Origin of the sequence: Flavobacterium sp. (assembly GCF_965657075.1) — a bacterium.
In the GTDB taxonomy this organism is placed as follows: domain Bacteria; phylum Bacteroidota; class Bacteroidia; order Flavobacteriales; family Flavobacteriaceae; genus Flavobacterium.
The window spans coordinates 1-57,671 of record NZ_CBFHMV010000017.1 but is presented as its reverse complement, the minus strand read 5'-3'; the positions used below and the strand labels follow the sequence as shown (position 1 = coordinate 57,671).

Below are 57,671 nucleotides of genomic sequence, written 5' to 3'. Positions count from 1 at the left end.
AATAGTGAAAACCCGAAAGAAAATGCTCCGAAAGTTGAATTTAGTTCTTATGACTTTGGAGAAAGTGAATTTCCGAAACAAAAACGCGAAGTAAATGATTTTGAGTTTGTTTTTTCAGTAGAAGAATTAGAAAAGTTAACTAGAATAATTAGAGAATTTGAAAAAAAAACCTCTAATCAAATTGCAATTGTATCAATAAAATCTATTAAAAGTTATGATGATTTTGATAAATACGCACTTGATTTATCAAATAATTGGGGTGTTGGACAAAAAGGAAAAGACAATGGTTTGACAATTGTCTTTAGTAAAACATTGAGAAAAATTAGAATTTCAACTGGAACTGGAACAGAAAAATTTTTGAGTGATAAAGATTGTATAATAATAATAGACGAAACTATAATTCCTGAATTTAAAAATGGTAATTTCTATGATGGAATTGAAAAAGGTTTATATCAATTAATTGAGAAATGGAAATAAGTACTGTGCACAACAGCTGTTCCTATGTAAAGCACCATAAAGTTATTAACAACTTTGAGTAAGGGTTATATTTCGTTTTTTTTCTTCTCAAGTTAATATTTGTCTATAACACTTTGTTGTAAGTTGGCAACTTTCTAAAAAAAACAAACACAACATTAAAAAGTAAAAAAAAGACTTCCATTACTGAAAGTCTTTTAATATAGTAAGGTTTGTTTTTTATTTTTTTGCTTCTGGTATAGCATCCAACAACTCAATTTCAAAAATTAAGTTACTCTTAGCAGGTATTGGTCCAGAACCTCTTTCGCCATAACCCAATGCGTAAGGGATAAATAAAGTAGCTTTTTCGCCAATATTTAAATATCCTAAGCCTTCTTTAAAACCAGCAATAAATCCATACTGTCCTGCTGTGGATGCTAAAGGATTATAACCGTTGGCTTTATCGCGATTTTCGTCATACGTTCCATTAGCCATTGCTACTTCTTTAATGCTACTGTCAAACAATGTACCATCCTCTAAATACCCAGCATAATGTATGTACACTTTAGTACCGTCTTTTGGTTTTTCGGACTTCGTTTTTTTAGTAATTACATATTCTAATCCAGAGGCAGTTTTAATTTTCTTTTTGGCAAGTTTTTTATGAGCTGCCAAATTCTTTTTTACAATTTTACCATACTTAGATAAATATTCAGCCTTTTTAGAGGCAGTAATCGAATCTTGTTTTCTTTTTTTGGCAAGTTCTAAGGCAATTTCTTTTCTTTGTGCTTCTCTAATTTCTTCAAAGTAGCTGTCAAAAACCTTTGGAGCATCAAAAGCTTGAGCAGCAGCACCATTTCTAACAATACCAATCGAACCAATAATGTCGTTTTGTACAATTTGATTCACTACATCCATACCAGAAACCACTTCGCCAAATACAGAATGTTTATTATCCAACCAAGGCGTTGCCACGTGTGTAATAAAAAACTGCGAACCATTAGTAGCCGGTCCAGAATTAGCCATTGATAAGATTCCAGGCTTGTCATGCTTTAGTGTAGGGTCAAATTCATCTTTAAATTTGTAACCTGGTCCGCTAGTTCCTGTTCCAGTTGGGTCACCACCTTGAATCATAAAGTTGTTAATTACTCTGTGAAACTTAATGCCGTTATAAAAAGGTTTGTTTTTAAACTTAGCTTCAACATTAGTATTGGTTCCTTCGGCCAACGAAATAAAATTGGCTACAGTAATTGGTGCTTTTTCATAAGCCAACTTAATAGTTATTATACCTTTATTGGTTTCAATTTTTGCAAAGATACCATCTTCGGTTTGTGAAAAACTTGTAAATGAAACCAATAAAATTAAAATAAAGATATTTTTATATTTAGTAATCATGGGTATTGTTTTTTGTTAAAATTATTTTTTTTCAAGCATTTCAATTTCAAAGACTAAGTCGGTTTTTGGGGGAATTGGTCCATTACCAGCTTCACCATAGCCCAATTGATAAGGAATGTAAAGCAACACTTTGTCTCCCAATTTAATGTTGTCAAAACCTTCAATAAATCCAGGAATTAAACCTTGTTTGTCTCCATAAGTAAAAGGAAAAGCTTCATATCCGTTCTGATTTTTTCTACTTTGATTAAATAGGGCATAGTTTTTCGCAACATCTTCATAATTAGTGTCAAAAAGTGTTCCGTCTTCCAAATAACCGGCATATTTAATAAATATTTTAGTTCCAACTTTAGGCTTTGCACCATTAGAACTTTTCAATACTTTAATTTGCAAACCACTTGCTGTTTTTTTTGCGGACTTTTTATTTTCAGCAATATACTTTTTCATTTCTACAACTACAGAATCTTTTTTAGCTTCCATAATTTTATTCTGAGCTTCAATTTCTTTGTTTAAAATTTCTTGTTGTGCATAATAGTCTTTAAATACTTTTAATGCATCAAAGCTTTTGGCACCTTTACCATTTCTTATGATGGTCACTTTGGAAATAACATCACCTTGAATAATGGTATTTACAATTTCCATGCCTTCTTTTACTTCTCCAAAAACGGTATGAACATTATCCAACCAAGGCGTTTCTTTGTGTGTAATAAAAAATTGAGATCCATTAGTACCTGGACCTGCATTAGCCATGGATAAAATTCCAGGTTTAGAATGGGTTAAAGAATCGTTAAACTCATCTTTAAATTTATAACCAGGACCTCCTAAACCATTCGCGTCAGGATCACCGCCTTGAATCATAAAATCATTTAAAACTCGGTGAAACGTTAGTCCGTCATAAAAAGGTTTTCCTTTGTATTTTTCATCTACAAAAGGATTTTTTCCTTCAGCCAACAATACAAAGTTAGCTACAGTGACGGGAGTTTTTTCATATTCAAGAGAAACTATAACATCTCCTTTTGAAGTTTCCAATAAGGCGAACATTCCTTCACCCAATTGATCATTGTTTTTTTCACACGACAGGAATGAAAAAATAAGTAATAAAAGACCAGCTTTAATTGTTTTCATTTTCTTTTTTAGAATTATCTGTTTTTATATCGTTTAATGTTACGGTACACAATAAAGGTTCGTTTGTGCCTATTTTGTTATCATCTCCATGATAGCCATAAGCTTTATGAGAAGGAAAAAGAAACGTTACTTTTTCTCCTTTTTTCATGGTTTTAATTCCGTCTCTTAAACCCAACAATACATCCTCTTTATCTACATAATAAACTTTAGATTTAAGTTCTTTTTGCGAATAAATCAGTTCTTTATTTAGGTTTCTGATTTCGTAATCAAAATAAGCAATTTCACCTCTTTCAGGTGTTTTGGTAGCTTCATCTACTTTAGTATCATAACTGTACCAATAGCCTTTAGGAGAAACTAAATACTTATTTAAACTATCATTTTTAATAAATTGAGCAATACGAGTTTCTTCTTCTTTATTTAACTTTTTATTACGTTCTATAGATTCTTGTATAAAAGTCCCCGAACTTTCAGAAATTGGTTTTCGTGCTTGTTGCTGTTGCGAACAACTGACTAACACGATTAAAAACAATAGTAAGCTTATTCTTTTCATTGTATATTTTTTTCTTCGGCTAAAATAGCAATAAATTTATTTATAGTTTCCTCTAAGGATAATAAAGATTTTCCACCGGCTGCATTAATGTGTCCTCCACCATTGAAATGATTTCTTGCAAATTGGTTGACATCAAAACTGCCTTGCGAACGAAAAGATATTTTAACGATGTTTTCTTCTTTGTTTTCAATGAAAATCGCAGCAAAATCTATTCCTTTGATGCTTAAACCGTAATTTACAATTCCTTCAGTATCGCCCTTTTGATTGTTAGCACTGTCCAGTTCTTCTTGTGAAAGAGTAATATAAGAAGTTTTGTATTCAGGAAGTACGACTAAATTATTCAAAGCTAGCCCTAAAATCTTTAAGCGATTCATAGAAGCATTGTCAAACAAATTATTGTGTATTTCAGAATTGTTAATGCCTTTATCAATTAAATCAGCCACAACTCTGTGCGTAGTTCCTGTGGTTTTTGGAAACCTAAAACTTCCCGAATCTGTAGTAATTCCTGTATAAATACAAGTCGCAATGGTTTTGTCAATGTTTTTATTATATCCTAAAGCAGTGATAAAATGATACACCATTTCACATGTAGAACCATAATTAACATCCGAAAACGTATATTTGGCATAAGCATCAGGTGCTTGATGATGATCAATCATTACCATTGGAATGGTAAGTTGTTCCAAATAAGCAGCCATAACATCACCCGTTCTATGAAGGGCATTAAAGTCTAATGTAAAAATTAATTTACTACTAGCAATTTCTTTTTTAGCTCTGTCGTTTTCTTTTTCAAAAACTAAAACATTATCGGCATCAGGCAACCAAGCTAAAAATTCAGGAAACTCATTAGGAGCCACAACTACAACCTGATGGTCTAATTGTTTTAAAAAATGATATAAAGCTAATGTAGAACCCATAGCATCACCATCAGGATTTCTATGAGGAATAATGCTAATTTTTTTGGGTGATAAAAGATTATTTTTTAATTCTTGTAGTTCGTTTGCTTCAAACATTTTATATTATTTTGTGATGAAAATTCCAATTCCAACGGCTAAAATACCTAAAATTAGTGATAAGGTAATGTATAAAAAAGCCGTTTGATAATTTTGATTTTGTAAAAGAGTCATGTTTTCTAATCCAAAGGCAGAAAAAGTGGTAAAACCCCCACAAAATCCTGTCACGAAAAGTAATTTTAAAGTTTCATTTTCATTTTGATGTTTAGCAAAGTATCCAATTAGTATCCCAATTAATAAGCAACCTAATACATTTACTAAAAGCGTTTGAATGGGAAATGAAGTAGTGTTTTTTTTATGTACGAACCAATGAATTAAATATCTTAATGTACTTCCAAAAGCTCCTCCAATGGCCACTAAAAATAAGTTTTTTATCATTTTTTATCGAATTAAACTAAAATGCCCTCTCACAATGCGACCATTTATAAATGTAATTACATACCAATAATCTGTTGCAGGTAACTTAAAGCCACCAAAAGTACCGTTCCAACCATTTTGATTGGCCCTGAAATTATAAATTAATTTTCCATAACGATCAAAGATACTAATAGTTGTTCTAGGTTGCAAAGCCAATAGCGGTACAAACCACAAATCATTTTGTCCGTCTCCGTTAGGTGTAAAAAAATTAGGAGCATCTAAAATCTGAAAATCTTGAGAAGTAATCCCGCAACCTTTGGTGTCTTTTACATAAGCAGTATAAGTACCATGCTCTAAATTCGTAAATAAATTGCTCTCTTGATAAGTAATACCATCAATAGAATATTCATAAGTTCCACTTCCTGTTGCAATAATTTGGGACGTATTGTTATCGCTAAAATCATTCACAATAATATCTGTAATAGTAGCTTCTTCGGAAAGTGTTACGGTGAACAATTTTGTAGCCGTACAACCGCTTGAATTGGTAACGGTAACGCTATAATTTCCAGGAGCTGTAATTGAAATTTGAGGCGTTGTTTGAACGGGTGTTGTATTCCAACTGTAGGCGTCAAATCCATTTGGAACGGATAAAATAAGAGAATTAGTACCACAAATAGTTGGGTTTTCGTCGGCACCAATATCAAAAGAGGTAATTCTTAGAATTATAGCAATTGGTTGATAACAGTTTTGAATGTTGGTTATTTTAGCATAAATAACTTGTTCGTATGGATTTAAATTAACGTAATTATTTGGCAATTCAACCGGATTTGAAAGCGAATCAAATAAGCCAACCGTAAAATTAGGCGGTAGATTTTGATACACCTGACTTTTTATAAAGTCCATGTCAAAAGTGGTTAATCCATCTTGAGCGCCCACAACATCACAAAAATTAAACAAGGTTTGATTGGTTAGGAATTGTGGAGCATATTCAATTTCAATTTCACTAGAAGTATAAGTGCAAATTCCATTGATTAGCATTTCTAATTTATAAATTCCAGCTTCTGAAACAGTATAATTGGCAGCAATTTCACCTGCTAGAGGCTGATTGTCTTTATACCATTGATAAGTAAAAGAGTTTGTAACAATGGCACTTAACTCTAAAGTTTCGTTTTCACACAAAGGATTTCCAGTTGCAATTAAACGATCTTCTCCAAGGTTTACCCCAAAATCAAAACTTCCTGCATCTAAAAAAATAGCCGAATCAAAACGGGCATTTCCTTCATCTGCAATTACAATTTTAATATGATAACCTGTACCAGGAGTAACATCAGCTTGAGCAGTCATTACTTTGGTTTGTCCGTTAAAATTGGTAGGATGTTCCATGCCGTTGAAAGCATCAAAATATTGTTCATTTGCTGGTGGACAAATGGTACCATTACCTCTAACAGTATTAACTTTTACAGGAATGTTTGTATTGGGTATTACGGCTAAATTAATGTAATCATTAGTTCCGTCTTCTTTTAATAAAAAAGCGAAACCATCTGTAAAATTACATTGATTAGGGGTAGGATTTAAAATGTATTGTTCGGATGAAAAAATATAATCAAAACTAATGTTATTACCAATTGGAATAAAATCAAATTCTAAAACGGTAGCATTAAAAGAATTATTTAAACCTAAAGCTTGTTGTAAATCTTGATCACCATTCCAGCCAATATTTGAGCCGTCATCGGATAATGAACTGTTTGGACCTTGTGTGTTTGCAGCTTTACCAGTACTTAAAACAACTCCATTTTGAAAAGGAAAAGCAGTTCCAGTTCCATTAAAACGGGCATAACTTTTTTCCCCATTTCCAAAATCGCCACCTGTGACTGAAAAATTAGAAACAATTGCACACGGGTTATTTACCAATACATCTTCAACCAATTGTTGAGCCGTATAGTTTTCATCTGTAGTAATGTATTGGCTGTAATTTTTCTGAGTAAAAAAAATACTTATAACCAATATCAGTATAAATTTTGTTCTTTTCATTGCAAGTGCAAAGATACTACAAATCTCTTTTCTTTACTATGTAATACGATGCAAAATTGAAAATTATTATCCAAGCAATTACTATGGCAATGGTTGAATAATGTACGCTATAATCTTTAGTGTTTTCCATTCCTATTTGTGTAGAAATAGTTCTAAAAATGCTGATTTTTGAAGCGGGTTCTACAATTAAATTCGACATCGATTCTAGGGGTAAAAAATCATATATTTTATCAATATAAGTAACATCTTCCAACTTTTTTCCTAAAATTACATATTTTAATATGGGAAAGGAAATATTTTCAAATAAATACCAAAAGAATAAAAAACCCAACGCGAATGCTGAACGTTTTACTAATATGCCTAAGAATAAACAAAAAGAGAAAAAGGCTGTAAGTTTGATAAAATAAGCCAGTAAGTAATCAATTTTTGAAAATATGATACCAAATTCAGTATAAGAAGAATATTTTAAACCCAGTATTAACGATACAACAAACACAAAAACAGTAGATGTTAATGCAAAAAATGTCACAGTAATAAATTTTGATAAAATGAATTCTTTTTTGCTCAATCCATCAATCAGATTTTGTTTTAAAGTTCCATAACTGTATTCATTAGCCATCATGGAAACTATTACAACCGCTAAAAATATTTTATAAAAATCTGCTAAATAGGTGTTTACATGCCAAATAAAAGGAAAATTAAATACGCCTTGTTCTGCAAAATTAATATGAAATGGACCAATATCAAATTGAATACTTGATAGGAAAAAAATTAAAGTAAGTAAAACAAAATAAGTAATGGTCAGTACTCTACTTGATCTGTTTTTCCATAGTTTTTGAAATTCTATATGAAATAATCTTTTCATTTTTTGAGGTATTTAGATAATGTAATACTAAAAATTTTAGTTTTTGAAATACTAGTTTTTGGAATTTGGAATTTTATTTTTTGTGAGTTTTTTTACTATTTGGTAAGTTGTAAAAATTGTTCTTCTAAACTAAGTTTTCTTTTCACCAATTGTGTTAAAATAACTTTGTTTTCAAACAGGTATTTATTTAAATCGTCTGCTTCAATGTCTTCTTTTAAATAGGCAGTTATTTTTCCGTCTTCTTCTTTACAATTGGCAATATTTGGATGATTTTTTAATACTTCTAGCAATAAAGAATTCTCTTTGGACTGTAGTTCAAAAAAGCCATCATTTTTCGACATCTCATCTACTAAACCTTCATACATCATTTTACCATATCTTAAAACAACTACATGCGAACATACTTTTTCTACTTCATCCAACAAATGCGAAGCCAGTAAAATAGTAGTTCCTTGTGATGCAATGAGTTTAATAATATCTCTAATTTGACGAATTCCTTGCGGATCAAGTCCGTTGGTAGGTTCATCTAAAATCAAAATTTCAGGATTATTCAATAGGGCAGAGGCAATAGCTAACCTTTGTTTCATTCCTAAAGAAAAGGTTTTAAATTTGGAGTCTTTTCTTTCTAAAAGCCCCACTAATTCTAGTTTTTCAAGCACTTTTTCAAAAGGAATATCTTTTATTTTACAAACCAATTCCAAGTTTTCTTGTGCAGTCATGTAAGGATAAAAATTAGGTCTTTCTATTATTGCACCCACTTTTTTCAAGGCTTCATGCGTTTCTAAAGTTCCGTTAAACCAAGAAAATTCCCCAGAAGTTTTGTTGACCACATTTAGAACAATTCCAAGTGTGGTTGATTTTCCTGAACCGTTTGGTCCTAAAATTCCGTACACATTTCCTTTTTTGATTTCAAAAGAAACATTGTTTACCGCATGAATACGTTTATTAAAAACTTTGTTAAGTTGCTTTATTGAAAGTATAGTTTCCAAGGTAGAAGTAATTTAGATTAAACATAAGACGATGAAAGTTGTTTTTTGTTACTAAATAAAAAAAACCTGCAAGTTTTCACTCACAGGTTTCTGAATATCTAATTTTTGATAATCTGAAAATCTACTTTATAGCTTCAAAACTGCGTTTCACAAAAGCTGTTAATTCTTCTCCTTTTAACAAACCTTGAGAAAGTTTGGCTAAATCTAAGGCTTGTTTTACCAATTCAGATTTAACATTTTCATCTGCTTTCAATAAGTTTGTAGCCAGCTCAGAATTGGTATTTACAATTAAATTGTACATTTCTGGGAAATTACCCATTCCAAACATTCCACCACCACCAGACTGACTCATTTCTTTCATTCTTCTCATGAATTCGGGTTGTGTTATCATGAATGGTGCCGCATTACTATCCATAGCTTCTAACTGAACGCTATATTTTTCTTTTGGAACAACAGTTTCAATTGATGTTTTTAAAGTCTCTTTTTCTTCATCTGATAATTTAGAAATTTGAGTGTCTTCTTTCTGAATCAATCTATCAATTGCATCACCATCAACACGTGCAAAAGTTAGGTTTTCGTTATCACTTTCTAATTTCTGAATTAAATGTGAAACAATCGGACTGTCTAACAACAATACTTCGTATCCTTTGTCTTTTGCTGCTTGAATATAACTGTGTTGTGCTTCTTTGTTGGAAGCATAAAGCACTACTAATTTTCCGTCTTTATCGGTTTGGATTTCTTTAAGGTTTTCTTTTAGCTCACTTAAAGTAAAGTATTTATCATCAACCGTTGGGTATAAGACAAAATCTGCTGATTTTTCATAGAATTTTGGTTCAGAAAGCATTCCGTATTCCAAAACAATTTTAATATCATTCCATTTTTTCTCAAAATCTTCACGATTTTCATTGAACAAAGATTTCAATTTATCCGCTACTTTACGAGTGATGTAGTTGGATATTTTTTTTACATTTCCATCTGCTTGTAAATAAGAACGAGAAACATTCAAAGGAATATCTGGCGAATCAATTACACCTTTTAGCATCGTTAAAAATTCAGGTACAATTCCTTCTACATTATCGGTAACATAGACTTGGTTTTGGTAAAGCTGAATTTTATCTTTTTGCATTTGTAAATCAGCCGATAATTTTGGGAAATATAAAATTCCGGTCAAATTAAAAGGATAATCTACATTTAAGTGAATGTTAAACAAAGGTTCGTCAAACTGCATTGGATACATTTCTCTGTAGAATGATTTATAATCTGCATCCGATAATTCACTCGGTTGTTTGGTCCATGCTGGATTTGGATTATTGATGATGTTGTCTACTTCAATGTATTCTGTTTTGTAATCATCAGGAGCATCTTCTGGTTTTGGTAATGCTTCTTGTTTGGTTCCAAATTTAATTGGAATAGGCATGAACTTATTGTATTTTGAAAGTAATCCTTTAATTTTAGATTCTTCCAAAAAGTCTAAAGAATCTTCTGCAATGTGTAATATAATTTCTGTTCCTCTAGCTGTTTTATCATTTGGTACTAGAGTAAATTCAGGGCTTCCATCACATGTCCAATGTGCCGCTGGTGCATCGGTATGCGATTTTGTAATTAATTCTACTTTTGAGGCTACCATAAAAGCAGAATAAAAACCTAATCCAAAATGTCCAATAACTCCTGAATCTTTGGCAGAATCTTTATATTTTTCTAAAAACTCTTCAGCTCCAGAAAAGGCAATTTGGTTGATGTATTTTTCAACTTCTTCAGAAGACATTCCCAAACCTTGATCAATGATGTGAATTTTCTTTCCTTCTTTGTCAATTTTTACTTCAATAATAGGATTTCCATACTCAGATTTTGATTCGCCAATATCAGTCAAATGCTTCAATTTTAAAGTTGCATCTGTGGCATTTGAAATAAGCTCACGTAAGAAAATCTCATGATCGCTATATAAGAATTTTTTGATTAAGGGAAAGATGTTTTCAACTGAAACATTAATTTTTCCTGTTGTCATATGTATTTATTTTAAGTTAAACATTTGAATCATTATTGACAAATAGAATACCAATTGCATGGAATATGACAAATTGACTGACTTGTTTCTACTCTTTCGAAATTAACTAGCATTTTTATTGAAAGAACTTTAACAAAATTTTGTTTAATATATTTACAAATAACTTAGACAAATTTTATACCTTTACATCATATTAAAAAATTTAATTATGGCAGTCAAAAAAACCACAACGAAAAAGAAAAAAATAGACGATAATACATTGATAAATCTATATATGGATAGCGTTTTATCTCATAATGCTGAACCTAAGAATGTGTATTTATTTTGTAAAGAAAATGAAATTGATGAAAGCGATTTTTACAGTTTTTACGGTTCAATTGATGCTTTAAAAGAAAATATTTGGATTAAATTTTATGAAAATACGGCTGCTAACTTAACTAAAGATGAAAATTTTGCCAGTTATTCAAACAGAAACAAGTTGTTGTCGCTTTATTTTACGATGTTTGAAGTGCTGACTTTAAATAGAAGCTATGTGTTTTATTCTTTGAAAGAAAATAAAAATGGCTTAAAAAATCTAAAGCAATTGAAAGGTTTAAGAGAAAATTTTAAAGGTTTTATCAAAGAAATAATTGATGAAAATGAAGAAGTTAAAAATGAAACCATTCAAAAAATAACCAAGCCATTATATGCCGAAGGAGCTTGGATTCAGTTTTTGTTTTTATTGAAATTTTGGTTGGATGATACTTCAAAAGGATTTGAGAAAACAGACATTATGATTGAAAAATCAGTGAAAGCTGTTTTAGATGTTTTAGACACCACGCCATTAGAAAGTGTAATTGATTTGGGAAAGTTCATTTGGAAAGAACGATTTAATTAGAAATGTGTTTTGCGTTAAGGATAGGAATGGCATCCTTTTTTTGCAAAAAAAAGATAGAATGGATAGCCTGACCTGAAAGGGAACGCCCAAATTTTGTAAAATATAAATTTGAAAAGATGCTGAAACAAGTTCAGCATTACAAAGGAGAGATATGAAAACATTAGATAAAATTCCGACTAATAAAATTGAACGTGCTGGTCAGTTAGTAAAAACTGGTTTTAAAGTTGGAGGCAATTATTTGGCATATTATGGAGAAAAGATGGTAAATCCGTCGTTAACCAAAGAAAAGCTGAATGAAAACAATGCCGAAGATATTTATGATGGTTTAAAAAACTTGAAAGGAAGTGCTTTAAAAGTAGCGCAAATGTTAAGTATGGAAAAGAACATCATGCCGAGAGCTTATGTAGAAAAATTTTCTTTGGCTCAATTTTCTGTACCACCTTTATCAGCACCGTTGGTTAGAAAAACGTTTAAAAAGTATTTGAATAAATTTCCAGAAGATGTTTTTGATACGTTTTCTGAAAATTCGGTGAATGCAGCAAGTATTGGTCAGGTGCACAAAGCGACAAAAGATGGAAAAGAATTGGCTGTTAAAATTCAATATCCTGGAGTTGCAGAAAGTATTGGTTCGGATTTAGCCATTGTAAAACCGTTTGCCATTCAAATGTTTAATTTAAAAGGAAAAGATTCGGAAAAATATTTCAAGGAAGTGGAATATAAACTGATGGAAGAAACCGATTATAATTTGGAATTGCGTCAAGGAAATGAAATTTCAAAAGCGTGTTCACAAATTGAAAATTTGCGTTTTCCGAAATATTATGAAGCACTTTCTTCGGAAAAAATTATTACAATGGATTGGATGAATGGCGAACATTTGTCGGAATTCACAGCTTACAATGAAGATAGAGATTTAGGAGATAAATTGGGTCAAGCTTTGTGGGATTTTTATATGTATCAAATGCATAAAATGAAACAAGTACATGCTGATCCTCATCCAGGAAACTTTTTGGTAGATAAGGAAGGTAATTTAATTGCCATTGATTTTGGTTGCATTAAACAAGTTCCTGAGGATTTTTATGTGCCATATTTTGAATTAGCAAAGCCTGAAATAATAGATAATCCAAAGCTGTTTAATGAGAAATTGTATGAATTAGAAATACTTCGTGAAGATGATTCTCAAAAAGAAATAGAATATTTTACAGGTTTATTTCACAGATTATTGAGTTTGTTTACCAAGCCATTTCATGGAGATTTCTTTGATTTTTCTGATACTGAATTTTTTGGACAAATTGCTGCCATGGGTGAGGAGTTTTCAAAAGATACACAATTAAGAAAGATGAACGGAAATAGAGGTTCAAAACATTTTTTATATATCAACAGAACATTTTTTGGATTGTATAACTTGCTCCACGATTTAAAAGCGCGTGTGCATACAAAGCAATTTGAAAAATACACTTAGTTTTAGTTTGTTTGTGTAAAAGAGCATTACTTTTTGAATAGAGTAGTGCTTTTTTTTGTTTTCAAATGATTTATATTTATTTGGAACACAGATGTAAGAAATTGCAGAAATCGAAATAATCTTTTGGAATTTAGAATTTTAAATATTGGGATTTTATTTAGTTATTGTAAATTTGTATTCTAAAATTATATAATGCTTTCCATTCAAAATATTTCATTTTCGTATTTAAAACAAAAAACAATTCCGTCTTTTTCCTTAGCATTAGAAGAAGGCAAAACTCTTGCTATAATTGGTGAAAGTGGTTGTGGTAAAAGTACATTGTTGAAACTAATTTATGGTTTACACGATTTAGATGAAGGCCAAATTTTTTGGAAGGAACAAGAAGTTTTAGGTCCAAAATATCATTTAGTTCCTGGAATGGATTACATGAAATACTTGGCTCAAGATTTTGATTTGATGCCTTTTATTACTGTTGCGGAAAATGTTGGAAAATATCTATCGAACATTGATAAAGAAAAGAAACAAAACCGAATTCTAGAATTACTAGAAATTGTAGAAATGTCTGAATTTGCCAATGTGAAAGCCAAATTTTTGAGTGGTGGACAAATGCAAAGAGTCGCTTTAGCAAGAGTTTTGGCTTTAGAACCTGAAGTTTTATTGTTAGATGAACCTTTTAGTCATATTGATAATTTTAGGAAAAATAGTTTGCGTAGAAGTCTTTTTAAATACTTGAAAGAGCATAAAATAACTACTTTAATCGCTTCACATGATGAAAATGATTATTTGCCTTTTGTGAATGAAATTATAGTTTTAAAAGATGGAAAACAAATTGCTAAAGGTACTCCAAATGAATTAATTGCAAATCCACCCAATTATTATGTAGCTTCGCTTTTTGATGATGTTAACGAAATAAAAGCTAGTTATTTTGATAAAACTTCTGATGAGTTAATTTTGATTTATCCAAATCAATTGCAAGTTGTAGAAGATTCAAAATTGGAAATTGTAGTTACTCAAAATTATTTCAAGGGAAGTCATTATTTGATTGAAGCAACTTATGATGATGGAAAGTTGTTTTTTGTGAATGATGAGGCAATTGAAGGTGGGTCAAATGTGTTTTTAAAATTGAAATAAAAAAATCCCCAATTTTTCAATTGAGGATTTCTAAATTCTAACTTCTTATTTCTAAATTTTTATACCAAAACCCATTCGCCAGAAGCAATCATGCTTTCAGCTTTTTTGAATTTTAAAGTTTCCGTTTTTCCACTCATTACATGTTTAATAGTAACTGTATCATTACGGTTAATTTTTGGCGTGTCTCTAACAATCGTTTCTGTAACTTGTGGTCTTTGACTAGCCATTTCACCTGCTTGTTTGTTTGCTGATGCGGAATCATTTATTTCTGTAGATTCTTTACTTTCTGTATAGTTTTCTTTTTGACGAACTTGTTTTGCTTCTTGAATCTCGTTTGGATTTTGTGAAGGTAAATCGCCTTTGAACAAGAATGAAATTACTTCTTTATTGACATTATCAATCATTTTTTTGAATAATTTGAAAGCTTCAAATTTATAGATTAATAAAGGATCTTTTTGTTCGTGAACGGCTAATTGAACTGAAGTTTTCATTTCATCCATTTTACGCAAATGTTTCTTCCAAGCTTCGTCAACAATGGCTAATGTAATGTTTTTTTCAAAATCACCAATTAAAGATTTTCCTTGAGTAGCATAAGCTTTTTCAAGATTGGTAACGACATTTAATGATTTGATTCCGTCTGTAAAAGGAACTACTATTCTTTCGTATTTTCCATTGTTATTTTCGTATACATTTTTAATAACTGGAAAAGCTTCTTCTGCATTGCGAATTACTTTTTCTTCATAATGTGCCAAAACAGCTTTATAGGCTTTACCAGTAATTTCCATTTCAGATAACTTACTGAATTCACTTTCAGAAATTGGTGATGTTACCGAAAAATAGCGAATCAATTCAAACTCAAAGTTTTTGAAGTCGTTTGTAGCTTTGTTTTCTTGTACAATTAGTTCACAAGTGTCATACATCATGTTTGCAATATCAACTTTCAAACGTTCTCCATGTAAAGCGTGGCGTCTTCTTTTATAAACTACTTCTCTTTGAGCGTTCATAACATCATCATATTCCAATAAACGCTTACGAACCCCAAAGTTATTTTCTTCTACTTTTTTCTGTGCACGTTCAATAGATTTGGTCATCATCGAATGTTGAATAACTTCACCTTCTTTCAATCCCATTCTATCCATTACTTTCGCTACTTTTTCAGAACCAAATAAACGCATTAAGTTGTCTTCCAATGAAACATAGAATTGTGAACTTCCCACATCTCCTTGACGACCAGCACGACCTCTTAACTGACGGTCAACTCTTCGTGAATCATGACGTTCAGTACCAACGATGGCTAAACCACCTGCTTTTTTAACTTCAGCAGATAATTTAATATCCGTTCCACGACCAGCCATATTGGTTGCAATAGTCACTACTCCTGGATTTCCAGCTTCAGCAACAATTTCTGCCTCATTTTTATGCATTTTTGCATTCAATACATTGTGTTGAATACCACGCATTTTTAACATTCGACTTAATAATTCTGAAATCTCAACAGAAGTTGTTCCAATCAATACTGGACGACCAGCTTTTGATAATCCTACAACGTCTTCAATAACGGCGTTGAATTTTTCGCGAACGGTTCTGTAAATTAAATCTTCTTTATCTTGACGAGCAATTGGTCTATTTGTTGGAATTTCAACAACATCCAATTTGTATATTTCCCATAACTCTCCAGCTTCAGTAACAGCAGTACCAGTCATACCAGCTAGTTTGTTATACATTCTGAAGTAATTCTGTAAAGTAACCGTTGCAAAAGTTTGTGTGGCTGCTTCAATTTTTACATTTTCTTTAGCTTCAATCGCTTGGTGTAATCCGTCAGAATAACGACGACCATCCATAATACGACCAGTTTGCTCATCTACAATCATTACTTTGTTATCCATTACAACATATTCAGTATCTTTTTCGAATAATGAATAGGCTTTAAGCAATTGTGTTAAAGTATGAATACGTTCAGATTTGATTGAAAAGTCTTTAAATAATTCGTCTTTTCTTTCAGCTTCTTCTTCTTTTGATAAATTTGCTTTTTCAATTTTGGCAATTTCAGTACCAATATCTGGTAAAACGAAGAAACTAGCATCTGTATCTTTAGATAAAAACTGAATTCCGTTATCCGTTAATTCAACTTGATTGTTTTTTTCTTCAATAACAAAATATAAAGCTTCATCTACTTTTGGCATTTCACGATTGTTGTCTGCCATGTATTGATTTTCTGTTTTTTGAAGCAATTGTTTGATTCCTTCTTCTGACAAAAATTTGATTAATGCTTTGCTTTTTGGTAAGGCTCTATAAGCTCTTAAAAGTTGGAAACCACCTTCTTTTGTATTTCCTTCTTTGATTAATTTCTTAGCTTCTGTTAAAAATCCTGTAGCTAGTTGTCTTTGTAAACCTACAAGATTATCAACTTTTGGTTTCAATTCACTAAATTCTTGTCTGTCTCCTTGAGGAACTGGACCAGAAATAATTAACGGTGTACGTGCATCATCAATTAAAACCGAGTCAACTTCATCCACAATAGCAAAATTATGTTTACGTTGTACTAAATCCTCTGGAGCATGAGCCATATTATCACGTAAATAATCGAAACCAAATTCGTTATTGGTTCCATATGTAATATCAGCGTTGTAGGCTTTTCTTCTTGCATCTGAATTCGGTTGGTGATTGTCGATACAATCAACAGTCATTCCGTGGAATTCAAATAATGGAGCTTTCCAAGTACTATCTCTTCGTGCTAAATAATCGTTTACAGTTACTAAGTGAACACCGTTTCCAGTTAATGCATTTAAGTATAGTGGAAGTGTTGCAACTAAAGTTTTTCCTTCACCTGTTTGCATTTCGGCGACTTTACCTTGATGTAAGACAACACCACCAATTAACTGTACGTCATAGTGAATCATGTCCCAAGTGATTGCTTTTCCAGCTGCATCCCATGAATTTGCCCAAACAGCATTATCACCATCAATTGTAATATAAGCTTTTGTAGCTGATAATTCAATATCTTTTGGAGTAGCCTTAACCGAAATATTTGAATTGTTTTTAAAACGTTTTGCCGTTTCTTTAACCACAGCAAAAGCTTCAGGTAGAATATCGTTTAAAACTTTTTCTGAAATTTCATAGGCTTCTGCTTCTAAAACATCAATTGCTGCATAAATATCTTCTCTTGCATCAATATCAACAGTAGTATCAGCGTCAGCTTTTAAAGCTGATATTTTAGTATCTTTTTCAGCTCTAGCTTGTTTAATTTTATCTTTGAATTCAGTTGTTTTAGCTCTCAATTCATCGTGTGATAATGAGGCTAAAGCTTTTTCAAAAGTGTGTGCTTTAGCAATAAGTGGTTGAATGGCTTTAACATCTTTCTCGGATTTATCTCCCACAAAAGCCTTCAATATTGAATTTAAAAAACTCATAATAGTTTGTTTTATCTAATAGTTTGTAAATATAACCAAAAAAAAAGCCTCAAGTAGAGACTTTTTTGTTGTGATTATTTATTTTTTTTAATACTCATCCTCGTTCCAAAGGTAATCTTCGTCCGTAGGATAGTCTGGCCAAATTTCTTCCATTGATTCGTAGATTTCTCCTTCATCTTCTATAGATTGTAGATTTTCCACTACTTCCAAAGGAGCTCCAGCTCTAATTGCGTAATCTATAAGCTCATCTTTGGTTGCTGGCCAAGGAGCATCACTTAAATAGGATGCTAATTCTAATGTCCAATACATCTTTTTATCGATTTAAATTTGTGCAAAAATAAATTTTTAACTCAAATAGTCAAGTTTTTTTTGATTTATTTTATAATTATTTTTAAGAACGTGCATTCTGATTGCTGATTTTTGAATGTTGATTTATGATTTATGAACTTTTAAAATCATTCTGAAATCAAAAATCGTTAATCTTCAATCTCAAATCATTTTCTTGGAATCCATTTTACTTCCTCAGCTTTTAAATCTTGAGACAACTTTCGTGCCAACACAAAAAGATAGTCAGAAAGTCTGTTTAGGTATGTCAGAACAAGTTGGTTTGTAGGTTCTAAATCATTTAAATGTACTGATAAACGTTCTGCTCTACGACAAACGCAACGTGCAATATGACAATATGACACAGTTGTATGTCCACCAGGCAATACAAAATGAGTCATTTGAGGTAATGATTCTTCCATTGTATCGATTTCTTTTTCTAGAAAGTCTATGTCTGAAGTAACTAAACCTAAGTTTTGAAGTCTAGGTTGTCCGTTTTTAAGCGTTTCTTTTTCTGATGGAGTTGCTAAAATAGCTCCGACCGTAAATAATCTGTCTTGAATTTCAGCTAAAACGGTTTTGTAATGAACATCAATTTCTTGATCACGAATTAATCCGATGTGTGAATTTAATTCATCAACTGTTCCGTAGCTCTCGATTCTTATGTGGTGTTTTGGAACTCTTGTACCTCCAAATAGGGCTGTTGTTCCTGTATCTCCTGTTTTTGTGTAAACTTTCATTTTTTGTAGTAATAAGTGACTAGCGATTAGTAACTAGCTGTTTGTGTTGTCTTTTGATTTTTTACTTTTGATTTGAAATGATTTTCTGTGGTTCATGTCATTTGGATACTTTTTATGCAAAACCTTTAGGATAATGTATAAAATTATAATAACTGAAAGTAGAATTATCATCGCTTTGTTTAATTTTCATCAAAGATAGCGGAATGAAAGTAAAAGAAAAAATGATTTCTCCAATAGCCCTGATGGGAATGGCATCCTTTTTTGAAAAAAAAGATAGAAAGGACAGCAGGAAAATGGTTGGCATGTACAAACCAAGCCATTCGCTTCTATAATTATTTATTTTTTTGATCGCTTTCGATTACACCATCGCGAAGACGAATAATTCTGTGTGCATGTTCAGCTATTTCTTCTTCGTGAGTTACTAGGATTACAGTATTTCCGTTAGCGTGAATCTCATCAAAAAGTCCCATGATTTCAACAGAAGTTTTACTGTCCAAATTTCCAGTTGGTTCATCGGCAAGAATGATGGAAGGTCTGTTAACTAAGGCACGACCAACAGCCACACGTTGACGTTGTCCACCGGAAAGTTGGTTCGGTTTGTGATCCATTCTGTCAGCTAATCCAACTTGGGTTAAAACTTCGGTGGCGCGTTCGTTTCTTTCTGATTTTGAGTGACCAGCATAAACCATTGGTAATGCCACGTTATCCAAAGCAGTTGTTCTTGGCATCAAGTTAAACGTTTGAAATACGAATCCGATTTCGGTGTTTCTTATGCCTGCTAATTCGTCGTCGTGCATTTCGCTGACTAATTTTCCGTTTAGCATGTATGATCCTGCCGTTGGTGTGTCTAAACAACCTAGAATATTCATCAAAGTCGATTTTCCTGAACCTGATGGCCCCATTAAGGCAACGTATTCTCCTTTATTTATGGTTAAATCAATTCCTTTTAAAACATAAACAGTTTCGCTTCCTAAAGGAAAATTTCTAGTGATTCCTTTGATTTCTATGATTGGTTTTGACATGTTGATTTTAGATTGCTGATTAACGAATTTTGACCCGAGCCTGAAAGTGCGAATAGACGAAGTATTTCAGAACTAACTATAAGTAGAATTAAGTATCGATTTGTTACAGTTTAAAATTGATTTTTTGGAACACAGATTTAAGAAATTTGAATAATTTAAAGAAATCTATGTGAGCTTTGCGTAAAACGTTGCGTCTTTGCGGTTAAAATTAAACTCTAACTACAAAATGTTCTTTTTCTTGTTCTGTTCTAAAGAATACAAATCCCCATTGAAACGTGTCGATTGTGACTCTTACTTTTGGATGTTTTTTTATGGTTTCCCAAGCTTCTTCCATGTCTTTTGACCAGTGAATGTCATCAAAAATCCACACGCTTTCGTTGGTGATTGTTGGAAGTAGTAGTTCAAAATATTCTAAAGTTGCTTTTTTGGAATGGTTACCGTCGAAGTAAATTAGTTGAAAGTTGGGAGTTGGGAGTTGGGAGTTTTGAAAGTAATCTTCAAATTTTGTGTTTATGAATTCGATGTTGTTTATATCTTGTAATTGTACTTGATTTTTTGCAATTACCATTGTATTTGAACAACCTTCTAACGAAGTTATTTTAGCATTTTTTTTCCCTAAAGATAAGGCAGAAGTGGCTAACCCTAATGAAGTTCCTATTTCTAAAATGGTTGTAGGTTGGAAATAATTTACAACTCTAAAAAGTAGTTTAGCTCTTTTAGGAGAAATTCCAGCTGTTTTTGCAATTTTTGAGATTTGTCTTTTGTTGGATTTAAAAACTCTTGAACCTGCTCCAAAATCAGTTACTTCAATGAAGTTTTTGTTTTCTAATAATGAATTTCTGTATTTTTTTAGAATTTCATATTCAGCATAGTTTTTCTTATCATAAAAACATTTTGTAACTAAACTATATACAAATGGTGAATGAACTCCGTGTTGATTACTTGAGTTTTTCAAGAAATTTAAATATGATTTAATTTGAAATAACATTTTTTATTAGTGTTAAGTAATTAGTAACTAGTAATTAGCCCGAATTTAGCTAATTACTAATCACTTTTTACTAGTTACTCATTTATTCCATTTTAGCCGATAATTCAAACCAGCGTTCTTCTTTGGCTTCCATTTTTTTGATGATATTTTGTAGTTCGTTTGCCTTTTTTTCAATGGCATCATCTGCTATTTTTCCATCAGTAAAAAGTTGTTCGATTTTGGCTTTTTCGAATTCTAAATCTTTGATTTCTCTTTCTATTTTTTGATATTCCTTTTGCTCGTTAAACGTTAAATTTGAAGTATTATTTTGTTGTTTCCAGTCTTTCTTTTCGGTTTTGTTGTCTTCTTTTTGTTGTACGTCAGCTGAATCTTCATAAGCTCTAAAGTCAGAATAATTTCCTGGAAAATCTTCTACTTCTCCTTCACCACGAAATACAAATAAGTGATCCACAATTTTATCCATGAAATACCTGTCGTGAGAAACTACTAATAAATTTCCTGGGAAATCTAACAAGAAACTCTCTAAAACGTTAAGCGTAACAATATCTAAGTCATTTGTTGGCTCATCCAGAATTAAGAAATTTGGATTCTGAATCAAAACCGTACATAAATACAAACGTTTTAATTCGCCACCACTTAATTTTTCTACAAAATCGTATTGTTTTTTGGCATCAAATAAGAACCGTTCTAATAATTGAGAAGCCGAAATGATTTTTCCTTTGGTTAAAGGAATATATTCACCGTATTCTTTAATAATATCAATTACTTTTTGACCTGGTTTTGGATTGATACCACTTTGTGTGTAATATCCAATTTTTATGGTTTCACCAACAATTACCTTTCCAGAATCTGGAGGCATGGTTTGGGTCATGATGTTTAAGAAAGTCGATTTTCCTGTACCGTTTTTCCCGATAATACCGATTCGTTCTCCTCTTTGAAAGGAATAGGTGAAATCATCTAAAATAACTCTGTCTTTGAAACTTTTGTTCAGCTTAACTAATTCAATGATTTTGCTTCCCATTCGCTCCATGTTGATTTCCAATTCTACGACATTTTCTTTTCTACGACTTTCTGCCTTTTCTTTAATCACATAGAAATCATCCTGACGTGATTTTGATTTTGTAGTTCTAGCTTTGGGTTGTCTTCGCATCCAAGCCAATTCTTTTACGAATAAGTTTTGTGCTTTGTCAATACTCGAATTTTCTGAAGCAATTCGTTCATCTTTCTTTTCTAAGTAATAAGAATAATTTCCTTTATATTGGTATAATTTTCCGTTGTCTAATTCGATGATTTCATTACATACACGTTCTAAGAAGAAGCGGTCGTGCGTAACCATAAATAAAGTAATGTTTTCTTTAGCAAAATAATCTTCTAACCATTCAATCATTTCTAAATCCAGGTGATTGGTTGGCTCATCTAAAATCAATAAATCTGGACGACTAATTAAGATTATAGCTAAAGCTAAGCGTTTCTTTTGTCCTCCAGAAAGACTTTTGACTTTTAGTTTTAAGTCGTCTAATTTAAGTTTGGAAAGAATTTGTTTGTATTGTGTTTCAAAATCCCAAGCATTGTGTCGGTCCATATCATCAAAAGCTTTTTGATAAACCTCTTCATCTTCTGGATTTTCTAATGCTTTTTCGTATTTTTCTATGACTTTTAAAATTTCATTGTCTGAAGCGAAAATACTTTCTTCAATAGTCAATTCGTCTTGTAAATTATTATTCTGTGAAAGAAAAGCCATATTGATTCCTTTTCTAACCACAACTTGACCAGTATCTGGTTCGTCAAAACCGTTTAACATGTTCATTATGGTGGTTTTTCCAGAACCATTTTTGGCAATAAAAGCTATTTTTTGGTCTTTGTTAATTCCAAACGAAATGTTTTCAAACAAAACACGTTCGCCATAAGCTTTGGATATATTTTCTACAGAAAGGTAATTCATAATAATTTAGAATTCAGAAATTAGAATTTTGAAGTGCAAAAGTAGTTTATTGCCTATAACGAAACAATGTTTTAATTGTAAATAAAAAAAGCTGCCTTTTCAGACATCTTTCAAGTTTTATTTTAGAACTTCAACTTCAATAAAACTGTCGTTAAATATTTTTATGAAGGCTTTAGTATAATCTTCTTTTTTAGCTAAATATTGATTTTCTAGAAACTTTTGTGGGTTTACTGCAATCATTGGATACCAAGTACTTTGCACTTGAATTTGGATTTTGTGCCCTTTTTTGAAGGTATGCAAAACATCTTGCAATCTAAAATTAACTTCAGTAGTTTGGTTTGGAGTTAATGCTTCTGGTTTTTCAAAGCTTGTTCTGAAACGTGAGGGCATTACTTCACTTCGAACCATTTGATGATAATTGGCATAAAGAACATTCGTTTTATCTGCATTTTGAGGTTCATCAGCTGGATAAATATCGATTAATTTTACAATAAAATCAGCATCTGATGAAGATGAAGCGATTTTCAGTTTGGCCATAATTTCTCCAGCTAAAGTGATGTCTTCAGTTAGATAATCTGTTGTAAATGTTACTACATCTGGTCTATTTAAGGCAAAGCGTTGGTCTTCACTCATGTAATTCCTTGGTGTAAATCCATTGTATTCAGCATAATTAACACTACTTGGAACAGGATTATTTGGATCACTATAATATTCTGAAAAAGAATTGTTTTGCGCTTTTTCATTTTCTAATTTTCCATCTGAACTCAAATAAAAATTAAATTTTGAACTTTCTTTTGGAGGCCAAGTTGTAAATTCTTTCCATTCTTTTTTTCCAGTGTCAAACATGTAGGCTTCAGGAAGTGCAACAGCATTTTTTGAATTTCCTTTCAAATAATGATTAAAAAATTTATATTCAATATTTTTCTGATAAAAAGTGGCAATACTGTCTCCAAAATAGATATCATTATGAAAGTGTTTGCCTGATTCTCTTGACCAACCACCATGAGAAAATGGTCCCATTACAATCGTATTTTTTGCTTTTGGACTTGTTTTTTCGATAGTTTTGTAAATGTTTAAAGGTCCAGCTAAGTCTTCCGCATCGAACCAACCACCAACAGTCATTACTGCATGATTGATATTTTTTAAATGAGGTAATAAATTTCTAGATTGCCAAAAAGAATCATAATTAGGATGATTCACAATTTCTTGTATGAAAAAATTATCTTTATAATATTTATCAGTAGCTTCCTTTACAGTTCCAAGTTCATTATAGAAAATGGAACCATCTTTAGAAGTTGGACGAATCATTTGATCAGTATACCATGCTTTATTTTCAGCTTTGGTTTTTTGAACTCCAAATACAGGAAAAGTTCTAAAATAGCCCATTACAAAGGCTCCATTATGATGAAAATCATCAAAAAAGAAGTCAGAAATTGGAGCTTGTGGAGAAGACGCAACTAATGCTGGATGATTGGCAACGGTTCCAACAGCAGTATAAAATCCAGGATAAGATGTTCCGTATTGACCTACTTTTCCGTTGTTGTTTTTTATGTTTTTTACCAACCAATCTACAGTATCATATGTATCTGTACTTTCATCGACGTCTTTTTTAGTTTTATGTTCTACTTGTGGTGTCATATTGGTAAAAGTGCCTTCACTCATGTATCTTCCACGTACATCTTGATACACGAAAATGTATTTCTCTTCCTCTAAAAAAGAATTTGGTCCTAAAGATTTTTTAAAGTTTTCTTCTCCATAAGGTGCAATACTGTAGCAAGTTCTTTGCATTAAGATCGGATATTTTTTATCTTTAGAAATGTCTTTTGGTGTATAAACAGCGGTATAAAGTTGCACGCCATCTCTCATGGTTATGTAAACTTCTTTTTTGTCGTAATTTGTCTTTATTTCATCTTGAGAAAACAGACTTAAGGACAATAAAAACATTAATATTTGAAACAAATTTTTCATTTTAATTGGTATTGGTTTAATTATGTGATGTATAGAATATTTTAAACGTCTAAGATATTAAGATTTTAGCAATTAAATGAATTGTTCTTATAAATAGTTTTAAAGTTTAATTATATTCGCACTATGCAATTATCTGTTATCATTCTCAATTATAACGTTCGTTTCTTCTTAGAACAATGTGTTTTTAGTGTTCAAAAAGCATTAGAAAACATTGATGGCGAAATTATTGTGATTGATAATAATTCATCGGATGATAGTTGTGCGATGATGAAAGAGAAATTTCCGAATCTAAAGCTGATTGAAAACAAACAAAATGTAGGTTTTCCAAAAGGAAATAACATTGGAGTTGCAGAAGCTAAAGGAGAATTTATATGCATATTAAATCCAGACACAGTTGTTGCAGAAGATACGTTTACTAAAATACTGAACACTGAACACTGCCAACTGAACACTGGAATAATTGGTTGTAAATTAATTGATGGAACTGGAAATTTTCTTCCAGAATCAAAACGTGGTGTTCCAACACCTTGGGTAGCTTTTACAAAGATTTTTGGCTTGTATAAAATTTCAAATTTTTTTGGAAAATATTATGCGCAACATATTACTGAAAATCAATCTGGAAAAGTTGATATTTTGGTTGGGGCATTTATGATTTTAAAACGTGATTTATATAATGAAGTTGGTGGTTTTGACGAAAATTGCTTTATGTATTCAGATGATATTGACTTGAGTTATATGGTTTTAAAATCAGGAAAAGAAAACTATTATTTTCATGAAACTTCGGTGATTCATTACAAAGGAGAAAGTACAATTAGAGATGGTTTATACATGAAACGCTTTCGCGAAGCCATGCAGTTTTTCTATAAAAAGCATTTTAAAAAATCAGTTTTTTTCGATTTGATGATGAAAATTGGTGCTTTTGCGTTTAGCATTGTAAAGAAAAACCAACAGAAAATGGAAAAGAAAGTAATTGATGAATACATCGTTTTTTCCAAATATAAATTAATCTTAAATTTGAATAATAAAGTCACTTATTTGTCTGATTTTAATCAATTTAATGATAATTATGAAAAAAATATTGAATTAATTTTTGATACCAATTCATTTAGTTTTAAGGATATTATTGAATTTATGGAAAAGAATAAAGCGCGTAATATTACTTTTAAGAATTACATGAGAACATCTAATTATATTATTGGAAGTAATAATTCCAATGACAGAGGAGAAATTATTCAAGTAAATGATAATTTAATAAATCAATAAAAAAGACTAATAAATTTTTTGAATTCGAGGTAAATAGTCAAAACTTTTATTAATTTTGCAATCGAATCAAAAGAATCTAACGGTATAGTAAGAATATGGCAAAATTTGAATTAAAACTTCCTAAAATGGGAGAAAGTGTTGCGGAAGCTACCATTACAAATTGGTTAAAAAAAGTAGGTGAGTCTATTGAAATGGACGAAGCTGTACTTGAAATTGCTACCGATAAAGTAGATAGTGAAGTGCCAAGTGAGGTTTCTGGTACTTTAATTGAAATTCTTTTTAATGTTGACGATGTAGTTCAAGTTGGACAAACGATTGCTATTATTGAAACAGAAGGTGGAAGTGTTTCAGAACCTGTTTTGGCACCAATTCATTCAAATGAACCAGTTGCTGCTCAAAAAATAGAAGAGCAAATCTCAACAGTAAAAACAGATTTGAATTTTACTCCTGATTTTTCGGATTCAGATAAATTCTTTTCGCCACTAGTAAAAAATATAGCTTCTGCTGAAGGAATTTCTGTAGAAGAGTTAAATAAAATAAATGGAACAGGTAAAGAAGGTCGTATTACCAAAAATGATATTCTTGACTATGTTGCCAATAGAAGTAGTGCTCAGTCATCAGTTGGCAGTGTTCAGAATGCAGTAAGCAGTAAACCAATTACTGAAGAAGTTAAACCAGCAACCAACAACCAACAATCAACAACTCCAAAAGCAGTTCCAGTTTCAGTTAATGGTGGTGATGAAATCGTTGAAATGGATAGAATGCGTAAGTTGATTTCAGGTTATATGGTAGCTTCTGTTCAAACATCGGCTCACGTACAATCGTTTATAGAAGTTGATGTAACGAATATGTTCAAATGGAGAGATAAAGTTAAAAATGCTTTTGAAAAACGTGAAGGTGAAAAGTTAACATTTACACCTTTATTTATGGAAGTTGTCGCTAAAGCATTGAAAGATTTTCCAATGATGAATATTTCTGTAGATGGTGATTACATCATCAAAAAGAAAAACATCAATTTAGGAATGGCTGCAGCTTTACCTAACGGAAATTTAATTGTTCCAGTAATCAAAAATGCAGATCAATTGAATTTAGTTGGAATGGCAAAGGCTGTTAACGATTTAGCTAATAGAGCAAGAATTGGAAAATTAAAACCAGACGATACGCAAGGTGGAACTTACACAGTTACAAACGTTGGAACATTTGGTTCTGTTTTTGGGACTCCAATTATCAATCAACCACAAGTTGGAATATTAGCACTTGGCGCAATCAGAAAAGTACCAGCAGTTATCGAAACTCCAGAAGGTGATTTTATCGGAATTCGTCAGAAAATGTTTTTATCACACAGTTATGACCATAGAGTTGTAGATGGTGCATTAGGAGGAAGTTTCGTAAAACGCGTGGCTGAATATCTAGAAGCTTGGGATATTAATAGAGAAATATAATTTCTTTTCAAATAAATTACTAAATTAGTCCGATAAATTAATCGGACTTTTTTTATGAAAAAAATTTTAGTTTTAGGTGTTTTAGTTTCTATTTTCAGTTGTAAGGAAGCTATTAAAAAAGAAGAAAAATTAGTTGTTGAAAACACTTTTGAAGAAATTCAATTTGTAGAACCAGAAATTACAAATACAAATGTTGTAAATACTGTTGAAGATTTATTAGGCTATTGGGTTGGAGATTTTGTGGCTGATATATCAAACGAAAAAAGAGATACTTTATATAAAGAAAAAAAATGGAGTTTATTAAATATAAAAATTACAGTTTCATTCGATAAAATTGAAAAAGATTCTGTATTTGGACACACAATTGTTGCTGGAAATATCACCACTTTTAAAGGAATTTTTATACAAAATGATAAAGCTATTAATTTAAATTTAGATGAGCATTTGAATACAAAATATAATGGTTTTTTTGAAATGTACATCTTTAAAAAAGATTCTATTTTAGATGGAAATTGGTCTGCCTACAATCCAGAAAATGTGCAAATAGCCAAAAGAAAATATAATCTTCATAAAAAGATGTTTGAATACAATCCAAATAATAAAGTAGAATATACTTTTATCAATGAAGATAAATCCAATAAAATTAAATATACAGATACCATTGACGGTGAAGTTGAAGAATATGAAGATTATGAATTTTATTCAACAACAGATAAAGTCTTTCTAAAAAATGCTTCAAAAGAATTATTAGAAAAAGATTTTGTTGCTAATTTAACCAAAGCAGATATTTTTATTCTTAGAAATTCCATTTTTGCGCGTCATGGATTTGCTTTTAGAGACAAGCAATTAAGAATATACTTTGAAAATTTTGATTGGTATATGCCCGTTTTTGGTGATGTAAAAGACGATTTAACCGAAATTGAAAAACAAAACATCGATTTATTACTTCGTTATGAACAAAACGCAGCTGAATATTACGATACATTTGGTAGATAATGCTTTTAAAAAATGCTAAATATCTTTTATGGTTTGCTTATGCTTACTTTTCATATTTATTACTTTTAATAACAGTTCAATATATTCCATTAGATTTTGATGTAGCTTTTTTAAGAATTAAGCAAGATGAAATTCAATTGTTTCATTACAAAATAGCTTTTTTTACTCATGTTTACATGAGCATTTTTCTTATTGCTTTTGGATGGATGCAATTCTCTTCTTACATTAGAAAAAAGCATAAACTTTTACATAGAAATATCGGTAAATTTTACATTATAATCATTTTATTTTTTTCTGGACCATCAGGTTTAATTATGAGTTATTATGCTAATGGTGGATTAATTTCTCAATCAGCATTTATACTTTTGTCTATTTTATGGATGTTATTTACTTATCTTTCTTTTCATTATGCAAAAAAGTTAGATTTCAAAAATCATCAAAAATTTGCCATCAGAAGTTTCGCACTAACATTATCTGCTATTTCGTTGCGACTTTTCAAATTCATTATCGTATTTTTGTTTCAACCTTTTCCTATGGATACTTATAGAATAGTTTCATGGTTAGGTTGGACATTTAATTTAGTATTAGCCGAAATAATAATTATATATTTTTTAAATAAAAGAATTAATGGAATTAAAATTAACTAGACCTATTTGCTTTTTCGACCTAGAAACTACTGGAGTAGATGTTGCAAAAGATAGAATCGTAGAAATAGCAGTTTTTAAAGTATATCCAAACGGAAATAAAGAAAGTAAAACTTGGTTGGTAAATCCAACTATTCCAATTCCTCCACAAACTACAGCTGTGCACGGAATCACTGATGAAAAAGTAGCCAACGAACCACCATTTTCGGAATTAGCAACTCAAGTGTATAACATGATTAAAGATTCCGACTTAGCGGGTTTCAATTCTGACAGGTTTGATATTCCTTTGTTAGCAGAAGAAATGCTTCGTGCTGGTGTTGATTTTGATATGAAAAACAGAGTTTCCGTTGATGTTCAAACTATTTTCCATAAAAAAGAAGAAAGAACACTAAGTGCTGGTTACAAGTTTTATTGTGGTGAAAGTCTAGAAAATGCTCATTCAGCCGAAGCTGATACTATGGCTACTTACGAAATTCTAAAAGCTCAACTTGATAGATATCCAGATTTAGAAAATGATATAAAAGCATTATCTGAGTTTACTACAAGAAAGCGTTCGGTTGATTTCGCTGGATTCATTGCATTGAATAAAGAAGGGCAAGAAGTCTTTTCATTTGGAAAACACAAAGGAGTTTTAGTTGATGATGTTTTAGAAAAGGAACCTGGTTATTTCAGTTGGTTGCAAAATGCTGATTTTCCTCTTTATACTAAGAAAGTATTGACAGCTATTAAATTAAGAAAGTTAAACACTAAATAAAGTGATTAGTGGTTAGTAATTAGTGAACAGTCGATTTGCTATTTACTAATTACTAGTTACCAATTGCCATAAAATGAAAATAATATGCATAGGTCGCAATTACGCTGACCATATTTCTGAATTAAACAACGAAAAGCCAACAAAACCTGTTATCTTTTTAAAACCGGATACAGCTCCAATTCTTAAGAAATTTCCATTTGTAATTCCAGCTTTTAGTAATGATGTACATCATGAAGTTGAAATTTTAGTCAAAATTTGTAAAGTTGGAAAGTATATCAGTCCAAAATTTGCACCTAATTATTATGAAGAAATTGGATTAGGAATAGATTTTACAGCTAGAGATGTCCAAGCAGATTTAAAAGCGAAAGGTTTACCTTGGGAAAAAGCAAAAGCATTTGATGGTTCAGCTTTAATAGGCGATTTTTTGCCTAAAGAAGAATTTAAGTCACTAGAAAATATTAATTTTGAATTGCATTCCAATGGAAATATGGTGCAACAAGGAAATACAAGTTTAATGCTTTGGAAAATAGATGAATTAATTGCTTATATTTCCCAATACTTTACTTTAAAAAAAGGAGACATAATTTTTACAGGAACACCAAAGGGAGTAGCACAAGTGAAAAATGGAGATGAATTAGTAGGATTTATTGAAGGAAAACAATTGTTTAAAATTCAGGTTAAATAATGGCATTGCATTACAACTTATCCAAAGTGTACGAAATATCTTCAAATGATGCAGGTTTTGCACAGAAAATTTTGGAACTTTTTGTACAAGAAGTTCCAAGTGAAATCAAAAAGATTAAAGAAGGAATTAAAGAAAAAGATTATGACAAGGCCTACACTTCAGCCCATAAAATTAGACCAACATTGGATTTGTTAGGAATGGATTTGGCTTTCGAAGAAGTAAATCAAGTTATAGATTGGGCAAATTCTCAAGGAAAGAAAAAAGATATTGTTGAGGTGTATAAGTTGTTAAAAGAACATATAGATTTATCAACAAAAGAGATTAAAAAAAATCATAAAATCAAATAAATGAAAGCAACTATAGTGACTATTGGAGATGAAATTCTAATTGGTCAAATTGTAGATTCTAACTCTTCTTATATAGCAAAAGCTTTAGATAAAATCGGAATTGCAACTCATGAAATGCTTTCAATTTCTGATGATAAAGAACACATTTTAACTACTTTTCAAAAGCTTCAAAATCAAGTAGATGTTGTTTTAATCACAGGTGGATTAGGTCCAACAAAAGACGATATTACTAAAAAAACATTTTGCGATTATTTCAATGATTCACTCATTGAAGACGAAAAAGTGTTACAACATGTAAAAGATATTATTGAAGGTTTTTATAAAAGACCAATCACACAATTAAATAAAGATCAGGCACTTGTGCCTTCAAAAGCAAAGGTGTTATTTAATAAAATGGGAACTGCACCAGGTATGTGGATGGAACATGAAAACACAATTTTTATTTCTATGCCAGGTGTTCCTTATGAAATGAAATACTTGATTGATAATGAAGTTATTCCCAATTTAGTTGAAAAGTTTGAAAGACCTTTTATTGTGCATCAAACCATTATGACTTATGGACGTGGAGAAAGTTTAATAGCCGAAGAAATAGAAGATTGGGAAAATAATTTACCTTCATTTATAAAATTAGCTTACTTGCCAAGTCCAGGAAGAGTTCGTTTAAGATTAACGGCTCGTGGAAATGATGAATGGGTTTTAAAAGAAGCTATCAAAAATCAAATCATCAGTTTAACTCCTTTAATTGAAGAAATAATTGTAGGTTTTGAAGAAGATGATTCCATTGAAGTAGTTTTAGGTCGAAAATTAAAAGAAAAAGGATTTACAATAGCAACAGCTGAAAGTTGTACTGGTGGAAAAATAGGACAAATGTTAGCTTCAATCGTTGGAGCTTCTAGTTACTTCAAAGGAAGTTTAGTGACTTATGCCACACAATCTAAAATAGATGTTTTAGGAGTTTCAAAAGAAATTATTGAAAAATATTCAGTTGTAAGTGAAGAAGTTGCACTTGAAATGGTGAATAAAGTCAAACAAATTATGGGATCAGATTACGCAATTGCAACAACAGGAAATGCTGGTCCTTCCAAAGGGGATTCCGAAGCAGATTTAGGTGTAGTTTATATTGCAATTGCTACTCCTAATAAGGTGTTCGTTGAGCGATTTGACTTTGGGCAACCAAGAGAAAAAGTGATTGATAGGGCAGTTAATAAAGCCTTTGAATTGGTGTATAAAGAAATTTAAAAAAAATAGTAAACTTTGTTTGTTTATTTGTAGAAATTTTGTTTCTTTGCACCCTTATTTAGAATAACGATAAAAGACTACAATAATGTCAAGAGTTTGTGAACTTACAGGAAAAAGAGCGATGACCGGAAACAATGTTTCTCACGCTATGAATAAGACAAAGAGAAAATTCTCTGTGAACTTATTTAAAAAACGTTTTTATGTTGCAGAAGAAGATAAATGGGTAACTTTAAAAGTATCTACAGCTGCTTTAAAAACTATTAATAAAATTGGTATTGAAGCTGCTATGAAAAAAGCAAAAGCTAACGGAATGAAATTTTAATCCGAAAACCTCTAAAAAAAATATATAAAGATGGCAAAGAAAGGTAATAGAATACAAGTTATTTTAGAGTGTACTGAGCATAAAGCTTCTGGTGTAGCTGGAACTTCACGTTATATCACTACTAAAAACAAGAAAAACACTCCAGACAGATTGGAAATTAAAAAATTCAATCCTGTTTTGAAAAGAGTAACTGTTCACAAAGAAATTAAATAATAAGAAATTTTACTTCTGTAAAACTTCATAAAATATTCAATTATGGCAAAGAAAACCGTAGCAACATTACAAACAGCTTCAAAAAGATTAACCAAAGCAATCAAAATGGTTAAGTCTCCAAAGACTGGTGCTTATACTTTCGTTGAGTCAGTTATGGCTCCAGAACTTGTTGACGAGTTCTTAAAAAAGAAATAAGTTTAATAAAATTTATATAGAAAAGCTGCTTTCGTTTGAAAGTAGCTTTTTTATTTTTACATTTGTTTGAAATTTAACAAACTTACCCAATGAGTTTTTTTAAAAAGATATTTTCTTCCGACAAAAAAGACCAACACTTAACTGATGAGGCTAAACTGACTTTAGATAAAGGATTAGAGAAATCTAAATCATCTTTTTTCTCAAAGTTAACTAAAGCTGTTGCTGGTAAATCCAAAGTTGATGATGAAGTTCTAGATAATTTAGAAGAAGTACTTGTTTCTTCTGATGTAGGTGTTATTACTACACTAAAAATTATTGAACGAATAGAAAATAGAGTTTCTCAAGATAAATATTTAGGAACAGATGAACTAAATTCCATCCTTAGAGAAGAAATTGCTGGTTTATTGTCTGAAACTAATCACGATGATGAAACTAAATTTAACATTCCTAAAACTGGTGAACCTTATGTAATCATGGTTGTTGGAGTAAATGGAGTTGGAAAAACAACTACCATTGGGAAATTAGCATCTCAATATAAAAAAGCAGGTTATAACGTTGTTTTAGGTGCAGCAGATACTTTTAGAGCAGCTGCTATTGATCAACTACAAATTTGGGCTGACAGAGTAGGAGTTCCTATTGTAAAACAACAAATGGGAAGTGATCCTGCCTCTGTAGCATTCGATACTTTAGAATCTGCAGTAAAACAAAATGCTGATGTAGTAATTATTGATACCGCAGGTCGTTTGCATAACAAAGTTAATTTGATGAATGAACTAACCAAAGTAAAACGTGTCATGCAAAAAGTAGTAGCAAATGCTCCACATGATGTTATGTTAGTTTTAGATGGTTCTACAGGTCAAAATGCATTTGAACAAGCCAAACAGTTTACAGCAGCAACAGAAGTAACCAGTTTAGCTGTAACCAAATTAGATGGAACTGCTAAAGGTGGTGTGGTAATTGGTATTTCAGATCAATTTCAAATACCCGTAAAATATATTGGTGTTGGAGAAGGTATTGATGATCTTCAAGTATTTAATAAGTTCGAATTCGTTGATTCATTTTTCAAATAACATATGAATAATTCATTTTTAAAAAATCCCTTGTTGATTTTTGTAATTGCTTCAGTTTTGGCTTTAATTCCTTTTCTTTTCGACAACGAAAATGTTTTAGTTATGCTTCGTTTGCTTTCTTTCGGAATGTATTTTTATGCAGTTCATTTGTTACTTAAAAAGAAAAAATAAATTACATAAAATGATCATCCTATGAATTCTCGATGACTATTTTAAATTTCTATTCTTTTAGAAATTAATTCGTTAGTTCATTAATTTTTCCCCAAAGTGCATTGTCAAAATCTGATAAAGCAAAATTTGAATTATCTGCAGAATCACCCATTCGTATTATTACAAGTTTCTTACTGGGTACTACATATATTTTTTGATCATTTTTACCTAAAGCAGCATACATATCACTTGGAGCGTTTGGAATTAAAGTTCCTGTAAATTGAAATTGAGTTTGTGGTAACCTATAACTTGTCTTGCCATTCAACCACCACATATAACCATAAGATAGATTTAAATTTTGAGATGTTGTTGTTGCTGCATTTAAAAAATTCTCATTTAAAATTTGAGAAGAATGCCATTTTCCGTCAGCATAAATCATCAAGCCAAAACGTGCCATACTTCGAGTATTACTCCAATATACGCTCAAACCACCATCTTGGATCCATAACCCAGACATACCTAATTTATCTCTAAGTTTAGTGTTAAAATAATTAGACCATGATTGACCACTAGCTTGTGCCACAACATCTTGCATTTTCACATAAACATTATGATAAGCCCAACGTAATCCAGCATCAGCAATATATTGTAAGTTGCTTGGAGAAACATCATCTCCCAAAGTATCATCTAAACCAGAATTCATAGATAACAGATTTTTACAAGTAATCATATTTTCCTTAACTAATGGAGCACTAGTCCAACCAGTACCAATATAATCGGATACTTTATTATTAATATTAATTAAACCTTCTTGTTCTGCAATACCACTCACAGCTGTGGTTAAAGTTTTTCCTGCACTTGCCCAATACCAAGGAGAAGTTGCGGTATGATTTCCAAAATATTGCTCTACTACAATTTTTCCATTGTGAAGAATGATGAAACTTTTTGTGTTTTTTAATTCTAAATAATCTAATAAAGGTTGTAATTTATTTTGATTCCAGCCCAATTCACTAACGGATTTAGTTTCCCAAACATCAGATCCATTGTTAGGAAAGTAAATAGTTTCTGTTGGATTTTGATCATCTAAAGAAGGTTCTTCGTCGTTAGAACAAGAAACCAATGAAAACGCTAGAAAAGTAAATAAGACTATTTTTTTCATAACAACAAGATTAAAAAAATTAATATTTTAATAAGACAATAAAAGTATAAAATAGTTTAATCCAAAACTAAATATTTGTAATTTAGTGCAATATTTATAATATGAAGACAAAGATAGTATTTGCATTGGTATTCCTTTTTTTAGTTTCTTGCCAAAAAGAAGTTAAAGAAACTGATATTCAAAATCTTAGCGGTTATTGGGAAATTGAACACGTTATTCTTCCTGATGGAGAAACTAAAGAATATAAAGCAAACGAAACTTTCGATTTTTTTGAAGTAAATGATAAAAAAGGAATAAGAAAAAAAGGCATACAACAATATGATGGTACTTTTCTAACCAATGATGTTTCAGAAGATTTCACTATAGAACTTAAAGACGGAAGTTGTTCTATAAATTACAAAACCGATTATTCTCAATGGAAAGAAGAAATCATTTCAATTTCTAAAGAAAAATTAATCGTTAAAAATAAGAATGATTTAGAATATCATTACAAAAGACCAGTTTTATTCGATAATAACTAACTGAAGTTATCTTAAAATCCACATCTAATTCCTTCAATAACAAAAACAATGGCTAAAAGATTCAACGAAGAACATTCCATGCAAGACATTTTAAAAGAATTCATCCAAGTTAATAAATTAGATAACGGAATGGATAAAGTTGATGTGGAACAAGCTTGGAAAAATCTAATGGGAAATGGCGTTAATAATTATACCGAAGAAGTTCTTTTAAAACGAGATACCTTATATGTAAAGTTATCTTCAGCCGTTTTACGAAATGAATTAAGCTATGGAAAAGACAAAATCATCAAAATGATAAATGAAGAAATGGGAAAAGAAATTATCAAAAATTTAATTTTTAGATAATTTTATTTGAATTGCCGTCCGGCTTCAGCCATCGAAAAAAAATCCTAACATTAGATATTCAGATAAAAAAATCCCATTTCAATTAAGAAACGGGATTTTATATTTTTAGGCAAACTGCTCACTGAACACTACCAACTGAATACTTTTTACTAGAACATTTCTCTTCCAGCAAAGTGGAAAGCCCCTTCAATAGCAGCATTTTCATCAGAATCTGAACCGTGAACTGCATTTTCTCCAATTGAAGTAGCATATTTTTTACGAATAGTTCCTTCAGCTGCATCAGCAGGATTGGTAGCACCAATTAAAGCTCTAAAGTCTTCAACAGCGTTATCTTTTTCTAAAATAGCAGCAACAATTGGACCTCTAGTCATAAATTCCACTAACTCACCAAAGAAAGGTCTTTCACTGTGAACAGCATAAAATTTTTGAGCATCAGCAACCGTTAATTGCGTTAATTTCATTGCTACAATTCTGAAACCACCTTCAGTAATCATATTTAAAATTCCACCAATGTGTCCGTTTTCAACAGCATCTGGCTTAATCATTGTAAAAGTTCTATTCGTTGCCATAACGTTTTTGTTTTTTTAATTCGAGTGCAAAAGTAGTGTATTTAGACTGAAGTTTAAAAGTTTATTAGTTTAAAAGTTTACTAATTTTTTTGTAGCGAAAGACTTGGGCATTTTTAGTTATGTATTTCCTGCTATCCATTGCAATATTTTTATCTCGTTTTGTGAACGAGATAAAAATGATTTACATTCCTATCAGGGCTAGGTGAGAAGGGTTTGTTTTTTGTTTATTTTTTTTCGGGATTTCTTGAAGTATGAAAAACAGCATTTATTATTAATGAATTTTCAATAATTTCATAAACAATAACATATGGAAATTTTTTAAAGGGTACTTCACGAAAAGTATCAAATTTTATTTGAAATAAAAAGGGATTTGTTTTAAGATAATCCAAATTTTCTAAAAATTCAGAATAAAATTGTTTACCTAATTTTTTATTTATTTCACTATAATATTCAATATCATTTTCAATTTCTAAAGATGCTTTTTTACTTAAAAGAATATTAAATACCATATTTGGATTTAATTGCTCTTTTAAACTCTTCTAAAGAAAGTACTTCCGCTGGGTTTTTTAAATATTCAGATCTTCTCTCTCTAACTTCAAGAATTTGATTTTCATTTAATATAGAAGAAGAAGCTTCTACAAGTAAAGAAATTTTTTCTAAAACTTCAAGGTTTTCAATTTTGTTAATTTTTGCAATTAACTTTTTTCTTTCTTCTAAAATATTCATTTTGAAACATTTTGATGTAAAATTACAAAAAAAAAAAATCAAATAGTAATTATGGTAAACACATTTTCCAAAGGTTTCAATTCTTCAAACAATTTATCCATTAATTTTTGACCAAATTCCAAATAATATTCCGAGAAATTGGCTTTTCGTTCTTGTAAACTTTGTTTTGGAAACAATTCATCTTGAAGAGAAGTAATGCGTTCTAATTTTTCAGCTAAAACTCTTTTTTCAGCTTTTAATAAACGTTTTTCTAAGTTTTCTAAACCTTTTATTTGTTTGACTTCTTGTGCTTTTACAGCTCCAACAAAAGATTTGTCTGTTTTAGCTGCAATGGCATATAAATCTTCAAATTGCTTTTTTAAATGTTCTTTTTGAGAAGTAAAATCTATATCAAAATTGGATAAATCTTTTGTTTTATTCGAAATCAAATCTTGTTGTTTACTGAATAAATCAGCCCAAGTTAATTCTAATTTATCAGCTTTTTCAGCTTGTTTTTGACTTGCAATTAAAACTGAATTTCGAAGTAAAAGCATCGGAAAAGTTACATGGTTTGCCTCAAAATTAGATTTCAATTCCAACCAATAAGCCAATTCACCACCACCACCAATGTAGCATAAATTAGGTAAAATCACTTCTTGATATAAAGGACGTAAAATCACATTTGGACTAAACTTTTCTGGATGATTTTCCAATTCAGCTAAAATTTTACTTTCCGAAAAGGTATAATTTGTATTTAAAACTTTGTAGATATTGTCTTCAAAAACAATTCGCTCACGCAAATTATCTTCAATATAAAATAAGTTAATTTCACGTGGATTGACTTGGATTTTATATTCAGACAAAAGTTCGTTAGTTTTCAAAACCTCTTCGCTAGAACTCTGATTTACCAATTCTTCTTTAGCATAAGGAACAAACAATTGTTTCAGATTCTTATCATCACCATCCAAAATTACTAAACCTTTTTCCTTGAAAAGCTCATTGGCAATAAACCGAGTAGCATCGGCTAAATTAGATTGTTCTAAGTAGCCTTTTTCAAATAAATCTTTTAAATATGTTGCATTTTCTCCAATTCCTAATTCTGACGAAAATTGCTCAAAAACCTCTCTTAAACCTTCAGTAGGTAATCTCCCAACTGGACCAAAACTTTCTTTTTGCCAACTGATTTTCTTTCCTTTAAACCAAAAATGATTAATTTCTTCAAAATCATGATCTTCGGTAGCCATCCAATAAATCGGAACAAAATTTTGATTTGGATATTCTTTATTCAACTGTTCACAAAGGTTGATAGTCGAAATGATTTTATACAAAAAATACAAAGGTCCAGTGAATAAATTCAATTGATGTCCAGTTGTAATTGTGAAAGTGTTCTCTTCGTTTAAAAGTTTTATATTGTTTGAAGTTGTTTCAGAAGTTTCAATGTTTTTATATTGTTTGTTAATTGAATCAACTAAAATTTCTCTATTTTTAAATGGAAAGTTACTTCGTTTTTCTTTAAGCTGTTCTGAAAAATTTTCCAACTTTGGAAACCTATTGTACAATGCTTTTAAATTGGTTTTTTCTTCTAAATAATCATTCATCAATTTAGAAAAATATCCTGATTTTTGGTAGCTTATACAGTCAGATGGCATAGTTTTATTTTTTTGTAAAAGTAGTAAATTACATTTTTTAAAGTATTATAGAAATCTTAAAATATACTTTACCTTTGCAAAAACATTATCCTTGCAAAACATACTCTTAATCACACCACCTTTTACCCAACTGAATACACCGTATCCAGCAACAGCTTATATAAAAGGGTTTCTAAATACTAAAAACATTGAAGCCTTTCAAATGGATGTAGGAATAGAAGTGATTTTAGAAATGTTTTCAAAAGAAGGTTTAGAAGAGATTTTTAAGACAGCTGACAACCGACAACCGACAACCGACAACAGTCAACGAATTTATGCCTTAAAAAACGATTACATCAACACCATTGACAACGTAATCTCTTTTCTTCAAGGAAATAATCCAACTTTAGCAAGACAAATTTGTAGCGGCAATTTCTTACCTGAAGCTTCTCGTTTTGATCAAGTAGATGATTTAGAATATGCTTTTGGTGCTATGGGAATGCAAGACAAAGCCAAGCATTTAGCAACTTTATATTTAGAAGATTTATCCGATTTTATAGTAGAATGTGTTGATGAAAATTTCGGATTCAGCCGTTACGCTGAACGTTTAGGAAGAAGTGCCAATTCGTTTGATGAATTATACAGTGAATTACAAAAAGAAATTACGTTTATAGATAAAATCACTTTAAATATTCTAAAAGGAAGAATAGAAGTAATCCAACCCAAATTAATCTGTTTTTCAGTTCCTTTTCCAGGAAATTTATACTCTGCTTTTAGATGTGCACAATTTTTAAAAGATAACTATCCAGAAATAAAAATCGCAATGGGTGGTGGTTTTCCAAATACAGAATTAAGAGATTTAAAAGACAAACGTGTTTTTGAGTTTTTCGATTTTATTACGCTTGATGATGGCGAATTGCCTATAGAATGTCTATATAATGCAGTTTGTCACACTGAGCTTGTCGAAGTGCTTTTTAAACGAACATTTCTTTTAGAAAACAACGAAGTAGTTTATAAAAATAACTCCACAAAACCAGATTACAAGCAAAGTGAAGTCGGAACTCCAGATTATTCCGATTTACTTTTAGATAAATACATTTCTGTTATCGAAATTGCCAATCCTATGCACAGTCTTTGGTCAGATGGTCGTTGGAATAAACTAACTATGGCTCACGGCTGTTATTGGGGAAAATGTACCTTTTGCGATATTTCTTTGGATTACATAAAATTATACGAACCCATAGCGGCCAAAACTTTGGTAGATAGAATGGAAGAACTTATACTTCAAACAGGTGAAAATGGTTTTCATTTCGTAGATGAAGCAGCACCACCAGCTTTAATGAGAGAAGTGGCTTTGGAAATTCTAAAAAGAAACCTAAAAGTAACTTGGTGGACCAACATTCGTTTTGAAAAAAGTTTCACTCAAGATTTATGTATTTTGTTAGCAGCTTCAGGTTGTATCGCTGTTTCTGGTGGTTTGGAAGTCGCTTCAGATAGACTTTTGGAGTTAATCAAAAAAGGAGTTACGGTTGAACAAGTAGCTCAAGTCACTCGAAATTTCACAGAAAGTGGCATCATGGTTCACGCGTATTTAATGTACGGTTACCCAACGCAAACTGTTCAAGAAACAGTTGATAGTTTGGAAATGGTGCGTCAATTGTTCGAAATTGGAGTTTTGCAATCGGGTTTTTGGCATCAATTTGCCATGACTGCTCATTCTCCAGTAGGTATGTTTCCTGAAGAATTTGGTGTAATTCCACAACAAAATGAAGTGACTTTTGCCAATAACGACATAGCTTTCAAAGATAAAACCGGAATCAATCACGAAAAATTCAGCTTTGGTTTAAAGAAATCCTTATTCAATTACATGCACGGAATTTGTTTTGATTATCCTTTGCAAGATTGGTTCGATTTCAAAATTCCAATCACCAAAATCCAACCCGATTTTATTTACAACGCACTTCAAGATGCAATTGATTTCAACACCAAACCTTCAGCCAAAATCGTTTGGATAGGAGGAAAGCCAACTTACGAAATCTTCACAAAATCCAAAAAAGGAAACAGTTGGGAAATGATGCAGCTGACTTTTCACGATAAAAAAAATGTAACCGAAATCACTGTCGAAAAAGAAAAAGGAGAATGGTTAATTGAAACTTTAGAAAAAATCTCAATTTCTACAAATAACAAAATGACTTTTTCTCAATTAAAGTCAGATTATGAAGCTAATTTAGATGATTTTGAGTTGTTTTGGTATTCAAAATCAATAAATTCTTTGAGAGAAATAGGTTTATTAGTTTTATAAATTCCTTTCTTTTTTGAAATTGCTATTGACATTGAATTTTGATATTGTTTAGGGCGTTCCCTTTCAGGTCGTGCTGTCCACTATATCTTTTTGTCTCGTTTTAAGAACGAAACAAAAAGGATGCCGTTCCCATCACTAACGCATTCGATTAAATAGAAAAATTGACTTTTTCATCAACTATATCATTTTACCAATATTTCATTTACGAAAACGTTTTCTTTTTTGTAAATTTACCCTTCATAAAAATTACACTATGAGTACAAACTATAAACTTTCTGTAAATCAAGAAAATAACTTTGATTTCAACGAAAGCGATTTAAAAAATTTAGATGAAATCCAGTTGTCAAATAACAAATTTCATGTCTTAAAAGAAAGCAAACCTTATTCAGTTGAAGTAGTTTCAACCGATTTAGCTTCCAAAAAATATACAGTTAAAGTTAATAATTCAGTTTATGAAGTAGCCATTGCTAACGAATTAGACCAATTAATAACAGCAATGGGCATTGAAAAAGGAAGAACCAAAGTTGTGAATGCTATTAAAGCACCAATGCCAGGTTTAATTTTGGAAATCAACGTTTCTGTTGGTCAAGAAGTAAAAGAAAATGATCCTTTATTAATTTTAGAAGCCATGAAAATGGAAAACAGTTTCCTTTCACCAAGAGACGGAATCATAAAATCTATTGCAGTAGAAAAAGGAAACGCAGTAGAAAAAGGACAATTATTAATAGAATTTGAATAAATAAAGAAGCAAGAAGCAAGAACAAAGATATGAGAGAAGTAATGCTTTATTTTTAAAATAATCTTTTTTCTTTCAACGTAGTGGTCTTTCCTCTTTTATCTAAAATATATGAAAAAAATAACAAAAATATTAGTTGCAAACCGCGGTGAAATTGCGATTAGAGTAATGAAAACCGCTCAAAAAATGGGCATCAAAACGGTTGCAGTCTATTCAACAGTGGATAGAAATGCTTTGCATGTCAAATTTGCTGATGAAGCCGTTTGCATTGGTGAAGCTGCTTCAAGTCAATCGTATTTAAGAGGTGATAAAATTATTGAAGTTGCAAAAGAATTAGGAGTTGATGCTATTCATCCAGGTTATGGATTTTTGAGTGAAAATGCTCAATTTGCTGAATTATGCGAAAAAAATAATATCATTTTCATTGGACCAAAATCCAAAGCCATTGAAATGATGGGGAATAAATTAGCAGCCAAAGAAGCGGTTAAAGATTACGATATTCCTATGGTTCCTGGAACTGAAGATGCTATTACTGATATTGAAGAAGCTAAGAAAATTGCAACATCAATCGGATTTCCAATTCTGATTAAAGCGGCTGCTGGTGGTGGTGGAAAAGGAATGCGAATTGTAGAAAAAGAAGCTGATTTCACATCACAAATGAACAGAGCTATTTCAGAAGCGGTGAATGCTTTTGGTGATGGAGCTGTTTTCATTGAAAAATATGTAACCAAACCAAGGCATATCGAAATCCAAGTGATGGCTGATAGTCATGGCAATATAGTTTATATTTTCGAACGAGAATGTAGCATTCAAAGAAGACATCAAAAAGTAGTGGAAGAAGCTCCTTCAGCTGTTTTGACTCCAGAATTACGTAAAAAAATGGGTGAAGCAGCTGTAAAAGTAGCCAAAGCTTGTGATTATTTAGGAGCAGGAACTGTTGAATTTCTTTTAGATGACCAACACAATTTCTATTTTCTAGAAATGAATACACGTTTGCAAGTAGAACATCCAGTTTCTGAAATTATTGCAGGTTTGGATTTAGTAGAACTACAAATAAAAGTCGCACAAGGTGAAGCTTTACCCATGAAGCAAGAAGATTTAAAAATCAACGGTCACGCAATGGAACTTCGTGTGTATGCAGAAGATCCTCTAAATGATTTCTTACCTAATGTAGGATTTTTAAGTACATACATTTTACCTGAAGGTGAAGGAATTCGTGTAGATAACGGAATCGAACAAGGTATGGATGTGCCAATTTTTTATGACCCAATGCTTTCAAAATTAATTACTTATGGTAAAAATAGGGAAGAAGCTATTGCTTTGATGATAAAAGCAATCGATAATTATCACGTGGAAGGAGTTGCAACTACCTTAGCTTTTGGAAAATTTGTAATGCAACACGAAGCCTTTCGTTCTGGAGAATTTGATACAGGTTTTGTGAAAAAATATTATGATGCCGAAAAACTAAAAGCCCAACATGCAACAGAAGCAGAAATTGCTGCTATGATAGCTTTGAAACAATATTTGAATGATTTGAAATTGGTAAAGTTGCCTAATTAGAAGAAAGAAACAAGAAGAAAGAAGCAAGACAAATCTTTTCTCTTTCAGTGAAACGGTCTTTTCTCTTTCTTCTAAATAAAATAAACATGCAAGACAAAATAAAAACATTAAACGATAAAATAGCTTTAGCCAAACAAGGTGGTGGCGAAGCTCGAATTGCAAAGCATCACGAAAAAAAGAAATTAACAGCCAGAGAGCGTGTAAATTATCTAATGGATGAAGGTTCTTTTGAAGAAATTGGGATGTTGGTCACACACAGAACCAAAGATTTCGGAATGGAAAAGGAAATCTATTATGGTGATGGAGTAGTTACTGGTTACGGTACAATTAACGGAAGACTAGTTTACGTTTTTGCACAAGATTTTACAGTTTTTGGAGGTTCATTATCAGAAACTCATGCTGAAAAAATCTGTAAAGTAATGGATAAGGCACTTAAAAACGGTGCTCCAATGATTGGTTTAAATGATTCTGGTGGTGCTCGTATTCAAGAAGGTGTGCGTTCATTGGGTGGTTATGCAGATATTTTTTACAGAAACGTTCAATCTAGTGGTGTGATTCCACAAATTTCTGCCATTATGGGACCTTGTGCTGGTGGAGCAGTATATTCTCCAGCAATGACTGATTTTACAATGATGGTTGAAGGTTCTAGTTACATGTTTGTGACTGGTCCAAACGTTGTAAAAACAGTAACTAACGAAAATGTAACTTCTGAAGAATTAGGTGGTGCAAGTACACACTCTACAAAATCTGGTGTTGCTCATATTACTTCTCCTAATGGAGTGGAATGTTTAGAAGATATAAAACGTTTATTAAGTTATTTACCTCAAAATAATAGAGAAACTACTCCAAAGTTAGATTATGTTCTAAATGACGAAATCAGAGATAAATTAGATACGATTATTCCTGATAATGCCAACAAACCTTATGATATGCATGAGGTAATTACTGATATTATTGACGAAGATAGTTTCTATGAAATTCACAAAGATTTTGCTGAAAATATTATTGTTGGTTTTGCAAGACTGGGAGGAAGAAGTATCGGAATTGTTGCTAACCAACCAATGGTTTTAGCGGGTTGTTTGGATGTTAATAGTTCTACAAAAGCAGCTCGTTTTGTTCGTTTTTGTGATGCATTCAATATTCCTTTATTAGTTTTAGAAGATGTACCAGGATTTTTACCAGGAACAGATCAGGAATGGAACGGAATTATCGTTCATGGAGCCAAATTATTATATGCTTTTAGTGAAGCAACAGTCCCAAGAATTACAGTAATTACAAGAAAAGCTTATGGTGGTGCTTATGATGTAATGAATTCAAAGCACATTGGAGCTGATATGAATTTTGCTTGGCCAAGTGCCGAAATTGCTGTAATGGGAGCAAAAGGAGCATCCGAAATTATTTTCAAAAATGAAATCGCAGCAGCTTCAAATCCTGAAGAAAAGTTGAAAGAAAAAGAAGCTGAATATGCTCAATTATTTGCCAATCCTTATACAGCAGCTCAAAGAGGTTTTGTGGATGAAGTAATTGAACCAAGATTCACAAGAAGAAAATTAATCAAAGCATTCAGTATGCTCGAAAATAAAGTAGTGGATATTCCAAAACGCAAACATGGAAATATTCCACTCTAGTAGTCAAAAAAGTTAAAAAGGAAACCTCAATTTATTAAATTGAGGTTTTTTGTTAATAAATTGTTTTCATATGCTTTAATGTTGAATAAGTTTTCTATCTTGTAACGCTTTTTAAAAGTGTTAAAAAATATTCGTAAAACATTATAAATGAAGTTTTTAAAAATAGGTATTTTGTTTTTTTTACTGTTTACAACTGCTGCTTTTTCTCAAAAGAGTATAACGCATAAAGTGGTAAGTGGTGATTCTTTTTATTCTATTGCAAAAAAATATAATGTTGAGGAAGCTGAAATTTATAAATTAAATCCTAAAGTCAAAGGAACTGTTTTACAGTTGAATACGGTTTTAAAAATTCCAGCTAAAAGGCTACCTACATCAAGTTCAAAAGTAACCGAACATACTGTTGAAGCAAACGAAACTTTTACAAGTATTTCAAAAAAATATGGTATTAGTATCCAAGATTTAATCGAATTTAATCCCAATATAACTCCAAATAAAATTAAAATTGGAGATGTTTTAAGTCTAAAAAAAATAAAAAAAGATTCTGTTAAAATAGCCAATAGTACTAAATCTTCTCCTGAGAATGATGTGTTTCATAAAGTTGCTAAAGGAGAAACTTTAAGTAAAATTGCTGAAAAATATAATTTAGGTTTAAGCGAATTAAAAAAATTAAATCCAAAAGTGAGTTCTAAAATTCAAATTGGTCAGAAAATTTTAATTCAGAAGGCTAAGAAAGAAGAAAAAATAGAACTTATTGAAGCCATTCCAGTCAATTTACTTACGACTGATATTGGCAATATGAATAATGCTGAATCTAATTTAGAAGACGAAATAGAAGAACCAGATGATTCAGGTGAAGTTTTTCATGTTATTGAAAAAGGAGAAACTTTAAATAGTATTGCAAGAAAATACGGTATTAAACTAAAGCAATTAAAAAAATTAAACCCTAAACAAGTTGATAAATTAGCTATTGGTCACAAGTTATTAGTTAAGAAAGCGGTAATTAATCCAGAAAACACCAAGCCTTTAGTGGTTTATGCAGAAGTTGATGATTATATCGAAGATACACCAGAATTGAGTTATGAAGGCTTAAGTAAAGCAGAATTTTTAATTGCAAAAGCATCTGAAAATATAGGAACTCGATACAGAAGTGGTGGAAAAAGTCCTGGAGGTTTTGATTGTTCTGGTTTGATGTGTTACATCTATAATGAACTTGAGTTTAAGCTTCCAAGAACATCATCAGGTCAGGCTCAGTTTGGGAAAAAAGTAAAAAAAGCGAAAGCACAAAAGGGCGATTTAATTTTCTTTTCAACAAATGGTAGAGGTTCAGTAAGTCACGTTGGAATGGTCACTGAATTTGATGGTGACGAAATTAAATTCATACATTCATCTTCGAGTAGAGGTGTTATAATATCTTCTTTAAATGAGACTTATTACTCTAGAAGATTTGTTAAAATTAATAGAGTTTTAGATAAGTTTTAAAACTTATTTTGTCCAATAATAAAACTCTTTTTCAAGTCCTGATTCTAATTTTTTCAAACTTCTTTTTAATATAAAATACGGAATCAAAATCATAAAAGCGGCATGAATTAAAATAAATGGAATTATAAAAAATGTCTGTTTTTGTTCTGTAAACAAAATTCCTATCAAAAATACAGAATAGAAAAATACTAAAAAACTGTAAAAAAACAGTAAGAATTTAGTGTAGGCTTTGACTTCTATTTTTAAATGAATTCCGTTTGTGTCTTCAATGATTTTACCATTTGCAATGGCCATATGCGCATTGTTGTCAAAAAGTTTTCTAATGCGTTTAAGCTTAAAAGTAGTATTTGAAATGAATCCTTTATAGTCATTTTTATTGGAAGAAAATACTTCAAATCCAGAAAACAAATTGAAACCTAAATCAGATTCAGTAACATTTTCTCTAAATCTTTTTGAAAATTCTAATTTTGAAATAGGTAAACTTATTTCAATGTTTTTGATTAAATGTAACTTTTTTAAAATAGAATCCATCATGTTATGAATTTATTTGATCAATTGCTAAAGCTAAAGCACTATCTTTTTCAGTAATGGTATTGCCGCTATTATGAGTTGTTAATGTGATTTCAACTTTGTTGTAAACATTACTCCATTCGGGATGATGATTCATTTTTTCGGCTATAAGTGCTACTTTTGTCATGAAACCAAAGGCATCCACAAAATTTTTGAATGTAAATGTTTGTTTTAGTTTATTGTTTTCTTCTTTCCACATGGTTTTATAATTATTTAAATTCAAAATTCTATTTTTATATTTAATTACTGAATTGGAATCCAAACTTCTTCTTCATTTTCAGGATTAGTATGTCCTTTGTACGCATCACCCAAAATTTCAAAATGAGGACGATCATCTAAACTATAATCGCTATTGGGCAACCATTCTCCAAAAATAAAATTTGAGGTTTTATAAAATTCTGCGGAAGTTCCTTTATGTAAAAAAACGGCATATTTTCCGGCTGGAATTTCAAATTTTTCAAAGTCGTTAGGAATAATATCATAGTTTTTGACTTCAATTAAAGCGTATTTTTTGAATTCAGTTTCTTGTGTAAACTCTTGCAAACTGCTCTTATCATACACTTGAAGTGAAATTAAATCAGCATTTTTGGCATTTGAAACTTCTTTAAGTCTAGGCATTAGCAGTTGCCAAATTTCAACAGTTTTATCATTGGCTAATGAAGTTTGTGTTGAAAACCCAATGGTTTTTTTGATAGAAATTGTTTCGGTTCTTAGAAACATAGCATAATATTTACTCAAATATAAAAAAAATCCTCACAAACTTAATTATGAGGACTTAATTTTAGAAGTAATTATTTTATTTTACTTAAATAATTATAAATATCATCTTTTAATTTTACTCTTGTCATTCTTAAATTATTCAAAGCTTCGTCTGATGCTGGTTCTGAAAGACTTTCAATTCTGTAAATTTCATGGTCTAATTCATCGTAAGAATCATACATTTTTTTAAAATGATTGTCAACTACTTTTAATTCTTGAATTTTATTTTCAAATTCAGGAAATGCATCTACTAAATTGTGTTTTTTTATCATTTTTATATTTATTAGTTAATTCAAATATAAAAGAAAAACGATAATTAAAATATGATAAATATCATCGTATTTATGGTTTAATTTCCTTTCAAACGAGCAAACAAACGGTTAAATAATTTAGGAAAGTCTTCAGGTTGTTTTTGACTTAATTCATAAGTTCCATCTTCATTAAAAATAAGTGGAAAAAAGAACTCTGCTCGATTGTTTTCAATATTTATTGGTCCAAATTTAGTACCATAAATGTGCATTTTCCCATTTTCTAATCTAGCTAATGTATAGCCTTCAGTAAAATTAAAAAAAGGTTCTAAATCTTTAATTTGTTTTTTACTTTCAAGAAAAGCAAGATCATTTTTTTCAAAATGAAAATCTGTTGAAGTTTTAGAATCTAAAAAGCTATAATCGCCAAAATAAAAACCAACCTTGGTTTTCACAATGCCTTGCCAATATATAGTATTGAAGGGAGTAGGAACAACTTTAATTTTTTCAAAGCTGATATTTTGTCTTTTCAATTCGTTTTCAAAATGATTTTTTACAATAAAATTCGCCATCAAACCCCATAATAAATAGGTTGTTGATACAACTAAAGAAGTTTTTATAATTATTTGTCTTTTAGGAAAATTATTTTTTAAGGTCAACAGTAATATACAGCCAATAAGCAGCCAAATTGTATACAATGGGTCTACAACAAAAACATTATCTAAAGTGTAAAAAGATTTATTTAACGGATAAAATAGTCTTGTGCCATAAGTAGTGCATAAATCTAATAAAGGATGCGTAAATAATGTTAAAAAACTAGCCCAAAACCAAGATTTATAACTTGTTTTGTATTTATGGCTGAACCATTTTGCAGTCAATAAACTCAATAAAAACGCAAAAAATATAGAATGTGAAAACGCTCTATGAATGGATAATTGTTCAATAGTATTAAAAAAAGGATTGATTAAGATATCCAAATCAGGGATTGTTCCTAAAATCGCACCATATAACAAAGCCTTTTTGCCAATTTCTTTATCTTTTATTAATGCAAATGTGGCAGCTCCTAATACTATTTGTGATAATGAATCCATTTTCTATTTTTTTGGAATTTGGAATTTCCTTATTGGAATTTAACTTATTGGTTCAGCATACAAATCAAATTCTGTAGCATCAATTACTTTTAGATTTACAAATTCTCCTGTTTTTAAATAAAATTTTGACGCATCAACTAATACCTCATTATCTACATCTGGACTATCAAATTCGGTTCTTCCAACAAAGTATTGCCCTTCTTTTCTGTCTATTACACATTTAAAAGTCTGACCAATTTTTTCTTGATTCAAATCCCAAGAAATTTGTGCTTGAATTTCCATAATTTCTAGTGAACGAGCTTGTTTAACCTCTTCTGGAACATCATCAACTAAATTATAAGCATGTGTATTTTCTTCGTGCGAATAAGTAAAACATCCCAATCTTTCAAAACGCATTTCTTCAACCCAATTTTTCAATATCTGAAAATCCTCTTCCGTCTCACCAGGATAACCCACAATTAAAGTCGTACGAATGGCCATTTCTGGAACGGCTTTTCTAAAGTCTTTTAAAAGATTCGTGGTTTTTTCATAAGTTGTTCCTCTTCGCATAGATTTCAAAACACTATCTGAAATATGTTGCAATGGAATATCAATATAATTACAAATTTTAGGTTCGCGTTTCATCAACTCTAAAACTTCCATTGGAAATCCAGTTGGAAATGCATAATGCAAACGAATCCATTCTATACCTTCAACTTTCACTAAATTCTCTAATAATTCTGCTAAGTTTCTCTTTTTGTATATATCTAAACCATAATAGGTTAAATCTTGAGCAATTAAAATTAATTCTTTAACCCCATTTTTAGCTAATTTTTCAGCTTCAATAACCAATTTTTCAATAGGAGTAGAGACGTGTTTTCCACGCATCAAAGGAATCGCACAAAAACTACAAGGTCTATCACATCCTTCTGAAATTTTCAAATAAGCATAATTTTTTGGAGTAGTAGTTAATCGTTCTCCAATCAATTCGTGTTTATAATCTGCACCCAATGCTTTTAGTAACAAAGGTAATTCTGTTGTACCAAAATATTGGTCTACATTCGGAATTTCTCTTTCTAAATCTGGTCTATATCTTTCAGATAAACAGCCTGTTACAAATACTTTATCTACTAAACCTTTGTCTTTTTTATCCGCATATTCTAAAATAGTATTTACAGATTCTTCCTTTGCATTATCAATAAAACCACAGGTATTAATCACAATGATATTTCCTTCGTCTTTGGTAGCTTCGTGAGTTACTTCTTTACCATTGGCTTTTAATTGTCCCATCAAAACCTCACTATCATAAACGTTTTTGGAACATCCAAGTGTAATTACATTGATTTTATTTTTCTTTATAGATTTAGTTCTCATATTTTCAAAATTGATGTGCAAAATTACATAAAATAATCCTTTGAAGCAGTATGGTTTGGGCTTTATTTATTGTGGCTTCTTCCTGCTGTCCATTACAATCTCTTCGAGGATTTCCATTCCCATCAGGGCTAGAGATAGAATTTAGGAATTTTTAATTAAGTCAAAAAAAAACTACCTCAAATGAAGTAGTTTCTGTTTACATATGATGTTATTTTTTAAAAACTCACCGTATAACTCATGGTTATATTAGTGTTGTTGTTTCTAATTCTTGCCGCATCATTCATTCCTGAAGATATTAATTGTGTATTGTAGTTTCTATTGGCTTTCGATAAAGCAAAATCTACTCTAGATTCATTAAAACTATATCCAATTCCACCAGAATATCCAGTCAAATCTCCCATAATGTAATCCACTTTGTAAGGACTTTGTTCGTATCTGTATCCAGCTCTTAAACTGATTTGTTTGATTCTATATTCACCACCAAGATTATAGGAAATAGCATTTTGAAGATTGTTTTCAAAATACGGATTCAAATCTTCGTTTTCTCTTCTAAACTTGGTTTTACTGTGATCTCTAGATGCAATATCAAAACTAATTAATCCTTTTTTACCAAAAATAACTGCAGTACTAGCCGTCCATTTTCCTGGTGAAGTTACACCATGACTTTTGTAAACATTTGTTACTTGAGGATTAACTATATTGGTAAAATTATTAGTTCCGTCAGTAGTAACCGTTCTTAAATTTTGAGTCAATTCATCACTAATGGTGTACCATGTTGGAGATTCATAAGCAAGTCCAAATCTAAACATATCGCTTGCTTTTAGTATTGCTCCAAAATTCATAGAAAAACCTCTACCATAAGAATACAATTCGTTATCAAATTGAATTAGTTTAACTGTTTCGCCAGTAGTATATTCTGGGTTGTTATTGGTTTCTAATACAGAAGAAGATCTTAAAAAATCACTAAAATGTATGTTTAGATTCATTCCTAGTGAAAGCACATCTTTATACAATCCAGAAAAGTTAGCAGTTGCTTTGCTGTTATATCCTTGAGTATTTACATAATTGTCTTGATAAAAGCTACCAGGAGCAATATTTGTGTTATATGTATTATTTGAAGGATTTGTGTCATCATCAGCATTAAAAATAAAACCTTGATATCCTAGCATTGCTTGTTGTGCTCCAAAACCTAAACCATTAGTTTCTCCTAAAAATGTATATAAAGAGTTGATGCTTTCACCCGGTAAAGTTTGTAAGAATTCTAAATTATATCCTTGTGCATAATTTAAAAAATAATTCCCAATAGAGTTGGAAGGATTTGTACCTTGCATAAACAATTGATTGTCAAAATTATTGGTTTTTTCATAATTAAAAGCCAAAGCCAATTTAGACCAATCACTTTTTTCCACAGTATTATTAAAAACAAAAGCAACCCCAATCTGATTAATGTCAAATGAATTCTCATTGCTTGAACCTCTTCCGCCAAAATAAGTGGAATTATTTCTGTTGTAATAATTAGCCAATGTTCCTTCAAAAGTATTGTAGTTGAAAACTGTTGAGCCAGCAGGATTAATATTTAGAGCAGATAAATCTCCACCTAAAGCACCAAATGCACCGCTCATACCTCTAAATCTTGCACTTCCGTTTAGGTCTTCAATGGAATATCGAAGCGCATCGTCAGGAGTGACTTCTTGAGAATATCCTAAAACTGTAATGCCAAGGATTAAATATGTTACTATTTTTTTCATGTGTATATTTTTCTTTTAAACATTTTTTATGAAGATTATCCTCTACCGCCACGGCCACCACCACCTGATGATCTTCCTCCACCTGAGCTTCCTCCAGAAGAACGTCCGCCTCCCATGCTTCCTCCAGATCTTGTTGGTGAAGTTGTTGGATAATTAGTTCTAGTTGGCGATGTTGTTCTAGTTGGTGTTGTTGTTCTAGTTGGAGTAGTAGTCCTTGTAGGTGATGTTGTTCTTGTAGTTCTTGTATTAGTAGACGTTCTTACTGTTCCATCATTTGTTCTTGTTGTTCGTACAGTACTATTTCCAATAGTGGTTGAAGTTGTTCTTCCAGAAACTGTAGCGGTTCTACCATTAGATTGTCTCCCAGAAATTATAGCGTAATTATTAGAACCTCTTCTCCCTGAATTATAAGCGATGGTATTTCCATTCCAGTTGTTCCATCCATTATTTGGTCCATACCAATTATTCCAGCCCCATCCATTTCCGTACCATCCATTCCAACCCCAATTGTTCCAACCCCAATTGTTCCAGCCCCATCCTATGTTTCCATAGTAAAAGCCATTATTCCATCCTGGACCATACCAACTGTTCCAACCCCAATTATTCCAACCCAAATTGTTCCAACCCGTGTTATAATAATTTATATTTACTTCTGTTGCGTTATTTCCCCAACCTGCATAACCACTTCTTTCAACATAAACAATGCTATCATTTGACTCTGAAGAATAATTGTCAACATCTACAAAGATTTCTGTTTCTTCAAACTTTTCTTGTATTTTGTTTAACTTCTCTACCGCGTCTTTTTTTTGTTTTACTTGAGTGTAATTAGTTTGTCTGTCTAAAGTAGTTTCTTTCTTTGAACCATAAATACCGTCAGATTCTTCATAGGATGCATTTTTAAATGAACCACAAGATGAAACTGTTAATGCTAGTATACTGAATACTATAAATCGGTAATTTTTAATTGAAGTTTGGTAAAATGTTTTCATAATAGCGATTTTTTATTGTTGGACTTCACAAAAATAGTTAGTTTTGTCGAATATTTTAGTTAAAATTTAATTAAGATTAAAGTTTTAACATTGAATAAACTAACAAATTTTATGCCAATTAAACAGTAATGAGTAAAAATTTAACAAAAAGAGCTGAAGACTATTCAAAATGGTACAACGAATTAGTTGTAAAAGCTGATTTAGCTGAAAATTCAGCAGTAAGAGGTTGTATGGTTATTAAGCCCTATGGATTTGCAATTTGGGAAAAAATGCAAGCCGAATTAGATAGAATGTTCAAAGAAACGGGTCACCAAAATGCCTACTTTCCTCTTTTTGTTCCCAAAAGTATGTTTGAAGCAGAAGAAAAAAATGCTGAAGGTTTTGCTAAAGAATGTGCTGTTGTAACTCATTATCGTTTAAAGAATGATGAGGATAGACCAGGAAAATTAAAAGTTGATGAAAATGCAAAGTTGGAAGAGGAACTAATTGTTCGTCCAACTAGTGAAGCTATTATTTGGTCAACATATAAAGGTTGGGTACAATCTTACAGGGATTTGCCTTTGTTGATTAATCAATGGGCTAACGTGGTTCGTTGGGAAATGCGTACCCGTTTATTTTTAAGAACTGCTGAGTTTTTATGGCAAGAAGGGCATACCGCTCATGCAACAAAACAGGAAGCGATTGAAGAATCAGAAAAAATGATGCATGTTTATGCAGACTTTGCCGAACGTTTTATGGCAATTCCAGTAATAAAAGGTTTAAAAACAGAAACGGAGCGTTTTGCCGGAGCTGAAGAAACATATTGTATTGAAGCCTTAATGCAAGATGGGAAAGCACTTCAAGCAGGAACTTCTCATTTTTTAGGTCAAAATTTTGCCAAAGCTTTTGATGTGAAGTTTGCCAATGCAGAAGGAAAACAAGAATACGTTTGGGGAACTTCATGGGGAGTTTCAACTCGTTTAATGGGAGCTTTAGTTATGACTCATTCGGATGATTTAGGTTTGGTACTGCCTCCTAATTTAGCTCCTGTTCAAGTAGTAATTGTACCGATTTTTAAAACGGAGGAAGAATTTGATAAAATTTCAACTGTAGTTGCTGATTTAGTAGGTCAATTTAAAAAACTAAACATCTCAGTTAAGTTTGATAATAGAACAACACACAAGCCAGGATTTAAGTTTGCAGAATGGGAATTAAAAGGTGTTCCTGTCCGAATTGCGGTTGGTCCAAAGGATTTAGAACAAAAAACTTTTGAAATTGCAAGAAGAGATACTTTAACTAAAGAAGTTGTAGCTCAAGACGGAATTGTCAGTTATATTGCTGATTTATTAGAAACCATTCAGAACGATTTATTTAATAAAGCTTTAGATTATAGAAACACGCATATTACTGAAGTTCAAGATTTTGAACAGTTTAAAGACGTTTTGGAAAACAAAGGTGGTTTTATTTCAGCACATTGGGATGGAACGGCAGAAACGGAAGAAAAAATTAAGGAATTAACAAAGGCTACCATAAGATGTATACCTATTGATGCCGTAAATGAAGAAGGAACTTGTGTTTTAACTGGTTCAAAATCAGTATATAGGGTTTTATTTGCAAAAGCTTATTAAAAAAATATAATTTTTATTGCGAAAATAAAAAATAGTTGTATTTTTGCATCCGCAATACAGAGTTGTACGGCCCGTTCGTCTATCGGTTAGGACGCATGGTTTTCATCCATGTAAGAGGGGTTCGATTCCCCTACGGGCTACAAATATTGAAATTACAGGGTTATTGGCCCGTTCGTCTATCGGTTAGGACGCATGGTTTTCATCCATGTAAGAGGGGTTCGATTCCCCTACGGGCTACAATTAGTTGTAAATAAGTTTTGTAAAATAATTGCTTGTGTCTCGAGTTTTTATTTTATTAGTTAAAACCAAAGTGATTGTTCAGGCAATTGTGGGAGGTTTTTCTTTTTTAACTAGTAGTTTATAAATAATTATTACAATTAAATTAAGAAAAAATGGCAAATCACAAGTCAGCGTTAAAAAGAATTAGAAGCAACGAGAAAAGAAGAGTAATTAACAAATATCAGCATAAAACTACACGTAATGCAATCAAAGCAATTCGTATGGCAACTGATAAAACTGAAGCTCAAGCTAAATTAAATGAAGTGTTTTCTATGTTAGATAAATTAGCTAAGAAAAATATTATTCATGCTAATAAAGCTTCAAACTTAAAATCTAAGTTAACTAAACACGTAGCTTCTTTGTAATTAGAAACGTAGTTTAAAAAATATAAAGCTCTCTTTATGAGGGCTTTTTTTATTCCTAAAAGTTAAGAAATAGTAAATAAAAATAAAGTAATGCATTGGTTAGTATTTTATTACAAAATAAGTATTACCTTTGCACCACTAAAAAAATAAGATGGAATCTATCAGAAACATTGCAATTATTGCACACGTTGACCACGGAAAAACTACTTTGGTTGATAAAATTATGTATCACTGTCAATTATTTCGTGACAACGAAAACACAGGTGATTTAATATTAGATAACAATGATTTAGAGCGTGAAAGAGGAATTACAATTACTTCTAAAAACGTTTCTGTTAATTATAAAGGTACAAAAATTAACATTATTGATACTCCTGGTCACGCGGATTTTGGTGGTGAAGTAGAACGTGTATTAAACATGGCTGATGGTGTATGTCTTTTAGTAGATGCATTTGAAGGACCAATGCCTCAAACGCGTTTCGTATTACAAAAAGCTATTGACTTAGGTTTAAAACCTTGTGTTGTAGTTAATAAAGTAGATAAAGAAAACTGTACGCCAGAAGAAGTACACGAAAAAGTTTTCGATTTAATGTTTGAATTAGGTGCTGAAGAATGGCAATTAGACTTTCCAACAGTATATGGTTCTGCAAAAAATAACTGGATGTCTGATGATTGGAGAAATCAAACAGAAAACATTGAACCATTATTAGATATGGTTATTTCTAATGTTCCAGCTCCTAAAGTTTCTGAAGGAACTCCTCAAATGTTAATAACATCTTTAGACTTCTCAAGTTTTACCGGTCGTATTGCTATTGGTCGTTTAGAAAGAGGTGTTTTAAAAGAAGGAATGCCAATCTCATTAGTAAAAAGAGACGGAAAAATTATAAAATCAAGAATTAAAGAATTACATACTTTTGAAGGTCTTGGGCGTAAAAAAGTACAAGAAGTAATTGCTGGAGATATTTGTGCTATTGTTGGTGTTGAAGGTTTTGAAATTGGTGACACTATTGCTGACTTTGAAAATCCTGAAGGATTAGCTTCAATTGCAATTGATGAGCCTACTATGAGTATGTTATTTACAATTAATGATTCTCCATTCTTTGGAAAAGAGGGTAAATTTGTAACTTCTCGTCATATTAGAGATCGTTTGACTAAAGAATTAGAGAAAAACTTAGCCATGAAAATGGGTGAGACTGATTCTGCTGATAAATTTATGGTTTTTGGTCGTGGAGTATTACACCTATCGGTTCTTATTGAAACAATGAGAAGAGAAGGTTATGAATTACAAATTGGTCAACCACAAGTTATCATCAAAGAAGTTGATGGTGTAAAATGTGAACCAATTGAAGAATTAACAATCGATTTACCTGAAAATCTTTCTGGTAGAGCTGTAGAATTCGTTACAATCCGTAAAGGTGAAATGCTTTCTATGGAAGGCAAAGGAGAGCGTATGATTGTTAAATTCAACATTCCATCTCGTGGAATTATTGGATTACGTAATCAATTGTTAACAGCAACTGCTGGTGAAGCAATTATGTCACACCGTTACATTGGTTATGAACCATATAAAGGAGCAATTCCTGGACGTAACAATGGTTCTTTAATTTCTATGGAAAACGGAAAAGCAATTCCTTACTCTATTGATAAATTACAAGATAGAGGTAAATTCTTTGTTGAACCAAATGCTGAAATCTATGAAGGTCAAGTAATTGGTGAAAACTCTCGTTCTGATGATATGTGTATCAACGTAACGAAAGCTAAGAAACAATCTAACGTTCGTTCTTCTGGAAATGATGAAAAAGCTAGAATTATTCCTCCAATCATTTTCTCTCTAGAAGAAGCTTTGGAATACATTCAAAAAGATGAATATGTTGAGGTTACTCCAAAATCTATTCGTTTAAGAAAAATATATTTAACAGAAAACGATAGAAAACGTTTCAAAATATAATTAAAATTTTCAAAAATGTCTCACTTTTTAGTGGGACATTTTTTTTATATTGTCTTGTCCTGAAAAAAGTTGACTAAATATTAAATAATATGTCAACAAAAAAGAAAATTTCAAAAATTCCGAG

57 protein-coding genes and 2 tRNA genes (1 of these 59 running past the window's edge) are annotated in these 57,671 nt (G+C 31.1%); 30 read left to right on the top strand and 29 right to left on the bottom strand.

Annotated features, from left to right (window positions below; genetic code table 11):
- Positions 1–477, top strand: partial view of a TPM domain-containing protein gene (locus ACTF56_RS10040; RefSeq protein ID WP_438966770.1) — the 3' portion only. 72 nt of this gene lie to the left of the window's left edge; 477 of the gene's 549 nt are visible here — the last part of the coding sequence; its start codon lies off the left edge, out of view; the stop codon is at positions 475–477.
- 216 nt (positions 478–693) lie between these two features.
- Here the strand turns inward: ACTF56_RS10040 and ACTF56_RS10035 are convergent, their stop codons facing one another.
- From ACTF56_RS10035 to htpG, 9 genes are all read right to left on the bottom strand, one after another.
- Positions 694–1,845: a peptidylprolyl isomerase gene (locus ACTF56_RS10035; protein WP_438966769.1), complete on the bottom strand. Its 1,152-nt coding sequence runs from the start codon at positions 1,843–1,845 to the stop codon at positions 694–696.
- 21 nt (positions 1,846–1,866) lie between these two features.
- Positions 1,867–2,967 carry a peptidylprolyl isomerase gene (locus tag ACTF56_RS10030; RefSeq protein WP_438966768.1) on the bottom strand — a complete coding sequence of 367 codons (1,101 nt, stop codon included), beginning with the start codon at positions 2,965–2,967 and terminating at the stop codon, positions 1,867–1,869.
- Positions 2,954–3,517 (bottom strand): gliding motility-associated peptidyl-prolyl isomerase GldI, encoded by a 564-nt coding sequence (gldI, locus tag ACTF56_RS10025; RefSeq protein WP_438966767.1) that lies wholly within the window; start codon positions 3,515–3,517, stop codon positions 2,954–2,956. The genes ACTF56_RS10030 and gldI overlap by 14 nt, the downstream gene beginning before the upstream one ends.
- On the bottom strand, positions 3,514–4,530 hold the full coding sequence (locus tag ACTF56_RS10020; RefSeq protein WP_438966766.1) for a DHH family phosphoesterase: 1,017 nt from the start codon (positions 4,528–4,530) through the stop codon (positions 3,514–3,516). Before ACTF56_RS10020 ends, gldI begins: the two co-directional genes overlap by 4 nt.
- A 6-nt stretch (positions 4,531–4,536) precedes the next feature.
- Positions 4,537–4,908 carry a fluoride efflux transporter CrcB gene (crcB, locus tag ACTF56_RS10015; RefSeq protein WP_438966765.1) on the bottom strand — a complete coding sequence of 124 codons (372 nt, stop codon included), beginning with the start codon at positions 4,906–4,908 and terminating at the stop codon, positions 4,537–4,539.
- 3 nt (positions 4,909–4,911) lie between these two features.
- A complete protein-coding gene (locus ACTF56_RS10010) occupies positions 4,912–6,891 on the bottom strand; it encodes a choice-of-anchor L domain-containing protein (RefSeq protein ID WP_438966764.1) in 1,980 nt (659 codons plus the stop codon).
- Between the two features lie 43 nt (positions 6,892–6,934).
- Entirely contained in the window at positions 6,935–7,783 is an 849-nt protein-coding gene (locus ACTF56_RS10005; protein WP_438966763.1) for an ABC transporter permease, read from the bottom strand.
- 95 nt (positions 7,784–7,878) lie between these two features.
- Positions 7,879–8,772 (bottom strand): ABC transporter ATP-binding protein, encoded by an 894-nt coding sequence (locus ACTF56_RS10000; RefSeq protein ID WP_438966762.1) that lies wholly within the window; start codon positions 8,770–8,772, stop codon positions 7,879–7,881.
- Positions 8,773–8,893: 121 nt separating this feature from the next.
- A complete protein-coding gene (gene htpG / locus ACTF56_RS09995; RefSeq protein WP_438966761.1) occupies positions 8,894–10,777 on the bottom strand; it encodes a molecular chaperone HtpG in 1,884 nt (627 codons plus the stop codon).
- Between the two features lie 208 nt (positions 10,778–10,985).
- On the opposite strand from htpG, the gene ACTF56_RS09990 reads away from it, so the two are divergent.
- The 3 genes from ACTF56_RS09990 to ACTF56_RS09980 all read left to right on the top strand — a co-directional run bounded on the left by ACTF56_RS09990 (position 10,986) and on the right by ACTF56_RS09980 (position 14,244).
- The gene (locus tag ACTF56_RS09990; protein WP_438966760.1) at positions 10,986–11,654 is read left to right on the top strand and encodes a TetR family transcriptional regulator C-terminal domain-containing protein; all 669 of its coding nucleotides are present in this window, start codon (positions 10,986–10,988) and stop codon (positions 11,652–11,654) included.
- A gap of 151 nt (positions 11,655–11,805) precedes the next feature.
- Complete coding sequence (locus ACTF56_RS09985) at positions 11,806–13,113, top strand: ABC1 kinase family protein (protein ID WP_438966759.1); 1,308 nt, start codon at positions 11,806–11,808, stop codon at positions 13,111–13,113.
- Positions 13,114–13,305: 192 nt separating this feature from the next.
- Positions 13,306–14,244 (top strand): ABC transporter ATP-binding protein, encoded by a 939-nt coding sequence (locus tag ACTF56_RS09980; RefSeq protein ID WP_438966758.1) that lies wholly within the window; start codon positions 13,306–13,308, stop codon positions 14,242–14,244.
- A 59-nt stretch (positions 14,245–14,303) separates the two neighbouring features.
- On the opposite strand, the gene secA is transcribed toward ACTF56_RS09980, so the two are convergent.
- The 3 genes from secA to ACTF56_RS09965 all read right to left on the bottom strand — a co-directional run bounded on the left by secA (position 14,304) and on the right by ACTF56_RS09965 (position 18,718).
- Positions 14,304–17,654, bottom strand: coding sequence for a preprotein translocase subunit SecA (gene secA / locus ACTF56_RS09975; protein ID WP_438966757.1), 3,351 nt, complete (start codon positions 17,652–17,654; stop codon positions 14,304–14,306).
- 87 nt (positions 17,655–17,741) lie between these two features.
- Positions 17,742–17,963, bottom strand: coding sequence for a DUF2795 domain-containing protein (locus ACTF56_RS09970; RefSeq protein WP_022828503.1), 222 nt, complete (start codon positions 17,961–17,963; stop codon positions 17,742–17,744).
- Positions 17,964–18,148: 185 nt separating this feature from the next.
- Entirely contained in the window at positions 18,149–18,718 is a 570-nt protein-coding gene (locus ACTF56_RS09965; RefSeq protein ID WP_438966756.1) for a cob(I)yrinic acid a,c-diamide adenosyltransferase, read from the bottom strand.
- A 203-nt stretch (positions 18,719–18,921) separates the two neighbouring features.
- Here ACTF56_RS09965 and ACTF56_RS09960 point away from each other — a divergent pair, with 203 nt between their 5' ends.
- Positions 18,922–19,050 carry a hypothetical protein gene (locus tag ACTF56_RS09960; RefSeq protein WP_438966755.1) on the top strand — a complete coding sequence of 43 codons (129 nt, stop codon included), beginning with the start codon at positions 18,922–18,924 and terminating at the stop codon, positions 19,048–19,050.
- On the opposite strand, the gene ACTF56_RS09955 is transcribed toward ACTF56_RS09960, so the two are convergent.
- The 4 genes from ACTF56_RS09955 to ACTF56_RS09940 form a co-directional block, all read right to left on the bottom strand.
- On the bottom strand, positions 19,051–19,740 hold the full coding sequence (locus tag ACTF56_RS09955; RefSeq protein ID WP_438966754.1) for an ABC transporter ATP-binding protein: 690 nt from the start codon (positions 19,738–19,740) through the stop codon (positions 19,051–19,053).
- Positions 19,741–19,948: 208 nt separating this feature from the next.
- Entirely contained in the window at positions 19,949–20,728 is a 780-nt protein-coding gene (locus ACTF56_RS09950) for an O-methyltransferase (protein ID WP_438966753.1), read from the bottom strand.
- An 82-nt stretch (positions 20,729–20,810) separates the two neighbouring features.
- Positions 20,811–22,670, bottom strand: coding sequence for an ABC-F family ATP-binding cassette domain-containing protein (locus ACTF56_RS09945; protein WP_438966752.1), 1,860 nt, complete (start codon positions 22,668–22,670; stop codon positions 20,811–20,813).
- Between the two features lie 117 nt (positions 22,671–22,787).
- Positions 22,788–24,638, bottom strand: a complete 1,851-nt coding sequence (locus ACTF56_RS09940; protein WP_438966751.1) for a CocE/NonD family hydrolase — start codon at positions 24,636–24,638, stop codon at positions 22,788–22,790.
- 123 nt (positions 24,639–24,761) lie between these two features.
- Between ACTF56_RS09940 and ACTF56_RS09935 the strand changes: the two genes are divergently transcribed.
- The 13 genes from ACTF56_RS09935 (at position 24,762) to ACTF56_RS09875 (ending at position 33,979) form a co-directional block, all read left to right on the top strand.
- On the top strand, positions 24,762–25,901 hold the full coding sequence (locus tag ACTF56_RS09935) for a glycosyltransferase family 2 protein (RefSeq protein WP_438966750.1): 1,140 nt from the start codon (positions 24,762–24,764) through the stop codon (positions 25,899–25,901).
- 95 nt (positions 25,902–25,996) lie between these two features.
- Entirely contained in the window at positions 25,997–27,343 is a 1,347-nt protein-coding gene (locus ACTF56_RS09930) for a dihydrolipoamide acetyltransferase family protein (protein ID WP_438966749.1), read from the top strand.
- Positions 27,344–27,397: 54 nt separating this feature from the next.
- Positions 27,398–28,339, top strand: coding sequence for a YARHG domain-containing protein (locus tag ACTF56_RS09925; protein WP_438966748.1), 942 nt, complete (start codon positions 27,398–27,400; stop codon positions 28,337–28,339).
- Positions 28,339–28,986, top strand: a complete 648-nt coding sequence (locus tag ACTF56_RS09920) for a DUF2306 domain-containing protein (protein WP_438966747.1) — start codon at positions 28,339–28,341, stop codon at positions 28,984–28,986. Before ACTF56_RS09925 ends, ACTF56_RS09920 begins: the two co-directional genes overlap by 1 nt.
- Positions 28,967–29,737: an exonuclease domain-containing protein gene (locus ACTF56_RS09915; RefSeq protein WP_438966746.1), complete on the top strand. Its 771-nt coding sequence runs from the start codon at positions 28,967–28,969 to the stop codon at positions 29,735–29,737. The genes ACTF56_RS09920 and ACTF56_RS09915 overlap by 20 nt, the downstream gene beginning before the upstream one ends.
- A gap of 73 nt (positions 29,738–29,810) precedes the next feature.
- Complete coding sequence (locus tag ACTF56_RS09910; RefSeq protein WP_438966745.1) at positions 29,811–30,422, top strand: fumarylacetoacetate hydrolase family protein; 612 nt, start codon at positions 29,811–29,813, stop codon at positions 30,420–30,422.
- On the top strand, positions 30,422–30,769 hold the full coding sequence (locus ACTF56_RS09905) for an Hpt domain-containing protein (protein ID WP_438966744.1): 348 nt from the start codon (positions 30,422–30,424) through the stop codon (positions 30,767–30,769). The genes ACTF56_RS09910 and ACTF56_RS09905 overlap by 1 nt, the downstream gene beginning before the upstream one ends.
- A complete protein-coding gene (locus ACTF56_RS09900) occupies positions 30,770–32,008 on the top strand; it encodes a CinA family nicotinamide mononucleotide deamidase-related protein (RefSeq protein ID WP_438966743.1) in 1,239 nt (412 codons plus the stop codon).
- Between the two features lie 85 nt (positions 32,009–32,093).
- Entirely contained in the window at positions 32,094–32,330 is a 237-nt protein-coding gene (rpmB, locus tag ACTF56_RS09895) for a 50S ribosomal protein L28 (RefSeq protein ID WP_438966742.1), read from the top strand.
- Between the two features lie 30 nt (positions 32,331–32,360).
- The gene (gene rpmG, locus ACTF56_RS09890) at positions 32,361–32,543 is read left to right on the top strand and encodes a 50S ribosomal protein L33 (protein ID WP_011963553.1); all 183 of its coding nucleotides are present in this window, start codon (positions 32,361–32,363) and stop codon (positions 32,541–32,543) included.
- 42 nt (positions 32,544–32,585) lie between these two features.
- Positions 32,586–32,738, top strand: a complete 153-nt coding sequence (locus tag ACTF56_RS09885) for a DUF4295 domain-containing protein (protein WP_113988621.1) — start codon at positions 32,586–32,588, stop codon at positions 32,736–32,738.
- 89 nt (positions 32,739–32,827) lie between these two features.
- Positions 32,828–33,808, top strand: coding sequence for a signal recognition particle-docking protein FtsY (gene ftsY / locus ACTF56_RS09880; RefSeq protein WP_438966741.1), 981 nt, complete (start codon positions 32,828–32,830; stop codon positions 33,806–33,808).
- A 3-nt stretch (positions 33,809–33,811) separates the two neighbouring features.
- A complete protein-coding gene (locus tag ACTF56_RS09875; RefSeq protein ID WP_438966740.1) occupies positions 33,812–33,979 on the top strand; it encodes a hypothetical protein in 168 nt (55 codons plus the stop codon).
- Between the two features lie 64 nt (positions 33,980–34,043).
- Here ACTF56_RS09875 and ACTF56_RS09870 read toward each other — a convergent pair whose 3' ends face one another.
- Positions 34,044–35,117 carry a serine hydrolase domain-containing protein gene (locus ACTF56_RS09870; RefSeq protein ID WP_438966739.1) on the bottom strand — a complete coding sequence of 358 codons (1,074 nt, stop codon included), beginning with the start codon at positions 35,115–35,117 and terminating at the stop codon, positions 34,044–34,046.
- 101 nt (positions 35,118–35,218) lie between these two features.
- Here ACTF56_RS09870 and ACTF56_RS09865 point away from each other — a divergent pair, with 101 nt between their 5' ends.
- Together ACTF56_RS09865 and ACTF56_RS09860 are read left to right on the top strand one after the other, a co-directional pair.
- Positions 35,219–35,638: a hypothetical protein gene (locus ACTF56_RS09865; RefSeq protein ID WP_438966738.1), complete on the top strand. Its 420-nt coding sequence runs from the start codon at positions 35,219–35,221 to the stop codon at positions 35,636–35,638.
- 48 nt (positions 35,639–35,686) lie between these two features.
- Positions 35,687–35,983, top strand: coding sequence for a DUF721 domain-containing protein (locus tag ACTF56_RS09860; RefSeq protein WP_438966737.1), 297 nt, complete (start codon positions 35,687–35,689; stop codon positions 35,981–35,983).
- 149 nt (positions 35,984–36,132) lie between these two features.
- On the opposite strand, the gene ACTF56_RS09855 is transcribed toward ACTF56_RS09860, so the two are convergent.
- From ACTF56_RS09855 to bshC, 4 genes are all read right to left on the bottom strand, one after another.
- Positions 36,133–36,552, bottom strand: a complete 420-nt coding sequence (locus tag ACTF56_RS09855; RefSeq protein ID WP_438966736.1) for a nucleoside-diphosphate kinase — start codon at positions 36,550–36,552, stop codon at positions 36,133–36,135.
- 224 nt (positions 36,553–36,776) lie between these two features.
- Positions 36,777–37,061 (bottom strand): type II toxin-antitoxin system RelE/ParE family toxin, encoded by a 285-nt coding sequence (locus tag ACTF56_RS09850; protein ID WP_438966735.1) that lies wholly within the window; start codon positions 37,059–37,061, stop codon positions 36,777–36,779.
- Complete coding sequence (locus tag ACTF56_RS09845; RefSeq protein WP_438966734.1) at positions 37,051–37,278, bottom strand: hypothetical protein; 228 nt, start codon at positions 37,276–37,278, stop codon at positions 37,051–37,053. The genes ACTF56_RS09850 and ACTF56_RS09845 overlap by 11 nt, the downstream gene beginning before the upstream one ends.
- A gap of 38 nt (positions 37,279–37,316) precedes the next feature.
- Positions 37,317–38,906 carry a bacillithiol biosynthesis cysteine-adding enzyme BshC gene (gene bshC, locus ACTF56_RS09840; protein WP_438966733.1) on the bottom strand — a complete coding sequence of 530 codons (1,590 nt, stop codon included), beginning with the start codon at positions 38,904–38,906 and terminating at the stop codon, positions 37,317–37,319.
- 91 nt (positions 38,907–38,997) lie between these two features.
- Between bshC and ACTF56_RS09835 the strand changes: the two genes are divergently transcribed.
- The 5 genes from ACTF56_RS09835 (at position 38,998) to ACTF56_RS09815 (ending at position 46,590) form a co-directional block, all read left to right on the top strand.
- Positions 38,998–41,187 (top strand): B12-binding domain-containing radical SAM protein, encoded by a 2,190-nt coding sequence (locus tag ACTF56_RS09835; protein ID WP_438966732.1) that lies wholly within the window; start codon positions 38,998–39,000, stop codon positions 41,185–41,187.
- A 253-nt stretch (positions 41,188–41,440) separates the two neighbouring features.
- On the top strand, positions 41,441–41,926 hold the full coding sequence (locus tag ACTF56_RS09830) for a biotin/lipoyl-containing protein (protein WP_438966731.1): 486 nt from the start codon (positions 41,441–41,443) through the stop codon (positions 41,924–41,926).
- 117 nt (positions 41,927–42,043) lie between these two features.
- Positions 42,044–43,483, top strand: coding sequence for an acetyl-CoA carboxylase biotin carboxylase subunit (gene accC / locus ACTF56_RS09825; protein WP_438966772.1), 1,440 nt, complete (start codon positions 42,044–42,046; stop codon positions 43,481–43,483).
- An 86-nt stretch (positions 43,484–43,569) separates the two neighbouring features.
- Positions 43,570–45,111: an acyl-CoA carboxylase subunit beta gene (locus ACTF56_RS09820; RefSeq protein ID WP_438966730.1), complete on the top strand. Its 1,542-nt coding sequence runs from the start codon at positions 43,570–43,572 to the stop codon at positions 45,109–45,111.
- Positions 45,112–45,258: 147 nt separating this feature from the next.
- Positions 45,259–46,590: a LysM peptidoglycan-binding domain-containing protein gene (locus tag ACTF56_RS09815; protein ID WP_438966729.1), complete on the top strand. Its 1,332-nt coding sequence runs from the start codon at positions 45,259–45,261 to the stop codon at positions 46,588–46,590.
- A gap of 3 nt (positions 46,591–46,593) precedes the next feature.
- Here ACTF56_RS09815 and ACTF56_RS09810 read toward each other — a convergent pair whose 3' ends face one another.
- The 8 genes from ACTF56_RS09810 to ACTF56_RS09775 all read right to left on the bottom strand — a co-directional run bounded on the left by ACTF56_RS09810 (position 46,594) and on the right by ACTF56_RS09775 (position 53,348).
- The gene (locus ACTF56_RS09810; protein ID WP_438966728.1) at positions 46,594–47,124 is read right to left on the bottom strand and encodes a hypothetical protein; all 531 of its coding nucleotides are present in this window, start codon (positions 47,122–47,124) and stop codon (positions 46,594–46,596) included.
- 1 nt (position 47,125) lies between these two features.
- Complete coding sequence (locus tag ACTF56_RS09805) at positions 47,126–47,383, bottom strand: 4a-hydroxytetrahydrobiopterin dehydratase (RefSeq protein ID WP_438966727.1); 258 nt, start codon at positions 47,381–47,383, stop codon at positions 47,126–47,128.
- A gap of 20 nt (positions 47,384–47,403) precedes the next feature.
- Positions 47,404–47,880, bottom strand: a complete 477-nt coding sequence (locus tag ACTF56_RS09800) for a GyrI-like domain-containing protein (RefSeq protein ID WP_438966726.1) — start codon at positions 47,878–47,880, stop codon at positions 47,404–47,406.
- A gap of 71 nt (positions 47,881–47,951) precedes the next feature.
- On the bottom strand, positions 47,952–48,191 hold the full coding sequence (locus ACTF56_RS09795; protein WP_438966725.1) for a YdcH family protein: 240 nt from the start codon (positions 48,189–48,191) through the stop codon (positions 47,952–47,954).
- 77 nt (positions 48,192–48,268) lie between these two features.
- Positions 48,269–49,258 (bottom strand): metal-dependent hydrolase, encoded by a 990-nt coding sequence (locus ACTF56_RS09790; protein ID WP_438966724.1) that lies wholly within the window; start codon positions 49,256–49,258, stop codon positions 48,269–48,271.
- A 39-nt stretch (positions 49,259–49,297) separates the two neighbouring features.
- Positions 49,298–50,611, bottom strand: coding sequence for a 30S ribosomal protein S12 methylthiotransferase RimO (rimO, locus tag ACTF56_RS09785; protein ID WP_438966723.1), 1,314 nt, complete (start codon positions 50,609–50,611; stop codon positions 49,298–49,300).
- 215 nt (positions 50,612–50,826) lie between these two features.
- Complete coding sequence (locus tag ACTF56_RS09780) at positions 50,827–52,359, bottom strand: OmpP1/FadL family transporter (RefSeq protein ID WP_438966722.1); 1,533 nt, start codon at positions 52,357–52,359, stop codon at positions 50,827–50,829.
- Between the two features lie 35 nt (positions 52,360–52,394).
- On the bottom strand, positions 52,395–53,348 hold the full coding sequence (locus tag ACTF56_RS09775) for a hypothetical protein (RefSeq protein ID WP_438966721.1): 954 nt from the start codon (positions 53,346–53,348) through the stop codon (positions 52,395–52,397).
- Positions 53,349–53,476: 128 nt separating this feature from the next.
- Here ACTF56_RS09775 and proS point away from each other — a divergent pair, with 128 nt between their 5' ends.
- The 5 genes from proS to typA all read left to right on the top strand — a co-directional run bounded on the left by proS (position 53,477) and on the right by typA (position 57,547).
- A complete protein-coding gene (gene proS, locus ACTF56_RS09770) occupies positions 53,477–54,955 on the top strand; it encodes a proline--tRNA ligase (protein WP_438966720.1) in 1,479 nt (492 codons plus the stop codon).
- 68 nt (positions 54,956–55,023) lie between these two features.
- Positions 55,024–55,095 (top strand) — tRNA-Glu (locus ACTF56_RS09765).
- A gap of 25 nt (positions 55,096–55,120) precedes the next feature.
- Positions 55,121–55,192 (top strand) — tRNA-Glu (locus tag ACTF56_RS09760).
- Positions 55,193–55,347: 155 nt separating this feature from the next.
- Positions 55,348–55,599, top strand: a complete 252-nt coding sequence (rpsT, locus tag ACTF56_RS09755) for a 30S ribosomal protein S20 (RefSeq protein ID WP_438966719.1) — start codon at positions 55,348–55,350, stop codon at positions 55,597–55,599.
- 151 nt (positions 55,600–55,750) lie between these two features.
- Positions 55,751–57,547: a translational GTPase TypA gene (typA, locus tag ACTF56_RS09750; RefSeq protein WP_438966718.1), complete on the top strand. Its 1,797-nt coding sequence runs from the start codon at positions 55,751–55,753 to the stop codon at positions 57,545–57,547.
- The last annotated feature ends 124 nt before the right edge of the window (positions 57,548–57,671 follow it).

What these genes read in the sequence shown, in the direction of transcription:
- ACTF56_RS10035 (WP_438966769.1), bottom strand. Translation starts at nt 1,845, where the DNA reads ATGATTACTAAATATAAAAATATCTTTATTTTAATTTTATTGGTTTCA.
- ACTF56_RS10030 (WP_438966768.1), bottom strand. Translation starts at nt 2,967, where the DNA reads ATGAAAACAATTAAAGCTGGTCTTTTATTACTTATTTTTTCATTCCTG.
- gldI (WP_438966767.1), bottom strand. Translation starts at nt 3,517, where the DNA reads ATGAAAAGAATAAGCTTACTATTGTTTTTAATCGTGTTAGTCAGTTGT.
- ACTF56_RS10020 (WP_438966766.1), bottom strand. Translation starts at nt 4,530, where the DNA reads ATGTTTGAAGCAAACGAACTACAAGAATTAAAAAATAATCTTTTATCA.
- crcB (WP_438966765.1), bottom strand. Translation starts at nt 4,908, where the DNA reads ATGATAAAAAACTTATTTTTAGTGGCCATTGGAGGAGCTTTTGGAAGT.
- ACTF56_RS10005 (WP_438966763.1), bottom strand. Translation starts at nt 7,783, where the DNA reads ATGAAAAGATTATTTCATATAGAATTTCAAAAACTATGGAAAAACAGA.
- htpG (WP_438966761.1), bottom strand. Translation starts at nt 10,777, where the DNA reads ATGACAACAGGAAAAATTAATGTTTCAGTTGAAAACATCTTTCCCTTA.
- ACTF56_RS09990 (WP_438966760.1), top strand. Translation starts at nt 10,986, where the DNA reads ATGGCAGTCAAAAAAACCACAACGAAAAAGAAAAAAATAGACGATAAT.
- ACTF56_RS09985 (WP_438966759.1), top strand. Translation starts at nt 11,806, where the DNA reads ATGAAAACATTAGATAAAATTCCGACTAATAAAATTGAACGTGCTGGT.
- ACTF56_RS09980 (WP_438966758.1), top strand. Translation starts at nt 13,306, where the DNA reads ATGCTTTCCATTCAAAATATTTCATTTTCGTATTTAAAACAAAAAACA.
- secA (WP_438966757.1), bottom strand. Translation starts at nt 17,654, where the DNA reads ATGAGTTTTTTAAATTCAATATTGAAGGCTTTTGTGGGAGATAAATCC.
- ACTF56_RS09970 (WP_022828503.1), bottom strand. Translation starts at nt 17,963, where the DNA reads ATGTATTGGACATTAGAATTAGCATCCTATTTAAGTGATGCTCCTTGG.
- ACTF56_RS09965 (WP_438966756.1), bottom strand. Translation starts at nt 18,718, where the DNA reads ATGAAAGTTTACACAAAAACAGGAGATACAGGAACAACAGCCCTATTT.
- ACTF56_RS09960 (WP_438966755.1), top strand. Translation starts at nt 18,922, where the DNA reads ATGAAAGTAAAAGAAAAAATGATTTCTCCAATAGCCCTGATGGGAATG.
- ACTF56_RS09955 (WP_438966754.1), bottom strand. Translation starts at nt 19,740, where the DNA reads ATGTCAAAACCAATCATAGAAATCAAAGGAATCACTAGAAATTTTCCT.
- ACTF56_RS09950 (WP_438966753.1), bottom strand. Translation starts at nt 20,728, where the DNA reads ATGTTATTTCAAATTAAATCATATTTAAATTTCTTGAAAAACTCAAGT.
- ACTF56_RS09945 (WP_438966752.1), bottom strand. Translation starts at nt 22,670, where the DNA reads ATGAATTACCTTTCTGTAGAAAATATATCCAAAGCTTATGGCGAACGT.
- ACTF56_RS09940 (WP_438966751.1), bottom strand. Translation starts at nt 24,638, where the DNA reads ATGAAAAATTTGTTTCAAATATTAATGTTTTTATTGTCCTTAAGTCTG.
- ACTF56_RS09935 (WP_438966750.1), top strand. Translation starts at nt 24,762, where the DNA reads ATGCAATTATCTGTTATCATTCTCAATTATAACGTTCGTTTCTTCTTA.
- ACTF56_RS09930 (WP_438966749.1), top strand. Translation starts at nt 25,997, where the DNA reads ATGGCAAAATTTGAATTAAAACTTCCTAAAATGGGAGAAAGTGTTGCG.
- ACTF56_RS09925 (WP_438966748.1), top strand. Translation starts at nt 27,398, where the DNA reads ATGAAAAAAATTTTAGTTTTAGGTGTTTTAGTTTCTATTTTCAGTTGT.
- ACTF56_RS09920 (WP_438966747.1), top strand. Translation starts at nt 28,339, where the DNA reads ATGCTTTTAAAAAATGCTAAATATCTTTTATGGTTTGCTTATGCTTAC.
- ACTF56_RS09915 (WP_438966746.1), top strand. Translation starts at nt 28,967, where the DNA reads ATGGAATTAAAATTAACTAGACCTATTTGCTTTTTCGACCTAGAAACT.
- ACTF56_RS09910 (WP_438966745.1), top strand. Translation starts at nt 29,811, where the DNA reads ATGAAAATAATATGCATAGGTCGCAATTACGCTGACCATATTTCTGAA.
- ACTF56_RS09905 (WP_438966744.1), top strand. Translation starts at nt 30,422, where the DNA reads ATGGCATTGCATTACAACTTATCCAAAGTGTACGAAATATCTTCAAAT.
- ACTF56_RS09900 (WP_438966743.1), top strand. Translation starts at nt 30,770, where the DNA reads ATGAAAGCAACTATAGTGACTATTGGAGATGAAATTCTAATTGGTCAA.
- rpmB (WP_438966742.1), top strand. Translation starts at nt 32,094, where the DNA reads ATGTCAAGAGTTTGTGAACTTACAGGAAAAAGAGCGATGACCGGAAAC.
- rpmG (WP_011963553.1), top strand. Translation starts at nt 32,361, where the DNA reads ATGGCAAAGAAAGGTAATAGAATACAAGTTATTTTAGAGTGTACTGAG.
- ACTF56_RS09885 (WP_113988621.1), top strand. Translation starts at nt 32,586, where the DNA reads ATGGCAAAGAAAACCGTAGCAACATTACAAACAGCTTCAAAAAGATTA.
- ftsY (WP_438966741.1), top strand. Translation starts at nt 32,828, where the DNA reads ATGAGTTTTTTTAAAAAGATATTTTCTTCCGACAAAAAAGACCAACAC.
- ACTF56_RS09875 (WP_438966740.1), top strand. Translation starts at nt 33,812, where the DNA reads ATGAATAATTCATTTTTAAAAAATCCCTTGTTGATTTTTGTAATTGCT.
- ACTF56_RS09870 (WP_438966739.1), bottom strand. Translation starts at nt 35,117, where the DNA reads ATGAAAAAAATAGTCTTATTTACTTTTCTAGCGTTTTCATTGGTTTCT.
- ACTF56_RS09865 (WP_438966738.1), top strand. Translation starts at nt 35,219, where the DNA reads ATGAAGACAAAGATAGTATTTGCATTGGTATTCCTTTTTTTAGTTTCT.
- ACTF56_RS09860 (WP_438966737.1), top strand. Translation starts at nt 35,687, where the DNA reads ATGGCTAAAAGATTCAACGAAGAACATTCCATGCAAGACATTTTAAAA.
- ACTF56_RS09855 (WP_438966736.1), bottom strand. Translation starts at nt 36,552, where the DNA reads ATGGCAACGAATAGAACTTTTACAATGATTAAGCCAGATGCTGTTGAA.
- ACTF56_RS09850 (WP_438966735.1), bottom strand. Translation starts at nt 37,061, where the DNA reads ATGGTATTTAATATTCTTTTAAGTAAAAAAGCATCTTTAGAAATTGAA.
- ACTF56_RS09845 (WP_438966734.1), bottom strand. Translation starts at nt 37,278, where the DNA reads ATGAATATTTTAGAAGAAAGAAAAAAGTTAATTGCAAAAATTAACAAA.
- bshC (WP_438966733.1), bottom strand. Translation starts at nt 38,906, where the DNA reads ATGCCATCTGACTGTATAAGCTACCAAAAATCAGGATATTTTTCTAAA.
- ACTF56_RS09830 (WP_438966731.1), top strand. Translation starts at nt 41,441, where the DNA reads ATGAGTACAAACTATAAACTTTCTGTAAATCAAGAAAATAACTTTGAT.
- ACTF56_RS09820 (WP_438966730.1), top strand. Translation starts at nt 43,570, where the DNA reads ATGCAAGACAAAATAAAAACATTAAACGATAAAATAGCTTTAGCCAAA.
- ACTF56_RS09815 (WP_438966729.1), top strand. Translation starts at nt 45,259, where the DNA reads ATGAAGTTTTTAAAAATAGGTATTTTGTTTTTTTTACTGTTTACAACT.
- ACTF56_RS09810 (WP_438966728.1), bottom strand. Translation starts at nt 47,124, where the DNA reads ATGATGGATTCTATTTTAAAAAAGTTACATTTAATCAAAAACATTGAA.
- ACTF56_RS09800 (WP_438966726.1), bottom strand. Translation starts at nt 47,880, where the DNA reads ATGTTTCTAAGAACCGAAACAATTTCTATCAAAAAAACCATTGGGTTT.
- ACTF56_RS09795 (WP_438966725.1), bottom strand. Translation starts at nt 48,191, where the DNA reads ATGATAAAAAAACACAATTTAGTAGATGCATTTCCTGAATTTGAAAAT.
- ACTF56_RS09790 (WP_438966724.1), bottom strand. Translation starts at nt 49,258, where the DNA reads ATGGATTCATTATCACAAATAGTATTAGGAGCTGCCACATTTGCATTA.
- rimO (WP_438966723.1), bottom strand. Translation starts at nt 50,611, where the DNA reads ATGAGAACTAAATCTATAAAGAAAAATAAAATCAATGTAATTACACTT.
- ACTF56_RS09780 (WP_438966722.1), bottom strand. Translation starts at nt 52,359, where the DNA reads ATGAAAAAAATAGTAACATATTTAATCCTTGGCATTACAGTTTTAGGA.
- ACTF56_RS09775 (WP_438966721.1), bottom strand. Translation starts at nt 53,348, where the DNA reads ATGAAAACATTTTACCAAACTTCAATTAAAAATTACCGATTTATAGTA.
- proS (WP_438966720.1), top strand. Translation starts at nt 53,477, where the DNA reads ATGAGTAAAAATTTAACAAAAAGAGCTGAAGACTATTCAAAATGGTAC.
- rpsT (WP_438966719.1), top strand. Translation starts at nt 55,348, where the DNA reads ATGGCAAATCACAAGTCAGCGTTAAAAAGAATTAGAAGCAACGAGAAA.
- typA (WP_438966718.1), top strand. Translation starts at nt 55,751, where the DNA reads ATGGAATCTATCAGAAACATTGCAATTATTGCACACGTTGACCACGGA.